The 57671-nt window shown below is 61.2% G+C and carries 48 protein-coding genes and 4 pseudogenes (1 of these 52 cut by a window edge); 16 read left to right on the top strand and 36 right to left on the bottom strand.

What is annotated here, in order from left to right; genetic code table 11:
• The 3 genes in view from N2A98_RS16610 to N2A98_RS16600 are tightly spaced (each overlapping or abutting the next) and all read right to left on the bottom strand, a layout consistent with a single transcriptional unit that may run on beyond the window.
• Positions 1–1389 carry the 5' portion of an efflux transporter outer membrane subunit gene (locus tag N2A98_RS16610; protein WP_275622346.1) on the bottom strand. Its footprint begins 24 nt before the window's first position, so only the first 1389 of its 1413 coding nucleotides appear in the window; the start codon lies at positions 1387–1389; the stop codon falls past the left edge of the window.
• Positions 1382–3364 (bottom strand): MacB family efflux pump subunit, encoded by a 1983-nt coding sequence (locus N2A98_RS16605; RefSeq protein ID WP_161952187.1) that lies wholly within the window; start codon positions 3362–3364, stop codon positions 1382–1384. The genes N2A98_RS16610 and N2A98_RS16605 overlap by 8 nt, the downstream gene beginning before the upstream one ends.
• Positions 3354–4523, bottom strand: coding sequence for an efflux RND transporter periplasmic adaptor subunit (locus N2A98_RS16600; RefSeq protein ID WP_275622345.1), 1170 nt, complete (start codon positions 4521–4523; stop codon positions 3354–3356). Before N2A98_RS16600 ends, N2A98_RS16605 begins: the two co-directional genes overlap by 11 nt.
• A 324-nt stretch (positions 4524–4847) precedes the next feature.
• Between N2A98_RS16600 and N2A98_RS16595 the strand changes: the two genes are divergently transcribed.
• From N2A98_RS16595 to N2A98_RS16575, 5 genes and pseudogenes are all read left to right on the top strand, one after another.
• Positions 4848–5330, top strand: coding sequence for a sigma-70 family RNA polymerase sigma factor (locus N2A98_RS16595; protein ID WP_069558655.1), 483 nt, complete (start codon positions 4848–4850; stop codon positions 5328–5330).
• 119 nt (positions 5331–5449) lie between these two features.
• On the top strand, positions 5450–6787 hold the full coding sequence (locus N2A98_RS16590; protein ID WP_078803404.1) for a SidA/IucD/PvdA family monooxygenase: 1338 nt from the start codon (positions 5450–5452) through the stop codon (positions 6785–6787).
• A 22-nt stretch (positions 6788–6809) separates the two neighbouring features.
• A pseudogene (locus tag N2A98_RS16585) lies at positions 6810–6896 on the top strand (outer membrane lipoprotein carrier protein LolA); the annotation flags it as partial.
• A gap of 64 nt (positions 6897–6960) precedes the next feature.
• The gene (locus N2A98_RS16580) at positions 6961–8181 is read left to right on the top strand and encodes a putative DNA modification/repair radical SAM protein (RefSeq protein ID WP_003192321.1); all 1221 of its coding nucleotides are present in this window, start codon (positions 6961–6963) and stop codon (positions 8179–8181) included.
• Positions 8178–8999: pseudogene (locus tag N2A98_RS16575) on the top strand (TIGR03915 family putative DNA repair protein); the annotation flags it as partial. The gene N2A98_RS16580 and the pseudogene N2A98_RS16575, both read left to right, overlap by 4 nt.
• A gap of 538 nt (positions 9000–9537) precedes the next feature.
• Here the strand turns inward: N2A98_RS16575 and N2A98_RS16570 are convergent.
• The 10 genes and pseudogenes from N2A98_RS16570 to N2A98_RS16525 all read right to left on the bottom strand — a co-directional run.
• Positions 9538–9792, bottom strand: a pseudogene (locus tag N2A98_RS16570) (Lrp/AsnC ligand binding domain-containing protein); the annotation flags it as partial.
• A 70-nt stretch (positions 9793–9862) separates the two neighbouring features.
• Entirely contained in the window at positions 9863–10834 is a 972-nt protein-coding gene (locus N2A98_RS16565) for a hypothetical protein (protein WP_275622344.1), read from the bottom strand.
• A 154-nt stretch (positions 10835–10988) separates the two neighbouring features.
• Positions 10989–11897: a DUF4145 domain-containing protein gene (locus tag N2A98_RS16560; RefSeq protein WP_138183555.1), complete on the bottom strand. Its 909-nt coding sequence runs from the start codon at positions 11895–11897 to the stop codon at positions 10989–10991.
• 198 nt (positions 11898–12095) lie between these two features.
• A complete protein-coding gene (locus N2A98_RS16555) occupies positions 12096–12593 on the bottom strand; it encodes an Lrp/AsnC family transcriptional regulator (protein ID WP_275622343.1) in 498 nt (165 codons plus the stop codon).
• Positions 12594–12597: 4 nt separating this feature from the next.
• Positions 12598–13428 (bottom strand): ATP-binding cassette domain-containing protein, encoded by an 831-nt coding sequence (locus N2A98_RS16550; protein WP_275622342.1) that lies wholly within the window; start codon positions 13426–13428, stop codon positions 12598–12600.
• A gap of 3 nt (positions 13429–13431) precedes the next feature.
• Positions 13432–14145 (bottom strand): ABC transporter permease, encoded by a 714-nt coding sequence (locus N2A98_RS16545; protein ID WP_044272478.1) that lies wholly within the window; start codon positions 14143–14145, stop codon positions 13432–13434.
• Complete coding sequence (locus tag N2A98_RS16540) at positions 14142–14843, bottom strand: ABC transporter permease (protein WP_275622341.1); 702 nt, start codon at positions 14841–14843, stop codon at positions 14142–14144. Before N2A98_RS16540 ends, N2A98_RS16545 begins: the two co-directional genes overlap by 4 nt.
• Positions 14844–14981: 138 nt before the next feature.
• Entirely contained in the window at positions 14982–15761 is a 780-nt protein-coding gene (locus N2A98_RS16535; RefSeq protein ID WP_032896457.1) for an ABC transporter substrate-binding protein, read from the bottom strand.
• Positions 15762–15988: 227 nt separating this feature from the next.
• Positions 15989–17035: an ornithine cyclodeaminase gene (locus tag N2A98_RS16530; RefSeq protein ID WP_044272485.1), complete on the bottom strand. Its 1047-nt coding sequence runs from the start codon at positions 17033–17035 to the stop codon at positions 15989–15991.
• Positions 17036–17046: 11 nt separating this feature from the next.
• Positions 17047–17973: an arginine deiminase-related protein gene (locus N2A98_RS16525; protein WP_044272489.1), complete on the bottom strand. Its 927-nt coding sequence runs from the start codon at positions 17971–17973 to the stop codon at positions 17047–17049.
• A gap of 184 nt (positions 17974–18157) precedes the next feature.
• Here N2A98_RS16525 and N2A98_RS16520 point away from each other — a divergent pair, with 184 nt between their 5' ends.
• Positions 18158–19051, top strand: a complete 894-nt coding sequence (locus N2A98_RS16520) for a GNAT family acetyltransferase (protein WP_275622340.1) — start codon at positions 18158–18160, stop codon at positions 19049–19051.
• A 112-nt stretch (positions 19052–19163) separates the two neighbouring features.
• Here the strand turns inward: N2A98_RS16520 and N2A98_RS16515 are convergent, their stop codons facing one another.
• From N2A98_RS16515 to N2A98_RS16490, 6 genes and pseudogenes are all read right to left on the bottom strand, one after another.
• On the bottom strand, positions 19164–20183 hold the full coding sequence (locus N2A98_RS16515) for a branched-chain amino acid aminotransferase (protein ID WP_044272491.1): 1020 nt from the start codon (positions 20181–20183) through the stop codon (positions 19164–19166).
• A gap of 81 nt (positions 20184–20264) precedes the next feature.
• Positions 20265–20351 (bottom strand): annotated as a pseudogene (locus N2A98_RS16510) (outer membrane lipoprotein carrier protein LolA); the annotation flags it as partial.
• A 25-nt stretch (positions 20352–20376) separates the two neighbouring features.
• Positions 20377–21756, bottom strand: coding sequence for a dihydrolipoyl dehydrogenase (lpdA, locus tag N2A98_RS16505; protein ID WP_044272494.1), 1380 nt, complete (start codon positions 21754–21756; stop codon positions 20377–20379).
• 4 nt (positions 21757–21760) lie between these two features.
• A complete protein-coding gene (locus N2A98_RS16500; protein WP_275622339.1) occupies positions 21761–23029 on the bottom strand; it encodes a dihydrolipoamide acetyltransferase family protein in 1269 nt (422 codons plus the stop codon).
• Entirely contained in the window at positions 23030–24088 is a 1059-nt protein-coding gene (locus tag N2A98_RS16495; protein WP_005789444.1) for an alpha-ketoacid dehydrogenase subunit beta, read from the bottom strand.
• A 1-nt stretch (position 24089) separates the two neighbouring features.
• Complete coding sequence (locus tag N2A98_RS16490) at positions 24090–25325, bottom strand: 3-methyl-2-oxobutanoate dehydrogenase (2-methylpropanoyl-transferring) subunit alpha (RefSeq protein ID WP_003192305.1); 1236 nt, start codon at positions 25323–25325, stop codon at positions 24090–24092.
• A gap of 195 nt (positions 25326–25520) precedes the next feature.
• Between N2A98_RS16490 and bkdR the strand changes: the two genes are divergently transcribed.
• Positions 25521–26009 (top strand): Bkd operon transcriptional regulator BkdR, encoded by a 489-nt coding sequence (bkdR, locus tag N2A98_RS16485; RefSeq protein ID WP_003174877.1) that lies wholly within the window; start codon positions 25521–25523, stop codon positions 26007–26009.
• Between the two features lie 629 nt (positions 26010–26638).
• On the opposite strand, the gene N2A98_RS16480 is transcribed toward bkdR, so the two are convergent.
• Complete coding sequence (locus N2A98_RS16480; protein WP_275622338.1) at positions 26639–27502, bottom strand: MBL fold metallo-hydrolase; 864 nt, start codon at positions 27500–27502, stop codon at positions 26639–26641.
• 107 nt (positions 27503–27609) lie between these two features.
• On the opposite strand from N2A98_RS16480, the gene N2A98_RS16475 reads away from it, so the two are divergent.
• From N2A98_RS16475 to N2A98_RS16455, 5 genes are all read left to right on the top strand, one after another.
• Positions 27610–27945 (top strand): metalloregulator ArsR/SmtB family transcription factor, encoded by a 336-nt coding sequence (locus N2A98_RS16475; protein ID WP_003174875.1) that lies wholly within the window; start codon positions 27610–27612, stop codon positions 27943–27945.
• 51 nt (positions 27946–27996) lie between these two features.
• Positions 27997–29241: an FAD/NAD(P)-binding oxidoreductase gene (locus N2A98_RS16470; protein WP_275622337.1), complete on the top strand. Its 1245-nt coding sequence runs from the start codon at positions 27997–27999 to the stop codon at positions 29239–29241.
• On the top strand, positions 29242–30048 hold the full coding sequence (locus N2A98_RS16465) for a sulfite exporter TauE/SafE family protein (protein WP_069558764.1): 807 nt from the start codon (positions 29242–29244) through the stop codon (positions 30046–30048). It begins immediately after the preceding gene.
• Between the two features lie 231 nt (positions 30049–30279).
• On the top strand, positions 30280–31923 hold the full coding sequence (locus tag N2A98_RS16460; protein ID WP_003192300.1) for an MFS transporter: 1644 nt from the start codon (positions 30280–30282) through the stop codon (positions 31921–31923).
• Complete coding sequence (locus tag N2A98_RS16455; protein WP_275622336.1) at positions 31920–33065, top strand: HlyD family secretion protein; 1146 nt, start codon at positions 31920–31922, stop codon at positions 33063–33065. Before N2A98_RS16460 ends, N2A98_RS16455 begins: the two co-directional genes overlap by 4 nt.
• Positions 33066–33186: 121 nt before the next feature.
• Here N2A98_RS16455 and N2A98_RS16450 read toward each other — a convergent pair whose 3' ends face one another.
• From N2A98_RS16450 to copC, 9 genes are all read right to left on the bottom strand, one after another.
• Positions 33187–34047 carry an aldose 1-epimerase gene (locus tag N2A98_RS16450; protein WP_275622335.1) on the bottom strand — a complete coding sequence of 287 codons (861 nt, stop codon included), beginning with the start codon at positions 34045–34047 and terminating at the stop codon, positions 33187–33189.
• A 163-nt stretch (positions 34048–34210) separates the two neighbouring features.
• Positions 34211–35491, bottom strand: a complete 1281-nt coding sequence (locus N2A98_RS16445) for a TRAP transporter large permease (RefSeq protein ID WP_275622334.1) — start codon at positions 35489–35491, stop codon at positions 34211–34213.
• Between the two features lies 1 nt (position 35492).
• Positions 35493–36020, bottom strand: coding sequence for a TRAP transporter small permease (locus N2A98_RS16440; RefSeq protein WP_044274642.1), 528 nt, complete (start codon positions 36018–36020; stop codon positions 35493–35495).
• A gap of 65 nt (positions 36021–36085) precedes the next feature.
• Positions 36086–37048: a TRAP transporter substrate-binding protein gene (locus N2A98_RS16435; protein WP_044274641.1), complete on the bottom strand. Its 963-nt coding sequence runs from the start codon at positions 37046–37048 to the stop codon at positions 36086–36088.
• A 45-nt stretch (positions 37049–37093) separates the two neighbouring features.
• Positions 37094–37969, bottom strand: coding sequence for an SMP-30/gluconolactonase/LRE family protein (locus N2A98_RS16430; RefSeq protein WP_044274640.1), 876 nt, complete (start codon positions 37967–37969; stop codon positions 37094–37096).
• Between the two features lie 26 nt (positions 37970–37995).
• Positions 37996–38814, bottom strand: a complete 819-nt coding sequence (locus tag N2A98_RS16425; RefSeq protein ID WP_275622333.1) for an NAD(P)-dependent oxidoreductase — start codon at positions 38812–38814, stop codon at positions 37996–37998.
• 230 nt (positions 38815–39044) lie between these two features.
• The gene (locus N2A98_RS16420; protein WP_275622332.1) at positions 39045–40307 is read right to left on the bottom strand and encodes an OprD family porin; all 1263 of its coding nucleotides are present in this window, start codon (positions 40305–40307) and stop codon (positions 39045–39047) included.
• 261 nt (positions 40308–40568) lie between these two features.
• Positions 40569–41426 (bottom strand): copper homeostasis membrane protein CopD, encoded by an 858-nt coding sequence (gene copD, locus N2A98_RS16415; RefSeq protein WP_275622331.1) that lies wholly within the window; start codon positions 41424–41426, stop codon positions 40569–40571.
• Positions 41427–41429: 3 nt separating this feature from the next.
• Positions 41430–41795, bottom strand: a complete 366-nt coding sequence (gene copC / locus N2A98_RS16410; RefSeq protein WP_275622330.1) for a copper homeostasis periplasmic binding protein CopC — start codon at positions 41793–41795, stop codon at positions 41430–41432.
• A 116-nt stretch (positions 41796–41911) separates the two neighbouring features.
• Between copC and N2A98_RS16405 the strand changes: the two genes are divergently transcribed.
• On the top strand, positions 41912–42532 hold the full coding sequence (locus N2A98_RS16405; RefSeq protein ID WP_069558757.1) for a TetR/AcrR family transcriptional regulator: 621 nt from the start codon (positions 41912–41914) through the stop codon (positions 42530–42532).
• A 552-nt stretch (positions 42533–43084) separates the two neighbouring features.
• Here the strand turns inward: N2A98_RS16405 and preA are convergent.
• The 3 genes from preA to hydA form a co-directional block, all read right to left on the bottom strand.
• Positions 43085–44359: an NAD-dependent dihydropyrimidine dehydrogenase subunit PreA gene (preA, locus tag N2A98_RS16400; protein WP_003192280.1), complete on the bottom strand. Its 1275-nt coding sequence runs from the start codon at positions 44357–44359 to the stop codon at positions 43085–43087.
• Complete coding sequence (locus tag N2A98_RS16395) at positions 44359–45726, bottom strand: NAD(P)-dependent oxidoreductase (protein WP_047712205.1); 1368 nt, start codon at positions 45724–45726, stop codon at positions 44359–44361. The genes preA and N2A98_RS16395 overlap by 1 nt, the downstream gene beginning before the upstream one ends.
• Before the next feature lie 161 nt (positions 45727–45887).
• On the bottom strand, positions 45888–47327 hold the full coding sequence (gene hydA / locus N2A98_RS16390; protein WP_153474920.1) for a dihydropyrimidinase: 1440 nt from the start codon (positions 47325–47327) through the stop codon (positions 45888–45890).
• A gap of 593 nt (positions 47328–47920) precedes the next feature.
• Here hydA and N2A98_RS16385 point away from each other — a divergent pair.
• Together N2A98_RS16385 and N2A98_RS16380 are read left to right on the top strand one after the other, a co-directional pair.
• Entirely contained in the window at positions 47921–49408 is a 1488-nt protein-coding gene (locus N2A98_RS16385) for an NCS1 family nucleobase:cation symporter-1 (RefSeq protein WP_056787992.1), read from the top strand.
• Between the two features lie 145 nt (positions 49409–49553).
• Positions 49554–50837: a Zn-dependent hydrolase gene (locus N2A98_RS16380; protein WP_044274631.1), complete on the top strand. Its 1284-nt coding sequence runs from the start codon at positions 49554–49556 to the stop codon at positions 50835–50837.
• Positions 50838–50955: 118 nt separating this feature from the next.
• Here the strand turns inward: N2A98_RS16380 and N2A98_RS16375 are convergent, their stop codons facing one another.
• The 3 genes from N2A98_RS16375 to N2A98_RS16365 are packed head-to-tail and all read right to left on the bottom strand — an operon-like array spanning position 50956 to position 56735.
• The gene (locus N2A98_RS16375) at positions 50956–52371 is read right to left on the bottom strand and encodes an efflux transporter outer membrane subunit (RefSeq protein ID WP_275622329.1); all 1416 of its coding nucleotides are present in this window, start codon (positions 52369–52371) and stop codon (positions 50956–50958) included.
• Positions 52355–53524, bottom strand: coding sequence for an efflux RND transporter periplasmic adaptor subunit (locus N2A98_RS16370; protein WP_044274629.1), 1170 nt, complete (start codon positions 53522–53524; stop codon positions 52355–52357). Before N2A98_RS16370 ends, N2A98_RS16375 begins: the two co-directional genes overlap by 17 nt.
• Positions 53514–56735: an efflux RND transporter permease subunit gene (locus N2A98_RS16365; RefSeq protein ID WP_275622328.1), complete on the bottom strand. Its 3222-nt coding sequence runs from the start codon at positions 56733–56735 to the stop codon at positions 53514–53516. The genes N2A98_RS16370 and N2A98_RS16365 overlap by 11 nt, the downstream gene beginning before the upstream one ends.
• A 206-nt stretch (positions 56736–56941) precedes the next feature.
• Between N2A98_RS16365 and N2A98_RS16360 the strand changes: the two genes are divergently transcribed.
• On the top strand, positions 56942–57352 hold the full coding sequence (locus tag N2A98_RS16360; protein WP_003192269.1) for a hypothetical protein: 411 nt from the start codon (positions 56942–56944) through the stop codon (positions 57350–57352).
• Here the strand turns inward: N2A98_RS16360 and N2A98_RS16355 are convergent.
• The gene (locus tag N2A98_RS16355; protein WP_164692270.1) at positions 57349–57510 is read right to left on the bottom strand and encodes a hypothetical protein; all 162 of its coding nucleotides are present in this window, start codon (positions 57508–57510) and stop codon (positions 57349–57351) included. The two genes, N2A98_RS16360 and N2A98_RS16355, sit on opposite strands and share 4 nt — an antisense overlap.
• Positions 57511–57671: the final 161 nt, after the last annotated feature.

Here is a 57671-nt window from a genome sequence, read left to right as displayed (position 1 = left end):
GCCTAACGCCTTGTACAGGGCGATGCTGGCTTGCAGGCGCGACAGGCGCAGCAGCACGTTCTGGTCCTGGGCGTCGTACAGGGTGCGTTGGGTTTCCAGTACCGTGAGCAGGTCTTCGGCGCCGGCCTCATAGCGGCTTTTGGCAATCTGAAAGGCGGTCTGCGCCTGTTGCAGTTCCTCGGTTTGCCACTGGCGTTGCTGGTCCAGGCGGGTGATGCTGCTGAGGGCTTTTTCTACATCGGCAAAACCGTTGATGATCGCCCCGCGGTAGGTTTGCAGCAGTTCATCCTGGCGTGCCCGAGCCTTGTCGCGCTCGGCGCTCAGCCGGCCATTGTTGAAGATCGGCGCCATCAGGCCTGAGGTCAGGGTGTAGAAGGGACTGCGCAGGATCTCTTCGGCCTTGGACGCGCCCGAGCCGAGCGTTGCGCCCAACGTCACCGTCGGCAGCATGGCCGCACGGGCCACCGTGACGTCGGCACTGGCCGCCGCCAACTGGGCCTCGGCCTGGGCGAGGTCGGGGCGCCGGCTCAATAACTGGCTGGGCACACCGGGCCCGATGCTCGGCCAGCTCAGTGCCTGGAAGGGGTCTGTGCCCAACTCCAGAGCCTGCACGGGCTGGCCGAGCAAGGCGGCGAGGGTGATCTGCGATTCTTCCGCCGATTGCTCGATCAGTGGCAGTTGCCGTTGCTGACCGGCCACCAGGCTTTTCTGTTGCGCCAGTTCCAGGGCCGTGGCGGAACCGGCATCAAAGCGGGTCTGCACCAGGTTCAGTACATTGCGCGCATTCGCCAGGTTGAGCTCGGCAATCTGCAAGCGCTGGCGGGCGGCCAGGGTTTGCGCGTAGCGGTCGGCCACGTTGCTGAGCAGGGTGAGCTCCACGTTGGCCTGATCGAACTCACTGGCCTGCAGGCTGTGCACGGCGCTGTCGCGGGCAGCGGCGCGGCCACCCCAGAAGTCGATTTCGTAGCTGGCCGTGAGGTTGGCATCGTAGTTGGTGACGGTCCTGTTGCTCTCGGTGGCGTCCAGCTCGGAGTTGCCGCTGCCGCGCAACAGCCGTTGACGGCTGGCGCCGAGGTTGAACTTCAGCTCCGGCAACAACGGTGCACCGGCGATCACCGCCGTGGCCTGGGCCTGGCGGACACGCGCCATGGCGGCCGCTACGTCGAAGCTGTCACGGCGGGCCTGGTCGATCAGGCGGTTCAACGCCGGGCTGCCAAACTGCGTCCACCAGCGTTGGTTGGTGGCCTGGTTTGCCTCACGTTCGGCATAGTGCCAGGCGGCGGGCGCAGCGATGCCGCTGTCGATGGCGGGTGGGTTAGCGCCACAAGCTGTGAGCAACAGGCACAGGCTGAGCGCTGACAACGGCGGGGTGATGGATCGTTTATTCACTGGTCAACGCCTTAACCGGATCGAGCCGGGCAGCTTTACGGGCCGGCATAAAGCCGAATACGACGCCGGTGACCAGCGCACAGCCAAACGCACCGAGCACCGCCACCAGGGAAAACTGCACCGCCACTTCAGCCAGTACCAGCACGCCGCCCACCAGCAAGGCCAGGGCAATACCGAACAGGCCACCGACCACCGAAAGCATCACCGCTTCGGTGAGGAACTGGCGCAGGATGTCGCGCTGGCGTGCCCCGGTGGCCATGCGGATGCCGATTTCACGGGTGCGTTCGCGCACGGTCATCAACATGATATTCATCACGCCGATGCCGCCCACCAACAGCGAAATCGCGGCAATCGAGCCGAGCATCAGCGACAGGGTGTTCTGGGTACGCGCTTCGGCCTGGATCATCGCGGCATTGTTGGTCAACTCGTAGTCGCGCTTGCCGTTGTGCAACTTCAACATCAATTGGTCGATGGCGCGTTCGGCTTCATGCACCTTGCGCGCATCGGTGGTGGCAATCGCCACGTATTCGGGGTTGTAGCTGCCGAACAGGCGGACACTGGCGGCGCTGTAGGGAATGGCGACACGGTCGTCACTGTCCTTGTTGCCGGAGCTTGAGCCTTTTTCCGCCAGTACGCCGACCACCTGGAAGGGCACGTTCTCGATCAGGATGTACTGGCCGATGGGGTTGGCCACGTCCTTGAACAACTTTTGGCGGATGCGTGCGCCAATCACGGCGACTGTGGCGGCGGCGCGTTCGTCGGCCTCGGTGAAATAGCTGCCCTCGACCACCGGCCAGTTGAAGATCTCCGGGAAGTTGGTGTCGTTGCCCCCCACGTAAGCCATGTAGTCGACGTTGCCGAAGCGCACACCCGCGTCGGTGCCGTTGACGGGCATGATGCGCTTGACCTGAGGCAGCGTCGCCAGGGCGGCGACGTCGTTGAGGGACACAATCCCCAGCGGCGTACGTGGGTTGGGCGAAGAACCGCTGAGGTAGATGATATTGGAACCGAACGCGCCCATCTGCGCCATGACCTGGCGCTTGCTGCCTTCGCCCACCGCCAGCATCACCACCACCGACGCGACGCCGATGATGATGCCCAGCAGCGTCAGCGCCGTGCGAAAACGGTTGATCCACATCACCCGCCAGGCGGCTTGCACCGCGTCCAGCAATTCAGCTTTCCAGGCGCCATTGTGCTCGGCGCCGTCGGCCAGGCGTTGGCGCAGGTCCACGGCGTGCAAGGCGCCGGCCGCCAGGCTGGGTATGGCCGCGCGGGTGTCAGCCGAATCGCTGATGATCTGGCCGTCGCGAATCTCGATGATGCGGTTGGCCCGCGCCGCCACTTCACGGTCGTGGGTAATCAGGATGACCACATGGCCCTGGCTCGCCAGTTCGTCGAGCAAGGCCATGACCTCCGCGCCGCTGTGGCTGTCGAGGGCGCCGGTGGGTTCATCGGCGAGGATGATATGGCCGCCGTTCATCAGGGCGCGGGCGATGGACACCCGTTGCTGTTGCCCACCGGACAACTGGTGCGGCCGATTGCCGGTGCGTTCGGCCAGGCCCAGGCGGGTGAGCAGGGCGCGTGCGCGGGCATGACGCTCGGTGGCGCTGATGCCGGCATAGATCGCCGGCATCTCGACGTTTTCCTGGGCGGAGCCTGAGGGAATCAAATGGTAGCCCTGGAACACAAAACCGAAGGCTTCGCGGCGCAGCCAGGCCAGTTCGTCGCTGCCCAGGTGGGCGACGTTTTCCCCGGCGAACAGGTAGTCGCCCTCGGTGGGGCGGTCGAGGCAGCCGAGGATGTTCATCAGCGTCGACTTGCCCGAGCCCGACGCGCCGACAATGGCGACGAACTCGCCGGCATGGATCGACAGGTCAATGCCACGCAACACATCGACCTGCGGGCTGTCGCCGCCGCCGTAGGATTTGCGCAGGCCTTTGAGTTCAATCAGGGGCGTGGTCAATTCAGCCCCCATGGCTGTCAGCCGGGCCGATCAACAGGTGGTCGCCCTCGTTCAGCCCGCCGAGCACTTCGACGCGCAGGCGGTCGCTGATGCCCAAGCGCACTTCGCGGTCTTCGATGGCACCGTTCTTGGCCACCACTCGGGCGATTTGCGCCTCTGAACCTGGCGTGCCTTGCAAGGCGGCGACCGGCACGGTGAGGGCATCTTTAACTTGGCTGGCGACGAAAAAGACCTGGGTGGTCATCTCGGCCATCAGCGCGTTGTCGGCGTTGTCTACGTCGAGCAGCACCGTGTACAGCACCACTCGGCCAGTGCCGCTCTTGCTGGTACTGCTCGGGCTGCCGTTGCTCTGGGTTTCGTTCAAGGGCTTGGGCGGGATCGGCAGGATCTGGCGCACGGTGCTGGTCCAGCGCCGGCTGCCACCGCTCAGGGTGGTGAAATACGCGCTCATGCCGGGTTTGACATGGCCGATGTCGGCTTCGGAAACTTCCGCCCACACCGTCATGGGTGACAGCTTGGCGATGCGCAGGATCAGCGGGGTTTGCTGTTGCGCGTTGAGGGTCTGGCCGACGCGTGCGTCCACGGCCACCACGGTGCCGGTCATCGGCGCGTAGATGCGTGTGTAGCCCAACTCGGCCTCATCGCTGCGCAGGCTGGCCTGGGCCTGGCGGATCTGTGCCTGGAACATCTCGACCCGTGCCTGGGTCGCGTTGAGTTCAGCCTTGGCGGTCTGCACGTCTTCTTCGCGGGTGGCGTTGCCGGCACTCAGGCGCTGCTGGCGCTGGTACTTCTGGCGGGCGAGTTGATGCTGGGCTTTCTGCTCCTGCAACTGGGCCTGCAGGTTTTCGATGGCATAGCGGCTGGCGTCGAGCTTGGCTTTTTGCGTGGCGGGGTCGATCTCCACCAGCAACTGACCCTCTTGGACCTGGTCGCCGGCCTCGACGTGGATCTTGCGGATCTGCCCGGAGGCCTGGGCGCCGACGTCCACATAGCGTCGCGGTTGCAGGGTGCCCAGGGCGGTGACGCTGTTTTCGATGTCGGCGCGGGTCACGGTGACGGTGGCTAGGGCGTCGCGGCCCGGCGTCAAGCCCTGCCAGGTGGCAAACGCAACGATGGGAATCAGGCACGCCACCACAAGCAGGGCGCGTCGGGCAGGTCGAGGGCGTTTCATCGGTAGCTTCCAGCCAGGAAAGTTCGGGGCGCAGTCGCGCAGAGCTGACAGGTAAACGAGGAAAATGCCCGGGAATTTAGGCTGTTACATAAGTAGTTACAGCTCAGTGGGAGAAAAAATTCGACCGCTGACGAGAGAGTTCTTTAAAAGTAGATGAGAATTACTATAAATTGCACACGCTCAAACTGCCATCATCGGTGATGGCAAAACCGCCATTGGTTGCGGGTGCATTCAGGTAAGGGGATGTGCTCTTGGGTTTTTCGCGAGCAAGCTCGCTCCTACAGGGTGGGCGTCGTTGGTATTAAGGCCGTGGGGTCAGGAGTCATGGTGGAAAACTACTATCGCGAGCTGGTGTGTTTCCTCAACGCCAAGCTGGGCAACCGTCAGGTGGCCGAAGATGTGGTGCATGACGCTTATGTGCGGGTGCTGGAGCGTGTAAGCGACAACCCGATCGAACAACCCCGCGCCTTCCTGTACCGCACCGCCTTGAACCTGGTGATCGACGGCCATCGGCGCAACGCCTTGCGCCAGGCCGAGCCCCTAGAGGTGCTGGACAGCGAAGAACGCTTCGCCGCCTGTTCACCCCACGCCAGCCACGACCAGGGCCAGCGCCTGGAGATGCTCGAACGCGCCCTGGCCGAGTTGCCGGCGGCCTGTCGCGACAGTTTCCTGTTGCGCAAACTCGAAGGCCTGTCCCACCTGCAAATCGCCGAACGCCTGGGCATTTCCCGCAGCCTGGTGGAAAAACACATCGTCAACGCGATGAAGCACTGCCGGGTGCGTATGCGTGAGTGGGAAGCGCACTGATCGCCAGTTAGTTAAATTTTATTTCACTGTCCTCGTTTCCTATCAACACACGGCCTGTTGTTCAGGCCATGAAGGTATTCCCGCCCCATCGCCAAGGGGCTTATCCAGAGGACACTGGAATGACACAGGCAATTGCTTCGCCCGCGGTTCATGACCTGATCGGGATCGGTTTCGGCCCTTCGAACCTGGCGCTGGCCATCGCCCTGCAGGAGCGTGAAAAGGCCCAGGGCAAGCTGGACGTGCTGTTTCTCGACAAACAAGCCGACTACCGCTGGCACGGCAATACCCTGGTCACCCAGAGCGAACTGCAGATTTCCTTCCTCAAGGACCTGGTGACCCTGCGCAACCCCACCAGCCCGTATTCCTTCGTCAACTACCTCAAGGCCCACGACCGCCTGGTGGACTTCATCAACCTGGGCACCTTCTACCCCTGCCGCATGGAGTACAACGACTACCTGCGCTGGGTGGCGGGGCAGTTCCAGGCCCAGGCCAACTACGGTGAAGAAGTGCTGGCCATCGAGCCGATCCTGCATCAGCAACAGGTCGAGGCCTTGCGCGTGATCTCCCGCGATGCCCACGGCGAGCAGCATGTGCGCACCACCCGTTCGGTGGTGGTCAGCGCCGGCGGCACGCCGCGCATTCCCGATGCGTTCAAGGCGCTCAAGGGCGACAGCCGGGTGTTCCACCATTCCCAGTACCTGGAGCGCATGGCCAACCAGCCGTGTGTAGATGGCAAGCCGATGCGCATCGCCGTGATCGGCGGTGGCCAGAGCGCGGCCGAAGCCTTTATCGACCTCAATGACAGCTTCCCGTCGGTGCAGGTCGACATGATCCTGCGCGGCTCGGCGCTCAAGCCGGCCGACGACAGCCCGTTCGTCAACGAAGTGTTCTCGCCGGCCTTTACGGACCTGGTATTCCAGCAAGTCGGTGCCGAGCGTGAGCGTTTGGTCGCCGAATATCAGAACACCAACTACTCGGTGGTGGACCTGGACCTGATCGAGCGCATCTACGGGATTTTCTACCGCCAGAAAGTCTCCGGCATCGCCCGCCAGGCGTTCCGTACCCTCACCGTGGTAGAGAAAGCCACCCCTGGCCCGCTGGGCATCGAACTGGCCCTGCGCAATACCGCCACTGGCGAAACCAGCCTTAACCATTACGACGCGGTGATCCTGGCCACCGGCTACGAGCGCCAGATGCACCGTGAGCTGCTGGCGCCGCTGGAGGCCTACATGGGCGACTTTGAGGTGGCCCGCGACTACCGCATCGTCACCGACGAGCGCTGCAAGGCCGGCATCTATATCCAGGGCTTCAGCCAGGCCAGCCATGGCTTGAGCGATACTTTGCTGTCGGTGCTGCCGATTCGGGCGGATGAGATTGCGGCGTCGCTGTATGAGCACGATCGAAACCGCGACAAGGGACGTTCGGTGCAGGACTTGCTCCTGGCCACTGCCAGCTGACCGATCCCCTGTAGGAGCGAGCTTGCTCGCGAAGAACGTCAACGATAACGCGCCTCATCTGGATGAACGCGGCGCTCTTGCCTTCTTCGCAAGCAAGCTCGCTCCTACAGACGGCACTTGTGACAAGGTGTGGCTATTGGTACTGTACAAAAAACCAGTATCGGTAACCCTCCATGCAGTTGATCGAAAAACTCAGCATCCTCGCCGACGCCGCCAAGTACGACGCGTCCTGCGCCAGCAGTGGCGCGCCCAAGCGCAGTTCCGAGGGCAAGGCGGGGCTGGGTTCCACCAATGGCATGGGCATTTGCCACAGTTACACGCCCGATGGCCGTTGCGTGTCGTTGCTCAAGGTGTTGCTCACCAACTTCTGCCTCTACGACTGCCAATACTGCGTCAACCGCCGCTCCAGCGACGTGCCCCGTGCGCGCTTCAGCCCGGAGGAGGTGGTCACCCTGACCCTGGATTTCTACAAGCGCAATTGCGTCAGCGGGCTGTTCCTCAGTTCCGGCATCATCCGTTCGTCGGACTACACCATGGAACAACTGGTGCGAGTCGCCAAACTGCTGCGCGAAGAGCATGACTTTCGCGGCTATATCCACCTCAAGACCATCCCTGATGCCGACCCGGCCCTGATCGCCGAGGCTGGCCGTTATGCCGATCGCCTCAGCGTGAACATCGAACTGCCCACCGACGCCAGCCTGCAAACCCTGGCGCCCGAGAAGCAGATTGGCTCGATCAAGCAGGCCATGCAGACCATTTACACCGGCGAACAGACGGTGCTCAACGAACCCCGCGCGCCACGTTTCGCCCCGGCCGGGCAAAGCACGCAGATGATTGTCGGTGCCGACGACACCGACGACAGCACCATCTTGCACGGTGCCGAGGCGTTGTACGGCAATTTCAAGTTGCGCCGCGTGTATTACTCAGCGTTCAGCCCCATCCCCAACAGCCCGAAAAGCGTACCCCTGGCCGCGCCGCCCTTGATGCGCGAGCACCGCTTGTACCAGGCGGACTTCCTGCTGCGCAGTTACGGTTTCCGCGCCAATGAGCTGTTCGCCGGCCCCGGCGACCTGGCACTGGATATCGACCCCAAGCTGGCCTGGGCCCTGGAGCATCGTGAGGTGTTCCCCCTGGACCTGAACCGCGCCGAGCCCACGCTGATCGCACGTATCCCCGGCATCGGCCTGCGCACCACCCAGCGCCTGGTCGACCTGCGCCGTGAACGCAAGATCCGCTTCGAAGACCTGGCGCGCATGCGCTGCGTGTTGGCCAAGGCCAAGCCGTTTTTCATCACCAGCGACTACCACCCGCAACAGGCCGACAGCACCAGTGTGTTGCTGCGTGAACAACTGCGTGATCGTCCGCAGCCGCAACAGATGGGGCTGTGGGGATGATCAGCCTGGAATGCGACAACCTGTTCAGCACCTGGCGCGAACAGGCACGCTGGTTGCTCAGCCATCAGGTCGACCCCAGCCAGGTGAGCTGGGGCCAGATGCAGGCGGCAGACCTGTTCGCTACCGATGAACCAATCCCGCCGGGGTTGGGGCCGTTTCAGGCGCGCATCCCCAAGGCGCTGTTGCAATTACTGGAGTCCGCCGCCTGTTACCACGGTGATCAACGCTGGAGCCTGTTGTATGAAGTGCTGTGGCGGGTCAGCCATGGTGATCGCACGGCCATGCTCGCGGGGGACAAGCTTGGCAGCGAGTTGCAGCGGCGCATCAAGCAAGTCAGCCGAGAGGCTCACCACTTGCATGCGTTTGTGCGCTTCATCGCGCTGCCGGCCGGGGCCGGGCCGGAACTGCCGGAGTACGTGGCCTGGCATGAGCCGGCCCATGACATTCTCAAGAGCGCCAGCGAGCATTTTATCGGGCGCATGGGCCGCCATCGCTGGATGATCGCCACGCCCCTGGACGGGGTGTATTACGACGGCGAACAACTGATTCATCAGCGCCAGTGCCCCGAAGCCTGGCAGCAACTGGCACAGAATGTCGAAGACCCCCACAGCGCCATGTGGCTGACCTACTACAGCCACATCTTCAACCCGGCACGGTTGAATCCCAAGGTGATGGAAGGGCATTTGCCCAGCCGCTTCTGGAAGAACTTGCCGGAAGGCAAGTTGATCCCGGGGTTGATCAGCGAAGCGCGTACGGGCAAGCAGAAAGATGGGCAGGCGAAGCTGGTGGGGGCCAAGCCAGGCAAAAGAATTGCAAACCCGGTCAATGTGGGAGCTGGCTTGCCTGTGATGGCGGCCTTGCAGCCGACGCCTATCTACCTGACACCCCACGATCCAACTGTGGGAGCTGGCTTGCCTGCGAAGACGGCCTCACAGTCGACACCGTAATACCGAGTACATATCCATTCCTGCGGTAACGGCCACTTAGGGTTCCGCCCTGACAGCGGCTCACTTTTGAAAAGCGCAAAAGTAAGCAAAACGCTCTTGCCCCACCACTCGGCACCTCGCTTAGGCTCGGTGTGCCCGTAATCCGCCAGTGATTTGGGGGGCCGCCGCCACGCGCCATCCATGGCGCGGGGCGGCTAAACCGGCATCCCTGCCGGTTTACCCCCCAAATCTCTGTCGAATTCCGGCCAGCGTGGTTTAACGGGGCGCCTAAGATCAAAAGCAGATCAAGATCAAGAGCGGCTCGCTTCGCATCGTGGTTAGCGTCTGCTGCTACCAGCTACAGCCCAGAAAATTGAGTAGATTCCTATGCCTATCGCAGGCAAGCCAGCTCCCACACAAACCAGCTGGATCAGGCCAGTTCGGTCGCGGTGTTCTTGACCACCCCCAACTCCGGATGCGCCACCAACTTATCAATGTGCAACTCATCATTGTTCAACCAGGTCTCGGTCAGCACCCGGTAATGTTCCATATCCCGGCAGCGCATGCGCAGGCTGTAGTCGAACGGCCCGCTGATCAACTGGCATTCGAACACCTGCGGGCAGGCTTTGACGCAGGCTTCGAAGGCCTTTTGCGCCGAGCGCCCGCTTTGGTTGGACAAGGCCACCTCCCCACCCCAGGCAGGGCTTAGGGGGGAGGGGCACCAAAAGGCGAGGGAATTGCTAACGGGGACAGATTTATTTGTTTAAGGCATCTTCAAAAAAAGACGATATGCTTTTCATGGATTTACGGGTTACATCTACTATTGATGCCATGGAAGTTCCACCTTTGTTTTGCGACTCCAGTACACCTAATACAATGATGTAGGCTACTATAAGTGCGTAATATGCGTGGGCATAGGTTTTTATCGACGCCTTGCTACTTCTAAATGGCGAAAATGCTTCCCCGTGAAAACGTTCGTGTCTGTATGTGGAGAGCAATATTTCCAGTAATGATGTCAGTTTTTCTTTTGGTAAAAGTAGGTTGGCTGGATTTGACAAATTTAAGGTTGAAGATGCGTCTTCGGGGTTTTTCGGGATTTTCTTTAATGGTGCAGATTGTCGAAAGAAAAGACACATTAGCCGGCCTGCGTTTCTCCTGTCCTCATAGTTTAGGCTTAAGAATAATTCCGGGGTGTCGGGGGCTGTAATTAGGAACTTTTTGCAAAAATCTTTATATCGCTGTTTTCCTAAACTGCGCTCTGCGCGCTTCTTCATGTGCTCGCTGTGTGGAGGATTGCTCTCTATTTGACAGTCCAATATGCGAGATGCCGCATAGTCAGCAGTTTGTTGCGGTATATGCTCTGATAGAAGCTCTGTAATGACAGTCCACTCAGTAGGATGAACGCTGAAAAAATGGTCTGCCATAGCTTGCATGCGTGAGCGGCTTGGTTTTTCAAAAATGTTTAAGTTTTGATCGATGACTTTGTAAAGGCTATCGAACGCCGCATCTGGACGTTGAGGCAGACAGTCTAAGCAGTCTAATATATGGCCTACTGCGGCATTAAAAGGTTCGTCTTTGTCATCTGGTTTGAGTTTGGCTGTAACAAATATTTGCTGAATATTATGTGTTGCCATCTTCTGTATTAAATCGCGCTCACAAGGGAATAATTCTACGGCAGGCCAGTTGTTATGGTTTGAAACGCGAATGGTGCTAGTGCTATCAGACATGGAATGAGATCCTCCGTGATTTATATGGAAATGTAGCGTGTTCGGTCCGTGTTTTGTAGTGTGCTTTTATCAGTGATAACTGTATTGTTTGTTTTGGTAGTCGGGTGATCGTCAAGCGTTAATGTTTTTTGTTTTTAGATAGTTGTTTTTTTAATTAGAAAGGGATGTCGTCGTCTTGCACGAAATAATCCAATTCGACTTCATATAGCTGAAGTTCGCGCTCTTCCCCAGTCTGGGAGGGAGGTGCTTTTAAGAACGTAATCTTGCCTTCCTCTATATCCAATATGAGTTGAGTCTCAAATGTATCTAAGCTTGCCGCTATGAGTCGGCGGCGTTTCCCTAAGAGTCCTAGAAGGTTGATTGACGTGCCTGATTTATGTTGTGATGCGCAACTCTCCAGCAATCTTATGAAGTCTGCGTAATTTTCTGCTACGGTCTCTAGTCCGGCTGCACGACTTTCTAAAATGAAAACAGTGTTCAAAAGATGTTCAACGATCTCCAGTGCGATTCGAATATCTAATGGTTTTGGTTGTTTTATTTCATGCGCAGCATCATTTCCTAAAAAGCGGATGGCGTGTAATCGTTTTTTATCGCCATTGGAAACATGGCCGGCTTTGAAAAGCTGGTCAATTCTTCGTTGTAGATTTGTGCCTGAGATATCAAGGTGATTACAAACTGCTTCAATGCAGGCCCTTAATCCAATGCTGCCCAATACGTTGTTATATTGGCTCAGTGCTTTCACGCTTTGTAGGTATATTGTGCTGATTAGCGGCGGGAGAAGGTGTGTGTGCGTTAATCCATGGTGATTTTTTACCACGCTGGGATAAACATCGAAAGATACCGCGTGATGGAGGCCGTTTTCATCTTCTTCTATTTCATCAAAGTCTTCATGTTTCATTTGAAAGGAGTAGGTATGACATCCTTGGCAGCGAATAATGCGCCAGCTATCTAACTCGTTAGCCCACCACTCTTCAACTCTGTTTGTCACTTCTGCGGAAATTTCATGCCGAGTGGAGCGGGCGCAAGAACGACAATCACTTTTCACAATCTCAAGGGCCGTCAAAGTAGAACCTCATATCCCGGGAGCTATACTTTATTCGAGTAATGGCCGTACGCTACTACCTGCGGTGCGGCTTGTCCAGCGCCAACTGACACAATGGTCCTAGATCGATAACAGGACTTTTGTTGCGTAGTTTTAGGAGCGCTGCATGCCATGGCGATGCCCCAAAGCAACTTTTGATTACTACGGGAAAGGAGTGGCTCAGGCCAAGTCAGTAGCGGTGTTTTTGACTACCGCGAGTTCCGGATGCGCCACCAACTTATCAATGTGCAACTCATCATTGTTCAACCAGGTCTCGGTCAGCACCCGATAATGCTCCATGTCGCGGCACCGCATGCGCAGGCTGTAGTCGAACGGCCCGCTGATCAACTGGCATTCGAACACCTGCGGGCAGGCTTTCACGCAGACTTCGAAAGCCTTTTGCGCCGAGCGCCCGCTTTGGTTGGACAAGGCCACCAGCACCAGCAGCGACAGCCCCGGTGAGACCATCTGCACATCGATGATCGCCCCATACCCACGGATCACCCCGCGGCGCTCCAATTTGCGCACCCGCTCCAGGCAGGGCCTGGGGGTGAGGTGCACCAGTGACGAGAGCTTTTCGTAGGTGATACGCCCCTGATGCCTGAGTACGTCGATGATCGCTTCGTCGATGCGATCCAGCGTAGGGGAAGAATGGGGTCCGTTGGCCTTGGTATCCATGAGTTCACTTCAAACGGTTGGAAAGAAATTGCTGCAAGCGTTCGCTGGTGGGATGGTCGAGGATCTCGGCGCCGCCGTGTTCCTCGACTCGGCCCTGGTGCAGGAACAGCACTTGGCTGGACACCTGGCGGGCAAAGCCCATTTCGTGGGTGACCATCAGCATGGTACGACCTTCCTCGGCCAACGTCTGTATGACTTTTAGCACTTCTCCTACAAGCTCCGGGTCCAGGGCCGAGGTGGGTTCATCGAACAGGATAATCTCCGGTTCCATCGCCAGCGCCCGCGCAATGGCCACGCGCTGCTGCTGGCCACCGGACAGGAACGCCGGGTATTGGTCCGCCACGCGGCTGGGCAGGCCGACCTTGTCGAGGTACAGCCGCGCACGTTTCTCGGCTTCGGCAGCGCTCACGTTCAGCACCCGGCGCGGGACCATGGTGATGTTTTCCAGCACGGTCATATGGCTCCACAGGTTGAAGTGCTGGAACACCATGGCCAGGCGCGTGCGCAGGTTTTGCAGTTGCGCCTGGTGCGGCGCGCGGGTGCCGGCGCGGCCTGGTTGCATTTCGATGCTGATGCCGTCCAGGGTAATCACCCCGGCGTCAGGCTGTTCCAGAAAGTTGATGCACCGCAGCATCGTGCTTTTGCCCGAGCCGCTGGCGCCGATCAGGCTGATCACATCGCCCTGGCGGGCATTGAGGGACACGCCCTTGAGCACTTCGTGTTCGCCGTAGCGTTTATGGATACCTTCGACTTGCAGCTTGATGGCCGCCGTGGCGGTTTTGCCGACGGGTACATCCAGCGGATAAGCGGCCAGGGCCTGCGCGGACTGATTCATGGGTTAGCCTCGGGTAGGAACAAGAAAACGCATCCAGCGACGTTCGGCCAGCCTGAACAGGCCCACCAGTGCAAAGGACAGCAGCATGTAGAGCAGGGCGGCGATGCCGAACGCCTGGAAGGTCAGGAACGTCTCGGCATTCGCATCGCGGGCGACCTTGAGGATGTCGGCGACGGTGGCGGTGAACGCCAGCGACGTGGCGTGCAGCATCAGGATCATTTCATTGCTGTAGGCCGGCAGGGCGCGACGCAAGGCGGCGGGCACGATCACAAACAGGTTCAGCCGCCAGCCGTGCAAGCCATAGGCGCGTGCCGCTTCGAGCTCGCCATGGGGGATGTTGCGGATCGCCCCGGCGAAGATTTCCACGGTATAGGCGCAGGTGTTGAGCACAAACGCCAACAGCGTGCAGTTCAGCGCATTGCGGAAAAACTGGTTGAGCAAGGCGTTGTCTTGCACCACTTCCAGGCTGTATAGCCCGGTGTAGCAAATCAGCAGTTGGATATACAGCGGCGTGCCACGGAACAGGTAGGTGTAGACCTCCACCGGCCAGCGCAGCCAGAAGTGCTCTGAGACGCGTGCCAGCGCCAGGGGGATCGACAGGCCAAAGCCCAGCACCACCGAGATAATGAACAGCCACAAGGTCATGGCAACACCGGACACGCCGCTGCCATCGCTGAACAGGTAGGCCAGGCCGTATTGCTGGAACAGTTCGATCATCGCGCCATCCCCTTGATGCCCAGGTTATAGCGCCGTTCCAGGCGCTTGAAGATGCGGTTGGAGAGGGTGGTAATCATCAGGTACACCAGGCCGGCGAGGATCAGGAAGTACAGCGGCTCGCTGGTGGATTTGCCGGCGTTCTGCGCGGCCTTGACCAGGTCTGACAGGCCGATGATCGACACCAGCGCCGTGGACTTGAGCAGCACCAGCCAGTTATTGCCCAGGCCCGGCAGGGCAAAGCGCATCAGTTGCGGGAACAGCACCAGGTGAAAGCGCTGCCAGCGGCTCAGGCCGTAGGCGGTGGCGGCTTCCAGTTGGCCCGCCGGCACACTGAGGATCGCGCCTCGGAAGTTCTCGGTGAAATATGCGCCGTAGATAAAGCCCAGGGTGATCACCCCGGCGGTAAACGGGTCGATTTCAACGTAGTCCCAGCCGAACGCTTCGGTCAGGTCGTTGAGCCACAGTTGCAGGCTGTAGAAGATCAGCAGGATCAGCACCAGGTCCGGCACGCTGCGGATCAACGTGGTGTAGAGCGTGGCCGGCACGCGCAGCCATCTGGCGCTGGAGAGTTTGGCGCCCGCGGCGACCAGGCCCAGGGTAAGGCTCAGGGCCAGGGCGAGGAACGCCAGCTTGAGCGTCATCCAGGCACCCTGGGCCAGCATGGGGCCGTAGCCTTGCAGGTTGAGGAGGTCGTTCATAGGGAGGATCTCGAAGGAGCGCACGTATTTATTGTGGGAGCTGGCTTGCCTGCGATAGCGGTGGTGCAGTCACGGCCTGGGCGCCTGAACCACCGCTATCGCGGGCAAGCCCGCTCCCACATGGGCACGGGTTGCCGGTTACTCGTTGTAGATGTCCTGATCGCCAAAGTATTTCTTCTGGATCTGGGCGTAGGTGCCATCGGCCTGGACGGCGGCGATGCCCTTGTTGATCAGCTCACGCAATGCCTGGTCGTTCTTGCGCAGGCCCATGGCAATGTCCAGGGGCAGGGTCGGGTCCTTGAAGGCCGGGCCGGTCTTGAAGTCGGCGCCTTCGGGCTTGGACAGGAAGTTGAGCTGGGCTTCGAGCTTGTCCGTCAGGGTGGCGTCGAGGCGGCCATTTTGCAGGTCGGCGTAGTTCTGTTCCTGGGACTGGTACGCCTTGATCTGTGCACCGAGCTTGGCCAGGTGCGCGCGGGCATAGGCTTCCTGCAACGAGCCTTGCAGCACGCCAACTTGCTTGCCGTTGAGCGACTCGGGGGTATCACCGAAGGTGGCGTTTTTGCGGGTGATCACCGAGGTGGGGCTGAGGAACAGGCGGTCGGTGAAATCGATGACTTTCTCGCGGGCCGGGGTTACGGCCATGGAAGACATGATCGCGTCGAACTTGCGCGCACGCAGGGCCGGGATCATGCCGTCGAATTCGTTGTGCACCCAGGTGCATTTCACTTCGAGCTTGGCGCAGATGGCGTTGCCCAATTCGATATCGAAGCCTTGCAAGCTGCCATCGGCGGCGACGGATTCGAAGGGCGGGTATTCGGGGAACACGCCAAACCGGATTTCTTTCCAGTCTTGGGCGTGGGCAGCAGTGGCGCACAGTGGCAACAGCAACGCAGCGAAGAGTGATCGCAGAGGAGTCATGTGTCGGTCCCTATATTTTGTAATTGATGTCAGGGGCAGTGAATAACTGGGAGCAGAGAATGCTTCATGATGGTGCGTTTTTTGTGTCGTTTACCCCCTGTGCAAAGCGCAAATTGCGCTGTTAAAACAAGCAATGCAGCGGAATCGGCTGCGGCACCGGCAAAATCGGCTTTCAACCTGTGTAAATCTGGCCTGCCTTGGGCGCAAAGCGGCAGGCCAGAGCGGTCTCAGGCGCGCTTTTTATGCTGTGCCAAAGGTTGCTGGGCCAGGCGTGCAAACAGGTCTTTCGGGTCGGCCAGGTCTGGCACCAGCTCCAGCTCACTGCCCACTTCCAACGCCTTGGCCACGTCCAGTACATAGCGCAGGGCCGAGTAGTCTTCGATGGCGAAACCCACCGAGTCGAACAGGGTGATTTGGCGGTCATTCTCGCGGCCGGGCTGTTGGCCATTGATCACTTGCCACAGCTCGGTGACCGGCGAATCTTCCGGCATGTGCTGGATTTCGCCTTCGATGCGGCTTTGCGGTTCGTACTCGACGATCACCCGGGCGCGCTCGACGATGCGTCGATCCAGCTCGGTCTTGCCCGGGCAGTCACCGCCCACGGCATTGAGGTGCATGCCCGGCTCGATCATCTCGTCAGTCAGGATGGTGGCGTAGGCTTTGTCGGCCGTAACGGTGGTGACAATGTCCGCGCCTTTGACCGCCTCGGCGACGCTGGCGGCCAGGATCACCTTGATGGCCGGGAACGCCTTGAGGTTGGCGGCGAGCTTGGCGGTGGCCTGGGGGTCGATGTCGAACAGGCGGATTTCAGTAATGCCGAGCATGGCGTGGAAGGCCAGGGCCTGGAACTCGCTCTGGCAGCCGTTACCGATCAGCGCCATGCTGCGGCTGTTGGCGCGGGCCAGGTAGCGGGCGACCAGGGCCGAGGTGGCAGCGGTGCGGATCGCGGTGGTGAGGGTCATTTCCGCCAGCAGCACCGGTTTGCCGGTGTCGACGTCGCCCAAGGCACCGAACGCCATCACGGTGAGCATGCCGGCCAGGGTGTTTTTCGGGTGGCCGTTGACGTATTTGAAGGCGTACAGCGAGGCGTCGGATACCGGCATCAACTCGATCACGCCATCCGGTGAGTGGTTGGCCAGGCGCGCGCATTTTTCGAACTCCTGCCAGCGCAGGTAGTCGGCGCGAATGTAGTCGGCCATCTCGGTGATGCAGGTTTGCAGGCCTTTTTGCGAAACCAGGTAGCTGAGGTCGTTGACGTCGATATAACGGGTCATGGCAAGACTCCTTATTGAAATGAGGGACGGGCCGGCAGATGCACTTCGGCCAGCATGCAGCGGGCACTGCCGCCGCCGATGCGTTCGATGTTGTCAATGTTCACCACCACCGGCCGCGTATGGCGCTCCACGTGCTGGCGCTGCGCCGGATGCAGGGCGCCCCAGGCACTGGCGGACATCACCAGCAACGGCTGGCCGTCCCGGTCGTGGACTTCCAGCATGTTGCCGGCGAAGGCTTCCAACTGGTCAAAATCCAGGCTGAGGATGTCCTTGCCGGTGTCGCGCAGGGAGCGCTCCAGGGCCAGGCGCTCGCTGTCGTCGGGCAGGGCTTGCAGGCACACCACCGCGAGGTCGCGGCCAACGCTCATCATCACGTTGCTGTGATAGATGGGGGCCTGGTGGCGGTCCAGGGCGTGGAACACGCAGAGTTGGTAATCGAGGCGTTCGGCAAACTGGCGCAACGCCGCGTGGTGGGTGCGCCCCGAATGGCAGGCGTAGCTGATGCGGTGCTGGCGGTCGAGCACCATGCTGCCGGTGCCTTCCAGGAAGATGTTCTGTTGTTCCAAGTGGCTGAGGTCGATGGTGGTGTGGATCGCAAAGCGTTGCTCCAGGACTTGCAGCACGCCCTTGTTGCGCTCCAGTCGGCGGTTCTGGCCTTCCATGGGGTAGAGCACCAGGCTGCCGTCGGCATGGCTGCTCCACCAGTTGTTGGGGAAGATCGAGTCGGGCGTGTGGGGCGCCGGCGTGTCCTGCACCACCAGCACCTCCACACCCTGCTGGCGCAGGGTGTCGACATAACCGTCGAACTCCTCCAGCGCTTTGTGCTGTGCACTGAGCGGGTCCAGCGGCGGGCGTTGGAAGCGGTTGTTGATCGCGGTATCCGGGTTGAAGGCAAAGCGCGCCGGGCGGATCATCAGGACGGTGTTGGTGGTTTGCATGGGGGCACGGGTCCGTTGGGGATCTTGTGCCGCTATTTTGTGCGTTGTGGGGAAAGGATCCCGGCTGAAACAGCGGGGTGGCTCAGCCAAGAAAGCTGAAAACGGGAGTGGCGCAGCCGAATCGGCTGCCGGATTGAAATGTGGACCAATGTGGCTGTTATAGCGCTGTCAGCCAGGAGGAACCATGTCTACCGCTGTTCGCCTTGCCCAACCCTCAGATGCCGAGGGCATCAGTGAAGTCATCCTGGCTGCGCTGCACAGCAGCAACGCACGTGATTACCCCGCAGATGTGATTGCGCGGGTTGCCAGCAACTTCACCCCCGACGCGGTGCTGGCGTTGCTCCAGCGGCGGGTGGTGCTTGTGGCAACGACGGATCAACTGATCGTCGCTACGGCGGCGCTTGATGGCAATGTGGTGCGCTCGGTGTTCGTCAACCCGGCGCTGCAAGGGCAGGGCATCGGCCGGTTATTGATGATCGAGATCGAACTGCGCGCCCGTGAAGCCGGCGTGACGGTCTTGAGCGTGCCGTCCTCGCTGACGGCGCAAGCCTTCTACGCCAAGCTGGGCTTTCACAACGTGCGTGACGTGTACCACGGCAACGAGCGCACATTGGTGATGGAAAAGGCGCTGTTGTCCCGCCACCCCATCGGGCCGTATCGCGACCGTGAGCATCGTGCCCAGGTGATTGAGTTATGGCAGCAGGCGTTTGGCTATGAAACGGCCCATAACCTGCCGAGCCTGGCGATTGATAAGAAACTGGCGGTCAATGACGGGTTGTTCTTTGTTGCCGCCGACAACAAAGCTGTGATCGGTACCATCCTCGCCGGCTATGACGGGCATCGTGGCTGGTTGTATTCGGTGGCGGTACATGCCGACTATCGGCGCCATGGCCTGGGATCGTCGCTGGTGCGCTATGCCGAACAGGCATTGACGGCGCTGGGTTGCATGAAGATCAACCTGCAGATCACCGGCGGCAATGACGCGGTGGTGGGGTTTTATGAGGCGCTGGGGTATGGGGTGGAGCCGAGGATCAGTATGGGCAAGAAGATTGGCGAGAATATCCCAGCTCAACCCTGAAAATGCCTGAGATCCAATGTGGGAGCGGGCTTGCTCGCGAATGCGGTTTATCAGCACTGAGTCCAGTGACTGACACTCCGCATTCGCGAGCAAGCCCGCTCCCACATGGCTGTTAGACCTTGACGATCCAACCCGCTGGCGCTTCCACGTCACCGGTCTGCACACCGGTCAGCTCTTTGTAGAGCTTCTGGGTGATCGGGCCCACTTCGGTCTCGCTGTGGAACACATGCAGCTTGCCGTTGTACTGGATGCCGCCGATCGGCGAGATCACCGCAGCGGTACCACAGGCGCCGGCTTCCTTGAATTGGTCCAGCTTGTCGATGAACACTTCGCCCTCGACCACTTCCAGGCCCAGGCGGGTCTGGGCCAGTTCGATCAGCGACAGGCGGGTGATGCCTGGCAATACCGAAGGCGAACTCGGCGTGATGAACTTGTTGTCGTGGGTGATCCCGAAGAAGTTGGCCGAGCCGACTTCTTCGATTTTCGAATGGGTCATCGGGTCCAGGTAGATCGCGTCGGCGAAGCCGAATTTCTTCGCTTCCGAACCGGGCATCAGGCTGGCGGCGTAGTTGCCACCGACCTTGGCGGCACCGGTGCCTTGCGGTGCGGCGCGGTCGTAGCCGGAAATCTGGAAGTTGTGCGGCACCAGGCCGCCCTTGAAGTAGGCACCGACCGGGATGCAGAACACCGAGAAGATGAACTCCGGCGCGCTACGCACGCCGATGTTGTCACCGGTGCCGATCACGAACGGGCGCAGATACAGCGCGCCGCCACTGCCGTACGGCGGGATGAAGCGCTCGTTGGCCTTGACCACTTGCTTGCACGCGTCGATGAACGCGTCGGTCGGCACTTGTGGCATCAGCAGGCGGCCACAGCTGCGCTGCATGCGGGCGGCGTTCTGGTCAGGGCGGAACAGGTTGATCGAACCGTCCTTGCAACGGTAGGCCTTCAGGCCCTCGAAGCATTGCTGGCCATAATGCAGGGCAGTGGAGCCCTCGCTGATGTGCAGCACATTGTCGTCGGTCAGGGTGCCTGCTTGCCATTCGCCGTTTTTCCAGACCTGGAGAAACCGCTTGTCGGTCTTGATGTAGTCAAAACCCAGCTTGTCCCAATTGATGCTCTCGTTACCCATGACACCCTCTATCTCTGGTCAAGTCGGATTTTTTTCTGGATGGGCGAACAATACTGCATTCACAGGGCTGTTCGCATCCCCTGTAGGAGCGAGCTTGCTCGCGAAGAACGCAAGGACGCCGCGTTTGACCGGGTGGCCCGCGTTATCGTTGGCGATTTTCGCGAGCAAGCTCGCTCCTACAGGGATTGTGTTTTTACAGGTGCAACGCGTGGCCCAACGCCCGCAACGCCGCTTCCTGCACCGCTTCACCCAGGGTCGGGTGGGCGTGGATGGTGCCGGCCACGTCTTCCAGGCGTGCGCCCATTTCCAGGCTCAGGCCGAACGCGGTCGACAGCTCGGATACCCCAGCCCCCACGGCTTGCCAGCCAACAATCAGGTGATTGTCACGCCGCGCCACCACCCGCACGAAGCCGGCTTTGGACTCCAGCGTCATGGCCCGGCCATTGGCGGCGAACGGGAAGCTCGACACGATGCAGTCCAGGCCGGCCGCCTTGGCCTCGTCCGGGGTCTGGCCGACTACCACCAGTTCCGGGTCGGTAAAGCACACCGCGGGTATCGCCGCCGGGTTGAATTCGCGGGCTTTGCCGCTGATCAGTTCGGCAACCATTTCGCCCTGGGCCATGGCCCGGTGCGCCAGCATCGGCTCGCCACTGAGGTCGCCAATGGCATACACGTTGCGCATGCTGGTCTGGCAGCGGCTGTCGATCTTGATCGCCGCGCCGTTCATGTCCAGGTTCAGCGCTTCGAGGTTCCAGCCTTGGGTGTTGGGTTTGCGCCCCACGGCTACCAACACCTGATCGGTGTCCAGCGCCAGGGTGTCGCCGTTGGGCGCACGCACTTGCAGTTTGCCGTCGGTAAAACCGGTGACGCTGTGCTCCAGGTACAGCTTCACGCCGAGTTTCTTCAGGGATTCAGCCACCGGCAGGGTCAGTTCGGCGTCGTAGGCCGGCAGGATGTGCGCTTGGGCCTCGACCACACTGACCTCGGCACCGAGCTTGCGGTAGGCGATACCCAGCTCCAGGCCGATATAGCCACCGCCCACCACGATCAGGCGCTTGGGCACGCGGGTCGGTGCCAGGGCTTCGGTGGAGGAGATGATCGGCCCGCCAATCGGCAGCATCGGCAGGTTGACGCTCTTCGAGCCGGTGGCCAGCAGCAGGTGTTCGCACTGGATGCGCTGCTCGCCCACCTCGACGGTCTTGCCGTCGATAACCTTGGCCCAGCCATGGATCACCTGCACCTTGTGTTTTTTCAGCAGTGCGGCGACGCCGGTGGTCAGGCGGTCGACGATGCCGTCTTTCCATTCCACGCTCTTGCGGATGTCCAGGGTCGGCACATCCACTTCAATGCCCAGCTGCGAGCCCTGGCTATGGTGCACGGTTTGCTGGAATTGTTCGGCCACATGGATCAGCGCCTTGGAGGGAATGCAGCCGATGTTCAGGCAGGTGCCGCCCAGTGCCTGGCCTTCTACCAGGATGGTCGGGATGCCCAGTTGGCCTGCGCGAATCGCCGCCACATAACCGCCAGGGCCGCCGCCGATAATCAGCAGCGTAGTGTGCAATGTCTGAGTCATGCCCTTACTCCAGGAACAGGCTGGCGGGTTGTTCGAGCAGGCCGCGAATGGCCTGGATGAATTGCGCCGCGTCCATGCCGTCGACCACGCGGTGATCGAAGGAGCTGGAGAGGTTCATCATCTTGCGCACCACGATCTGGCCCTTGATCACCATCGGCCGCTCAACAATGCGGTTGACGCCGACGATGGCCACTTCCGGCAGGTTCAGCACCGGCGTGCTGACGATGCCGCCCAGAGCGCCAAGGCTGGTCAGGGTAATGGTCGAACCGGACAGCTCTTCACGGCTGGCCTTGCCTGTACGTGCGGCATTGGCCAAACGTGCGATTTCTTCGGCAGTGCCCCACAAGCTGCGGGCTTCTGCGTGGCGTACCACCGGCACCATCAGGCCCACGTCGCTCTGGGTGGCGACGCCCACGTGCACGGCGCCGAGGCGCGTGATGACCTGGGCTTCGTCGTCGTAACGGGCGTTGATCTGCGGGAAGTCGCGCAAGGCCACAACCATGGCCCGTACGATAAACGGCAGCAGGGTCAGCTTGCCGCGTGTCGCACCATGTTTTTCGTTGAGGTGCACGCGCAACTCGTCGAGGGCGGTGACGTCGATCTCTTCCACGTAGCTGAAATGCGCGGCGCGGCGGGTGGCGTCCTGCATGCGCTGGGCGATCTTGCGGCGCATGCCGATCACCGGGATCTGGTGTTCATCGTTGCGCTCGGCGTAAGGGTTGGCGGCGCTGGCGCCCGTTGCCGGGCCCTGGCGCAAGTAAGCCTCCAGGTCTTCATGCAGAATCCGGCCCGCCGGGCCGGTACCCTGCACCAGGCGCAGTTGAATCCCGGCATCCAGTGCATGTTTGCGCACCGCGGGCGAGGCCAATGGGCGGTCGCTGGCTTCGCGGGCCACGGGGGCTTGCGGTGCTTTCACTGCTGCTGCTGCGGGCTTGCTTTCTACCGGCGCCTGTACCGGTTTGGCTTCGGCCACAGCAGGCGCGGCTTTCGCAGGTTCGGCAACCACCGGCACATCCTTGGTATTGCCTGCGCCTTCCACTTCAATGCTGATCAAAATACTGCCCACTGCCATGACCTCACCCGGCTCACCGCCCAGAGAAATCACCTTGCCATGGACCGGCGAGGGAATATCCACCATCGCCTTGTCGGTCATTACGTCCGCCAGCACCTGGTCTTCAACCACCAGGTCGCCGACCTTTACATGCCATACCGACAATTCAACTTCCGCGATGCCTTCGCCAATGTCCGGCATCTTGATAACGTGCGTGCCCATTCAGACCTCCATGACCCGTTTCAACGCCGCGCCCACTCGGGACGGCCCTGGGAAATACGCCCACTCCTGCGCGTGCGGGTAGGGGGTGTCCCAACCGGTGACGCGTTCGATCGGCGCTTCCAGGTGGTGGAAGCAATGCTCTTGCACCAGCGAAACCAACTCGGCACCAAAGCCGCAGGTGCGCGTGGCTTCATGCACCACCACGCAACGGCCGGTCTTTTTCACCGACTTGACGATGGTCTCCAGGTCCAGCGGCCACAGGCTGCGCAGGTCGATGACCTCGGCGTCGATGCCGGTTTCTTCGGCGGCGACTTGCGACACATATACGGTGGTGCCGTAGGTCAGCACGGTCACGGCCGAGCCTGGACGCACGATGGCGGCCACGTCCAGGGGCACGGTGTAGTAGCCGTCCGGCACCTGGGCTTGGGGGTGTTTGGACCACGGCGTTACCGGGCGGTCGTGGTGGCCATCGAAGGGGCCGTTATACAGGCGCTTGGGCTCGAGGAAGATCACCGGGTCATCGTTTTCGATGGAGGCAATCAGCAGGCCCTTGGCGTCATAGGGGTTGGACGGCATCACCGTGCGCAGGCCGCACACTTGCGTGAACACCGCTTCGATACTCTGGCTGTGGGTCTGGCCGCCATAGATACCGCCGCCGCAGGGCATGCGCATGGTCAGTGGCGCGGTGAATTGACCGGCCGAGCGATAACGCAGGCGCGCCGCCTCGGAAATGATCTGGTCGGTGGCGGGGTAGACGTAGTCGGCGAACTGGATTTCGGCCACCGGGCGCAAACCATAGGCGCCCATGCCCACGGCCACACCGACGATGCCGCTTTCCGAGATGGGCGCGTCAAACACCCGCGAGCTGCCGTACTTGGTCTGCAAGCCTTCGGTGCAACGGAACACGCCGCCGAAGTAGCCGACGTCCTGGCCGAACACCACCACGTTGTCGTCACGTTCAAGCATCACATCCATGGCCGAGCGCAGGGCCTGGATCATGGTCATGGTGGTGGTGGTCATGGCGGTTTCCAGTTCGATACTGTTGTTGTGGTCGTTCATGTCACACCCCCAGCTCTTGACGCTGGCGCTTCAAGTGCTCCGGCATCTCTTTATAGACATCCTCGAACATGGTCGCGGCGCTTGGAATCTGGCCACCGGCCAGGGTGCCGTACTGTTCGGCTTCCTTCTGCGCCTTGACCACTTCGGCTTCAAGTTCGGCACTGACCGCCGCGTGTTCCTCTTCGGACCACTGGCCAATCTTGATCAGGTGCTGCTTGAGGCGGGCAATCGGGTCGCCCAGGGGGAAGTGGCTCCAGTCGTCGGCGGGACGGTACTTGGATGGGTCATCGGAGGTGGAATGCGGGCCGGCGCGGTAGGTGACCCACTCGATCAGGGTGGGCCCCAGGTTACGGCGCGCACGTTCGGCGGCCCAGGCCGAGGCGGCGTACACGGCGATAAAGTCATTGCCGTCCACGCGCAGGGAAGCGATACCGCAACCGACGCCGCGTCCGGCGAAGGTGGTGGCTTCACCGCCAGCGATGGCCTGGAAGGTGGAGATCGCCCACTGGTTGTTGACCACGTTGAGGATCACTGGCGCGCGGTACACGTGGGCGAAGGTGAGGGCGGTGTGGAAGTCCGATTCAGCAGTGGCGCCGTCGCCGATCCAGGCCGAGGCGATCTTGGTATCGCCCTTGATCGCCGAGGCCATGCCCCAACCCACGCCCTGGACGAATTGGGTGGCAAGGTTGCCGGAAATGGTGAAGAAGCCCGCCTCCTTGACCGAATACATGATCGGCAACTGGCGGCCCTTGAGCGGGTCGCGCTCGTTGGACAGCAGTTGGCAGATCAGGTCTACCAGCGGCACGTCGCGAGCCATCAGGATGCTTTGCTGGCGGTAGGTGGGGAAGCACATGTCGTCGATATTCAAGGCCAGGGCCTGGGCGCTGCCGATGGCTTCTTCGCCAAGGCTTTGCATGTAGAACGACATTTTTTTCTGACGCTGGGCGACCACCATGCGGTTGTCGAAGATGCGCGTCTTGAGCATGGCGCGCATGCCGCGGCGCATGATCTCGGTGGAGACACCCTCGGCCCACGGGCCCAGGGCCTGGCCCTGGTCGTCGAGCACGCGGATCAGGCCCTTGGCCAGGTCGGCGGTGTCGGCCGGTTCTACGTCGATGGCGGGTTTGCGTACCAGGCCGGCGTCGGTCAAGCGCAGGTAGGTGAAGTCGGTCTTGCAGCCTGGGCGGCCCGAGGGTTCGGGAACGTGCAGGCGCAGCGGTGCATACGGCTGGGTCATGGCTTTCTACGCTCTATCTTGTGAATTTCTTGTAGTGGGCGCGCTAGCTGACAGTCAGTCTTCGGGTAGAAGAAATCTTGTCCTACAACAATCATAGGCGTGGCGTAGAAGAATATTTATCTGTGTTTCGTTGCGCTGCCGGCCATTTGCGGATAAAAAAACTGCATAAACATAATAAACAGGTGATTTTGTCTCATGCGCAAACTGGACCGTACCGATATCGGCATTCTCAACGCCCTGCAGGAGAATGCCCGGATCACCAATGCCGACCTGGCCCGCTCGGTCAACCTGTCGCCCACGCCGTGTTTCAACCGGGTCAAGGCGATGGAAGAACTGGGGTTGATTCGGGAGCAGGTCACGCTGCTGGACGCTGATTTACTGGGGCTGCACGTGAATGTGTTCATCCATGTGAGCCTGGAGAAACAGAACGAGCTGGCGCTGCAGCAATTTGAAGGGGCGATCTCGGACCGACCGGAGGTGATGGAGTGTTACCTGATGGCGGGTGACCCGGACTATTTGATCCGCGTGTTGGTGCCCACGATTCAGTCGCTGGAGCGTTTCATGATGGATTTTTTGACTAAGGTGCCGGGGGTGGCGAACATTCGCTCCAGCTTTGCCTTGAAGCAGGTGCGCTACAAAACCGCATTGCCATTGCCAGCCAACGGCATCAGCCTGGGTTCCTGATTCAATACGGGGCAAAATGTGGGGCTTGCCTGCGTGCCAGCTGACGTCAATCTACCTGACACTCCACGATCCAACTGTGGGAGCTGGCTTGCCTGCGATGGCGGCCTGCCAGCCGACACTTCTCTACCTGACACCCCCGCAATCCAACTGTGGGAGCGGGCTTGCTCGCGAAGGCGGTCTGACAGTCAACACAGTTGGATTGTGTACATAGCCATTGCTGCGGTAACGGCCACTTAGGGTTCCGCTCTGACAGCGGGTCACTTTTGGAAAAGAGCCCGGAATGCCGGCCCAGCCAAAAGTAACCAAAAGGGCTCTTGCCCCACCACTCGGCACTTCGCTTGGGCTCGGTGTGCCCGTAATCCGCCAGTGATTTGGGGGGCCGCCGCCACGCGCCATCCATGGCGCGGGGCGGCTAAACCGGCATCCCTGCCGGTTTACCCCCCAAATCCCTGTCGAATTCCGGCCAGCGTGGTTTGACGGGGCGCCTAAGATCAAGATCAAAAGCAGATCAAGAGCGAGAGCGGCTCGCTTCGCATTGTAGTTACCGTCGAGCGCTACAGCGTTGTATCAAGACGCAACTGACCCACCGCTATCGCAGGCAAGCCAGCTCTCACAGGGCGCCGGTGCTTCTAAAGTTGGTTGAGGGGGATTTTCAGGTAGGTCACGCCGTTTTCTTCCGCCGGCGGCATATTTCCCGCTCGCACATTTACTTGGATCGCCGGCAGCAACAACGTTGGCATGCCCAATCCAGCATCGCGCTGGGTGCGCATCTGTACAAACGCCGCTTCATCCACGCCATCATGCACATGGATATTGCCCGCCCGCTGTTCCGCCACGGTGGTCTGGCACCTGGCTTCTCGACCCTCGGGTGGGTAGTCATGACACACGTACAGCTTGGTGTCTGAAGGGAACGCCAGCAGCTTGCGCATCGACGCGTACAACTGCCGCGCATCACCGCCGGGGAAGTCGCAACGGGCGGTGCCGACGTCGGGCATGAATAGGGTGTCGCCCACCAGGATCAAGCGGCCGTCGATCAGATAGGCCATGTCGGCGGGGGTGTGTCCGGGCACATGCAACGCCTGGGCCTTCAAGTTGCCGATATGAAAGATCTCATCCGGCGCAAACAGGTGATCGAACTGCGAGCCGTCCACGCGAAATTCCGGCTCGAGGTTGAACAGGTTCTTGAACACCCCCTGCACCTTGCTGATGGATTCGCCGATCGCGATCTTGCCGCCCAAGGTGCGACGCAGGTAGGGCGCGGCGGACAGGTGGTCAGCATGGGCGTGGGTTTCCAGCAGCCACTGCACGTGCAGGCCATGCTCTCGCACAAAGGCAATCACCTTGTCGGCCTGGGCGGTGTCGGTGCGCCCGGACGCCGGGTCGTAATTGAGCACCGAGTCGACGATGGCACAAGGGCCGCCATCGGCTTCATAGACGATATAGGTGTAGGTCGACGATGCGTCATCCAGAAAGGCTTGAATCAACGCTGGCATGGCGGCCGCCTCTGTTAGGAAAAAGTGCTGAAGAAAAAAGTAGTTACAATCAGTTTACGTTTACACATAATGTTTTGAGCTTAAGTGACATAAAGGACCCGAGGCAAATGGAATCTACGTTGAGTGAGGGCGAGGTCGCCCAGTTGCGTGCATCGGCGTCCAAGGCCTGTGCCTTGCTCAAGGCCCTGGCCAATGAAGACCGCTTGTTGATCCTGTGCCAGTTGACCCAGGGCGAGCGCAACGTCGGTGAGCTGGAAGCCTTGACCGGCGTACGCCAGCCCACCCTGTCACAACAGTTGGGCATCCTGCGCGATGAAGGGTTGGTCGCCACCCGTCGGGAAGGCAAATACATTTTTTACGGGCTGGCCAGCCACGAAGTGATTCAAGTGATGAAGACCCTGTCCGGCCTGTATTGCGGCGCGGTCATAAAAAGCTGGGCGTGACGCCATCCGGCAGCGACCCTTGTGTGCATTGACTCAAAAAGGCAGTAGACAATGACCGAACAACACTGGGGACCCACCATCAGTGGCGATATCGTAGTCATCGGCGGCGGCTCGGCAGGCATCGGCCTGCTGGCCAGCCTGCTCAAGCGCGACCCGCACCTGAACATCACCCTCATCGAACCTAACGACTACCACTGCTACCAGCCGGCCTGGACCCTCGTCGGCGGCGGCGCCTACGACCTGCAAAAGACCCGCCGGCCCCTGGCCGATGTGCTACCCAATGGCGTTAGCTGGGTGCAGGCCGCCGTCAGCGAACTGCTGCCCGATGAGAACACCCTGGTGCTCGACAGCGGCCAGCGCGTCACCTGGAAGAACCTCATCGTCTGCCCCGGCCTGCGCCTGGCCTGGGAAAGAATCGAAGGCCTGCAAGACACCCTGGGCCAACACGGCGTCACCTCCAACTACAGCTATGAACACGCCGCGTACACCTGGCAGTTGGTGCAGCAGCTCAAGGGCGGCAAGGCGTTGTTCACCCAGCCGGCCATGCCGATCAAATGCGCCGGTGCGCCGCAAAAAGCCATGTACCTGTCCTGCGACCACTGGCTCAAGCAGGGCAACCTCAAACACATCGACGTCGAATTCAACCTGGCCGGTGCCGTGTTGTTTGGTGTGCCGACCTTTGTGCCGCCCTTGATGAAGTACGTCGAAAAATACAACGCGCGCCTGGCGTTCAATTCCAACCTGGTGAAAGTCGATGGCCCGGCGCGCAAAGCCTGGTTTGAAGTCAAAGACGCCGAAGGCAACGCGACGGTCGAAGAGAAAACCTTCGACATGCTCCACGTCGTACCGCCGCAGGTCGCCCCGGATTTTATCCGCGAAAGCCTGCTCGCCGATGCCGCCGGCTGGTGCGAAGTGAACCCCCACAGCCTGCAGCACCTGCGCTACCCGCACATCTTTGGCCTGGGCGATGTATGCGGCACCACCAACGCCAAGACGGCGGCAGCGGTGCGCAAGCAAATCGTGGTGGTGGCCGAAAACCTGCTGGCCCTGCGCAAACAGGCACCTTTGCCGCTCAAGTACGACGGCTACGGTTCCTGCCCACTGACGGTGGAGAAGGGCAAGGTGGTGCTGGCCGAGTTTGGCTATGGCGGCAAGTTGCTGCCGACTTTTCCCCTTGATCCTACTCGGGCACGCCGTTCGATGTGGTTCCTCAAGGCCACGCTGCTGCCGTGGTTCTACTGGAACGGCATGCTCAAGGGCCGCGAGTGGCTGACCCGCCTGAGCAAGGTGGACTGAATGCTGCTCGCCAGTCTGTTAGGGGTATTGATGGGCCTGGTCATGGGTTTGACCGGCGCGGGCGGCGGCATCCTCGGAGTGCCGGCGCTGGTGCTGGGGCTGGGCTTGACCATGACCCAGGCCGCGCCCGTGTCATTGCTCGCGGTGGGCGCAGCGGCAGCGGTGGGGGCCATTGATGGCTTGCGTCATGGCCTGGTGCGTTACCGCGCGGCACTACTGATCGCCTTGCTCGGCGCGCTGTTTTCGCCGTTGGGCGTATTCGTCGCCCACCAACTCTCGGAACCGGTGCTGATGGGCCTGTTCAGCGCGCTGATGGTGCTGGTGGCCTGGCGCATGCTGCAACGGGAAAAGCGCGAGGCCGGGCCGAGTGACCATGGCGCGGCGTCGTGGGGCCAGAAGAATTGCATGCTCAACCAGCAGACCGGGCGCCTGGCCTGGACCGCCAAATGCAGCGCCACCCTCGCAGCGTTGGGCGCGGTGACCGGCGCCGTGTCGGGTTTGCTGGGCGTGGGTGGCGGCTTCCTGATTGTACCGGCGTTCAAGCAACTGACCGACGTGCAGATGCGCGGCATCGTCGCCACTTCCTTGATGGTGGTGAGCCTGCTGTCGCTGATCGGCGTGGCCGGTGCCTTTCATGCGGGCGTGAGTATCGAGCCAGTGGGTTGGGTGTTTATCGGCGCGAGTATCGTCGGCATGTTGGCGGGACGGCGGTTGTGTTCGGTGATCCCCGCGCGGGCCTTGCAAGTGGGGTTTGCTAGCCTGTGTGTGGTGGTGGCAGTCGGTATGTTGCTTAAAGCCTCTCTCTAAGAACGGCATGGATTGCAGTGTGGGAGCGGGCTTGCTCGCGAAGGCGTCGTGTCAGTCAATGCATCAGCAACTGATCTACCGCATTCGCGAGCAAGCCCGCTCCCACATTTAGCTGTGTCTGCCTGGGGATCAAATGCGTCCACGAGATGGCAACATGAACGCCTCTCAGGTTACTGTTCCTCTGTGTAACGGATTCACCGGCCTTGCACCCCGGCTTACCAAGGTCACCGAATGGATAAATACACCCCCCACACCTGGCAACCCCACGAGCGGCCGAGCCTGCCTGGCTCGCCGTCGACGCCGCTGCACCCTACGCATAAGCGCTGGCTCTTCGCGATGGTCGGCGTGCTGGTGGCAATTACCGGCGGCCTGGGTAACGCCCTGGTCATCGCCAACCTGCAATACCTGCAAGGCGCCCTGGGCGCGACCACCGCGGAAATGGCCTGGCTGCCCGCCGCCTATGTGATGACCAACGTGTGCATGAACCTGCTGCTGGTGAAGTTTCGCCAGCAGTTCGGCCTGCGCGCGTTTACCGAGGTGTTCCTGGTGCTCTACGCGCTGGTGACCTTCGGGCACTTGTTCGTCAATGACCTCAGTTCGGCGATTGCGGTACGGGCCGCCCATGGCATGGTGGGTGCGGCGCTGAGTTCGTTGGGCTTGTACTACATGATCCAGGCATTCCCGGCCAAATGGCGGTTGAAAGCGCTGGTACTGGGGCTGGGCACCGCGCAGCTGGCGCTGCCGCTGGCGCGGCTGTTTTCCGAAGACTTGCTGCAAATCGCTGAATGGCGCGGGTTGTATTTGTTCGAGCTGGGCCTGGCGCTGATCTGCCTGGGTTGTGTGTTCCTGCTCAAGCTGCCGCCGGGCGATCGCTTCAAGACCTTTGAAAAACTCGACTTCCTGACCTTCGCCATCCTCGCCAGCGGCGTGGCCTTGCTCTGCGCGGTGCTGTCTTTGGGGCGCATCGACTGGTGGCTGGAAGCGCCGTGGATCGGCGTAGCCTCGGCCTGCTCCCTGGTGCTGATCATGGCCGGGCTGGCCATCGAGCATAACCGCAGCAACCCCATGCTGATGACGCGCTGGCTGGGCAGCGGCGTGATGATCCGCCTGGCGCTGGCGGTGGTGCTGATTCGCATGGTGCTGTCCGAGCAATCCACCGGTGCGGTGGGGTTCATGCAGATGCTGAACATGAGCTACCAGCAGATGCATACCCTGTACGTGGTGATGCTGGCCGGCGCGATTGCCGGGCTGGTGGTCAGCGCGCTGACGATCAACCCGGCGCACCTGCTGATGCCGCTGATCATCTCCCTGGCGCTGATGGCGACAGGTTCGGTGATGGACAGTTTTTCCAGCAACCTGACCCGCCCGCAGAACCTCTATATCAGCCAGTTCCTGCTAGGCTTCGGCGGTACGTTCTTCCTGGGGCCGACCATGGTGCTGGGCACCAAGAATGTGCTGACCAACCCGCGCAACCTGGTGAGCTTCTCGGTGATGTTCGGCATCTGCCAGAACCTCGGCGGCCTGATCGGCGCGGCGTTGCTGGGCACCTTCCAGATCGTGCGCGAGAAGTACCATTCGAGCATGATCGTCGAGCACCTGACCCTGATCGATCCGCTTGTGGCGGCGCGGGTGCAGAGTGGTGGGGCGGCCTACGGCAAGATCGTCGCCGACCCGGAACTGCGCAACCTCATGGGCATCCGCAGCCTGGCTACGGCGGCCACCCGTGAGGCGAACGTAATGGCTTACAACGATGTCTTCATGCTGATCGCGATTATCGCGATCCTGACCATGCTGTGGATCTTCACCCGCAGCCTGTGGCTGATGAGCACCACCAAGGCGACTCCTCCTGTTCAACCCAGCGGCGCGACTTCATGACCGAACCTTCAACCACCACCACGACCGCCATTGCCGCCACGCCGGAAGGCAGCACGCCACCGGGCGCGGTGCCGACCCAATTGCGGCCTTTGCGCGTGCGTATCATCTCGTCCCTGGGCTTTGCCGCCATCGCCATCATCGGTGTGCTGATCGTGCTGTACGCCTGGCAACTGCCGCCGTTCAGCAGCGCGGTGGAAACCACCGAGAACGCCTTGGTGCGGGGGCAGGTGACGATTATCGGCCCGCAGCTCAGCGGCTATGTGTTCGAAGTGCCGGTGCAGGACTTCCAGTACGTCAAGACCGGCGACCTGCTGGTGCGCCTGGACGACCGCATTTACAAGCAGCGCCTCGACCAGGCCCTGGCGCAACTGGCGGTGCAGAAGGCCTCGTTGGCCAACGTGGTGCAGCAACGCAACAGCGCTGAAGCGACCATCAAGCTGCGCCAGGCCGTGTTGGTCGACAGCCAGGCCCAGGCACGCAAGAGCACTGCGGATTTGCGCCGCAATGAAGAGCTGATCAGCGATGGTTCGGTGTCCAAGCGCGAACTGGACGTGACCCGTGCCGCCAATGCCCAGACCATTGCGGCCGTGGCCCAAGCCCAGGCCAGCCTGGAAATTGCCCGCCAGGATTTGCAGACGGTGATCGTCAACCGCGGCTCCCTGGAGGCCGCTGTCGCGAGTGCCGAGGCGGCGGTGGAACTGGCGCGCATCGACCTGTCCAATACCCGCATCACGGCACCACGGGATGGCCAGCTCGGGCAGATCGGCGTGCGCCTGGGCGCTTACGTCAATTCCGGCGCGCAACTGATGGCGCTGGTGCCCAAGCAGTTGTGGGTGATTGCCAATATGAAAGAAACCCAGATGGACAATGTGCAGGTCGGCCAACCGGTGACGTTCACCGTGGATGCGCTGAACCACCGCAAATTCCATGGCACGGTGCAGCATATTTCCCCGGCGACCGGTTCCGAGTTCAGCCTGTTGCAGGCCGACAACGCCACCGGCAACTTCGTCAAGATCGCCCAGCGGGTACCCGTGCGCATCACCGTAGACCCGGACCAGGCCGAGAGTGAGCGCTTGCGACCGGGGTTGTCGGTGGTGGTGAGTATCGACACGGCTGGGCGCCTGAAAAACAGCCCACCCTGACACTGACGCATCCCCTGCCTGTAGGCGCGAGCTTGCTCGCGAAAGGCTCACAGGCGCCGCGTTCATTCAGAAAACACGCGTTACCGTTGACGTTTTTCGCGAGCAAGCTCGCTCCTACAGTTCAGGCATTTGGAGTGTATTTCAGGTTGAATGCCAGGTGGGTTGACTGGCCTTGTTCCAGCAGTTTCAGGCCAGGCTTGCCCGCCAGGTGATGGGCATTCACCGGATGGCTCACCGGCTCGATGCAAAAAAAATCCAACCCCGGCGGGCAGTACAGCAGGAAGTAATCGGCGCCGCTGGCCTGGCATTCAAGGCGGTAGCCAAGCTCCGGTTGCTCGATCAGGCAGTGCCCATCCCAGCCGCAAAAGCCGTTGTCCACCAGCCCGTCTGGCAGTTCCTTCAGTTGTCGGAAATCCCAATCTTCTGGAACCGATGCCAACCCTGTGGGCAGCTTGGCTGCATCACTCATCCACACCTGACCAGCCCTGGCCTGCAGCCGCGTACCCGGCCGACGCGGCAAGTACGGATGCAAGCCCAGCCCATGCCACGCCGGTTGCTCGGCCAGGTGAGTCACGCACAAATCGATATTCAACTCACCGTTGTTCAAGCGCACCCGCTGGCGGGCGTGATAGGCAAAGGGTATTTCGCAGCGCAGCTCCAATACCACTTCATGTTCTGACTGGCTTATCACCTGCCACGGCTGCTGCCAGGCCGAACCGTGAATCGGCAGAGGGTCAGTGAGGCTATTGGGTGCCAGTGCCAGCCAGCCATCGGGGTTGTCGAACCCACCGCTGGCAATCCGGTTGGACCAGGGTGCTAATGGATAGCAGCCCAGCTTGCCCGGCAGCCCGGTATTGATCGCTTGCTCATCGCTGTGCCGCAACAGCGGTTGCCCGGTGGCGCGCACCGTCCAGTTGACTAGGCTGCCGCCGATGGCGGGGGCGAGCACCAGTTGGGTGTATTGATCAGTAAGCTCAATCACGATTGACCTGCCTCATGAAGTCAAAATAAACACTGAGGATTCAAATGTGGGAGCTGGCTTGCCTGCGATAGCGGTGTATCAGCCATGAATGCATTGACTGACAGGTCGCCATCGCAGGCAAGCCAGCTCCCACAGTTGCTCACCTTTGTTTCTGAAAGAAGGTTTACAGCACCAAATGAGGCAACCACAGCGACAACGCCGGGATGTAGGTCACCGCAATCAGCACCAGAAACAACACCGCATAAAACGGCAGCAGGGCCTTCACGGTTTTCTCGATACTGGTCTTGCCCACCGCCGCCCCGACGAACAGCACCGCGCCCACCGGCGGGGTAATCAGGCCGATGCCCAGGTTCACCAGCATGATCATGCCAAAGTGCACCGGGTCGACGCCGATGCCCAGGATCACCGGCATCAGAATAGGTGTGAGGATCAGAATCAGCGGCGCCATGTCCATCACCGTGCCGAGCAACAACAGCATGACGTTGATGCACATCAGGATCACGTAGCGGTTGTCCGACAGGGTCAGGAACAGCGTGGTGATCTTCGCCGGGATCTGCATCAGGGTCATGATGTAGCCGAAGCTGGCGGCGAAGGCGATCAGGATCATCACGATGGAAATGGTGCGCACCGTGCGATGCATCAGCTTGGGCAGTTCGCGCCATTTGTAGTCGCGGTAGATGAACATGGTCACGAAGAACGCCCACAACACTGCAATCGCCGCAGACTCGGTGGCGGTGAAGATGCCCGAGAGGATGCCGCCCAGGATGATCACCATGGCCATCAAGCCCCAGAGCGCATCGGCGGCGATCTTCAGCGCCTGCTTCAAGGGGATGACTTCGCCTTTGGGGTAGTCGCGCTTTTTCGCGAAGATCAGGCACAGCACCATCAGGCACGCGCTCATCATCAGGCCCGGCACCACGCCGGCCATGAACAGCGAGGCGATGGAAACCGTGCCGCCCGCTGCCAGGGAGTACAGCACCGAGTTATGGCTGGGCGGCGTCAGCAGCGCCTGCACCGAACCGCTGACGGTCACTGCAGTGGCGAATTCGCGTGGGTAACCACGTCGTTCCATTTCCGGAATCAGCACCGAGCCGACCGAGGCGGTATCGGCCACGGACGAACCGGAAATCGCGCCAAAAAACGTCGAAGCCATGATATTGACCAGCGACAACCCGCCACGCACAAAGCCCACCAGCACCCCGGCAAAGGCCACCAGGCGCCGCGACATACCGCCCTCGGCCATGATCGCCCCGGCCAGCACGAAGAACGGAATCGCCATCAGCGAAAACTTGTTCACCCCACCGGCAATCTGAATCATCAGGGCCTGGAACGGGATGTCGATCCACCACGCGCCAATCAGCGCCGACAGCCCCAATGCATAGGCCACCGGCATGCCGATCAGAATCAATACAACAAAGCTGCCCAACAGAATCAATGCGTCCATATCAGGCAGCCCCTTCGTTTTCTTCAACCAGGTCGAAACGTACGACCTTGCGGTTGCTCTGGTCACCGAGCAGCAGCTTTTCGACCACGAACACCAGGGTCAGCACGCCGCCAATCGGGATCGGCATATAGGTAATGCCCACGCGCAGGGTAGGGATGGCGCTCATGAACTGGTTCCAGGTGGACAGGCACAGCTTGGCGCCCCAAATCGTCATGAATACGCAGATGGTGCCCATCAGCAGTTGCGAGAGGATGCCGACGAAACGGCGTTGGGCGGGCGGCAAGCGGTCAGTGATCATCGCCACCGACATGTGCGCACCGGCACGATAGCTGGCAGCGGCGCCGATAAAGGTGAACACCAGCATCAGCAGGATGGCGGTGGGCTCCGGCCAGCTGGAACCGGTGCCGAGGGCGTAGCGGGTGAAGATGCCCCAGGGGATGATCAAGGCGACCCCCAATACCGAAAGGCCGGCGACCCAGATGCAGGTCATGTAGAGGCGGTCATTGAAGCGCAGCAGTAAAGTCTTCATGGCGTTCACCGTGACCGGGCGCGTCGATACCGACCGCGCCGGGCCTTATGCAGGGGCAGGGGAGGTTATTGAACCGCGTCGATGCGCTTGATCATGTCTGCATACGGCGCACCGTACTTGGCACGCACCGCGGCGGTGGCCTCATAGAAGGGCTTTTTATCGACCGTGATGAACTCCACGCCGGCCTTCTTGAGTTTTTCTTCACTGCTGGCGGACTTGGCGTCCCAGAGCACGCGCTCATCGGCCTGGGCGGCCTTGGCGGCGGCCTTGACCATGTCCTGTTGGGCGGCGTCGAGCTTGTTCCAGGTGATTTTCGACATCACGATAGGTTCAGGCAGGATCAGGTGTTCGGTGAGGGTGTAGTACTTGGCGTTCTGGAAATGGTTGTGTTCCAGCAAGGTCGGCGGGTTGTTTTCCGCGCCGTCGATGACCCCGGTCTGCAGGGCGCTGAAGATCTCGCCGGTGTCCATGGCAATGCCGTTGGCGCCCATGGCGTTGAAGGCTTCGATGAAAATCGGGTTGCCTTGCACGCGGATCTTCATGCCCTTGAGGTCTTCGATCTTGCGCACCGGTTTCTTGGTATAGAGGTTGCGCGTGCCGCCATCCATCCAGGCCAGGGCCACCAGGCCGAACTCGGAGTTGGTGATCTTGGCGAGGATCTCGTCACCGATCTCGCCGTCGATGACCTTGCGCATATGTGCCTGATCGCGGAACACGAACGGCAGGTTGAACACGTTCACGTCCGGCACCACCGGGCCGACGATACCGAGGCTGACGCGGGTCATCTGCACGGCGCCGACCTGGGCCTGTTCGACCACTTCCTTCTCGGAGCCCAGCACACCGCCGGGGAAGTACTTGAAGGTCAGCTCGCCGTTGCTCGCCTTGGTCAGGGCCTTGCCCATGTTCTCTTCGGCGACCACGGTGGGGTAGCCGGCGGGGTGGATGTCGGCAAACTTGATTTCCAGCGCGTGGGCGGCGCTGCTGAGGGTGAAGATTGCAGCGGCGAGCAAGGTGCGTTTGAAGTCCATGGAAGTCACTCCTGTCTTGTTATTGTTGTATTCAAGGCACAGCGATTAAACGATGAAGCGGGGTTCGGGCAGCCCTTGGACGCCGGGGTTGAGGGCGAACACGCCTCCGGACAGCGACTGTTCACTCGGGTCGTCACGGATGGAGGTGACGTACAAAGTGTCCAGGCGACTGCCACCGAAGGCGCACATGGTGGGTTTTTTCACCGGCACGCTCAGGGAGCGGTCCAGGCGACCGTCGGGGGTGAAACGGTGAATCAGCCCGGCGTCGTTGGCGCAGATCCAGTAGCCGCCCTCGGCGTCCACGGCCGCACCGTCGGGACGCCCGGGGAAGTCGTTCATATCAATGAATACGCGGCGATTGGACGGCGTGCCGGTCTCGATGTCGTAGTCGAACGCCCAGACCTGTTGCACCTTCGGGTGCGAATCGGAGGCGTACATCGTGCGGCCATCGGGGCTGAAGGCCAGGCCATTGAGGGTGATGAACCCGTCCAGTTGCGCGTGGGGCGCAGCCCCGGACGCATAGCGATAAAGGACGCCCTCGGCGGCGTTCAAGCCCATGTCCAGCACCATGCTGCCGGCCCAGAAGCGGCCCTGGCGATCGCAGCGGCCATCGTTCAAGCGCATGTCCGGGCGTGAATGCTCGATGCTGGCCAGCGGCGTGGTGTCGAGGCTGCCGTCGTTGTGGGGCGTGAGCTGGAAGAAGCCAGTTTCCATGCCGGCCACCCAGTTACCCGTGTTGGTGCGGGCAATACAGGCGAGCATTTGCGGGGCTTTCCACGCCGCCAGATGGCCGGTGGAGGCGTTCCAGCGTTGCAGGCCGCCGTTGGGGATATCCACCCAATACAGCGCGTTTTCTTCGGGCACCCACACCGGGCATTCGCCCACGGCGTTACGGGCGTCGACAATCAATTCAGCACGCATGGTCATTCCCTTGGGTTGCTGGGCACTCAGTCACCGAATGGCCCCGCCGCGCAGAACGCACCGCCCTGGTAGACCTTGGCCGGGTCATCGGCGGCCACGGGCGGTTGGGCTTCGACCTCGGCGCGGAACACTTCGGAGCTGTCCTTGGGCGCAAAGCCCAGATGCGCGGCGTAGCGGTTGTCCCACCAGGTATCGAGGTTGGCCGACATGCCGTACACCACGGTATGGCCGACGTTGGGCGTGTACAGCGCGCGTTCGAGCAGTTGGGTCAGGTCGTCGAAGCTCAGCCAGGTGTGCATCATCCGGCGGTTCTGCGGTTGCGGGAACGAGGAGCCGATACGGATGCTCACGGTCTCGATGCCGTAGCGGTCGAAGTAGAAACTGGCCATGTCTTCGCCGTAGGATTTGGACAGGCCGTAGTAACTGTCGGGGCGGCGTGGGGAGTGGGCGTCGAGTTGTTCACCCTGTTTGTAGAAACCGATCACGTGGTTGGAACTGGCGAAGATCACCCGCTTGACCCCGTGGCGGCGGGCGGCTTCGTAGATATGGAAAATGCCACTGATGTTCGCGCCCAGCACCTCTTCGAACGAGCGCTCCACTGACACGCCGCCAAAGTGCAGGATAGCGTCGACGCCCTCTACCAACTGATGCACGGCGTGTTTGTCGGCCAGGTCGCAGGTGTGCACTTCTTCGCGAGCATCGGTGGCGGGGGCCATTTCAGCGATATCCGAAAGGCGCAGCACCTGGGCATAAGGCCGCATGCGTTCACGCAGGACTTTGCCCAGGCCGCCGGCGGCACCGGTAAGCAGCAGGCGGTTGAAAGGAGTGGGAGTGGTGAGGGTCATGGGCCTTCCAGATTTTTGTTGTAGGTTGTCGTATGACTATGCGGAAATAGTGTTAGGGATTTCTGGTGTTGTCAACTTCCTTCCAGGCGCATGAGATCAAATGTGGGAGCTGGCTTGCCTGCGATAGCGGTGAGTCAGAAAAGAATGTGGTAACTGACCCGCCGCTATCGCAGGCAAGCCAGCTCCCACATCGATATGTGGCACCTTTGAGATCGGATTTGCCTTTGGAGCTACAGCAACGAAATCGGATAGCTGATAAAAATCCGGTTCTCATCGAACTCGTTATTGCTGAAGTCCCGGCGCATGGTCGAGTTGCGCCACTTCACATTGAGGTTCTTCAGCGCACCGCTCTGCACCGTGTAGGCCAGCTCCGACTCACGCCCCCATTCCTTGCCGTCGGTGATCGCCCCGGTGTGTACGTTGCTGCCGCTGATATAGCGGTTCATCAGGGTCAGCCCCGGAACCCCGAGCACCACAAAGTTAAAGTCATGGCGCACCTGCCAGGACTTTTCCTTGGCGTTGTCGTAGCTGGCGTTGTAGCTGTCGTTGGCCAGGGTGCCGCCGCTGGTGCCGTTGATGCGCATCCAGGCGCTGTCGCCGCTGAGTTTTTGCAGGCCGACGTAGAAGGTGTGGCCGTTGTATTTAGCTGAGAGCAGGGCGAACAGGGTTTTGTTATCGAGGTCGCCGGCCAGGGCGCTGCCGTCTTCCTTGCCGTTGAAGAAGCCGAAGTTGGCCCCCAAGGTCCAGTCGCCCACCGGCTGGCTGTGGGTGAGGTTGAGGTACTGCTGCTGGTAGATATCAGTCAGTTCGGCGTACCACAGGCCGACCTGGGTATGTTTGTCATTGAAGGTGTATTCGCCGCCACCGAAGTTGAAACGGTCCGAGGTGAACGCGGCTTTGCCGTTCATGAACATGTCTTCCATGCTCGCGTCGTTGCGCGGGCTGTTGCCGCGAAACTGGCCACCGTAGAGCGTCAGGCCGGCGATTTCATTGGAGGTGATTTGGCCGCCGCGAAAGGTCTGGGGCAGGGAACGGCCATCATCGGAACGCAGGATCGGCAGCACCGGCATCCATTCGCCAACCTTCAACTCGGTTTTCGACAGCCTGGTTTTCAGTGCGACACCCAGGCGCCCGAAATTGTCGGCGGGGCGGCCATCGTCATGTACCGGTAGCAGTTGCGTGCCGGCGGTGCCTTTGCCGCCATCGAGCTTTTGCGAATACAGGCCCAACACGTCTATCCCGAAGCCGACCGTGCCCTGAGTAAAGCCGGACTTGGCATCGAGGATAAAATTCTGCGTCCACTCTTCGGCCTTGCCCTGGGGGTTGGTCGGGTTGGTGAAGTTGCGGTTGAAGTAGGCATTACGCAGATTGAGCGTGGCCTTGGCGTCGTCGATAAAGCCTTCGGCATGGGCACCCAGCGGCAGGGTGACGGCCAGGCTGCCGAGACCGAGAAGGCCCAGGCGCGTGCAGGAATGGCGGGCGGATTGACTCACAGTGAGGCTCCCTTTGTTTTGTTGTTTTTATTATTTGTTATACGTCGTCGTACAACATTGAGCGCGATATTTGCGAGGTTTTGAGGGTGTGTCAAGCAGAAGTTATACGATGACTTGGGTGAAACGATTCAACTGATGGGGCACGGTCAGTGTGGGAGCTGGCTTGCCTGCGATGGCGGCGAATCAGACAGTATGCAGTCACTGATCCACCGCCATCGCAGGCAAGCCAGCTCCCACATTGATTGCATTGCACAAGACTTTTCAGCCAGCCATGACCATCGGCGGCAGGGTGCCAAGCAGGGAAACCGCCGCCACCGCTGCAAGGCCCAGCAGCCACTCCATCATCACACTGGCTTTCAAACTGCCCAGGCGTTGCTCGCATCGCTTGATACGCAACCGGTTCAGCAGCGCCAACCCCAGCATGCCCAGTACCAGCCCCACCTTGATCAGCAAAATCAAGGCAAACCCTTGGAAGAACGGTGTGGGCCACAGTTGTCCGGTGAGCACGCGTATGTTGATCAGACCGGTCACCAGCAGGCCGCCGACCAGGCCATATCCCACACCACTGAAGCGACGCAAAATCGGCTCCAGGCGCTGGCCTTGCGCATGCCTGAAGATCAGCACCAACACCAGCAACCCCCCGAGCCAGGCCCCAACGCACAGCAGGTGCACCACCTGGTTAAGGATCAGCAACTGCCCATTCAGCCCATCGAGCATGGCGCCGTGACCTACGGGTGCCAGGGTTGCCAGCAGCAGGGCGAGCAGCGGTAAGCGTAAGGCCGGCCAGGGCTTGATCAGCACGATCACCAGCAGCAGGTTCAGCAACAGATGCCAGGCCCATACCTGGCCAAAAAAGGTCTTGCCCAGCACCAACTGGAGGGTGGCCGGTTGTAGCGCCGCGTCCCAACTGCCTGCCATGCTGGCGGTGATCAACAGCAACCACACAACACCGGTGACGAGCCCCAACCCCGCCAGGCCGCGGGTGATGCGCAGCAGTTGCCGGTCCAGTGTCGGTTGCACATGAGCGCCGAGCAGCCAGGGCCTGAACGCCCAGGCCCCGAACATCAGCAGCACAACACAAAAATGCAGGAAGCGGCACAGCACCAGCAGGGTTGCCATGGGTTATTGGCCGACCTTGAAGCTGTAAGTGCCTCCGCTTTTGTGAGTGTCGACGGACACTGCATGCCATTCGACTTTATAGGTGCCGCTTGCCAGCGCAGCGGCAGGCGTGACCACCAGGGTTTTCTTGTCGGCGTCCGGGGTTTCCAGGCCCTTGATCGCAATTTCGGTGCCGTCCTTGCTCAGGGACACCTTGGTGAAGGTGGCTTCGACGCCTTCGCTGAAGGTCAGGCGCAGGTCTTTCGGCGCGGCGACATTGCTGTCAGCCGCAGGCTCAGCGCTCTTGAGGTGGGCGTGGGCAAACGCCGTGGAGGCGCCCAGCAGGGCAGTGAACAGGACAGCAGCGGTCAGGGACTTCTTGAGCAACATTGTTCAATACCAATCAGAGGACAGGAGCCGGCAGTGTACGAAGTTTCGGCTTGGCCTGTCGCCCCGATCTAGAGCCGGTGGTAGTCTTTAGGCCGTGTTGTTGTCAGGGAGCCCTTATGGGCAATCACAAGATCGGAATTCGTCGGGTCAACGTCGAGAAAATCCTGCTGGCGGCGGAGAAGGTCTTCGCCAACAAGGGCTATGGCAGCACCGCCATGGCCGACATCGCCGAAGAAGCGCAACTGCCGCGCTCCAACCTGCATTACTACTTCACCACCAAGGGCGAGCTGTACAGCGCGGTGCTGTTCGACCTGCTGGAATTGTGGAAGCAGGACGCCCTGAGCTTTGAAACCTTCGACGACCCCCGTGTAGTGCTCAGCAGCTACATCCGCGCCAAGATGCAGCGCTCGCGCACGCGCCCCTATGGCTCCAAGGTCTGGGCCAATGAAATCATCCACGGCGCGCCCACACTCGGTGAAGCCCTGGATGAAAGCCTGTACGACTGGGCCAAGATGAAGGAAGCGAAGATTCGCCAATGGGTGCAAGACAAACGCATCCTGCCGGTGGAACCGTCGAGCCTGCTGTACATGATCTGGGCCTCGACCCAGCACTATGCCGACTTCGACCACCAGGTGAAGATTTTGAATGATCACCAGCCGTTGTCGGACAGGCAGTTCGAGAAGGCCATTCAGACCGTGACCGGTGTGATTTTGCGCGGGATTGGCTTGGAGCCTTGAGCCTTGTAGTGAGGCTCAGGGCCGTATCGCAGCATAGGTATCTACACAATTTTGGTGCGACGCGGGACCTGTTGCGAGGGAGCTTGCTCCCGTGACGGCCCTGCAGCCGACGCTTATCTATCTGACGCGCCGTAGTCCAAATGTGGGAGCTGGCTTGCCTGCGAAGATGGCCTAACAGTCAACACAGTTGGACCGTGTACATATCCATTCCTGCGGTAACGGCCACCTAGGGTTCCGCCCTGACGGCGGCTCACTTTTGAACAGCGCAAAAGTAAGCAAAACGCTCTTGCCCCACCACTCGGCACCTCGCTTAGGCTCGGTGTGCCCGTAATCCGCCAGTGATTTGGGGGGCCGCCGCCACGCGCCATCCATGGCGCGGGGCGGCTAAACCGGCATCCCTGCCGGTTTACCCCCCAAATCCCTGTCGAATTCCGGCCAGCGTGGTTTAACGGGGCGCCTAAGATCAAGAGCGACTCGCTTCGCATCGTGGAGTGGGTGGCTGGGCGCGGTCAACTGTGGGAGCTGGCTTGCCTGCGATAGCGACCTAAAGAACTACACTGCCTCCCGATAAGGATTGCGCGGGTCCTGCGTCCAGTTCAAAAACGGCTTGCCGGTATCGATCGGCACCATCTCGATGCAGTCGGCCACCGGGCAAGTGATCTGGCACAGGTTGCAGCCCACGCACTCATCGTCGATCACCTCATACAGATGCGTGCCATCGGCCTGCTTCAAGCTGGCAATGGCCTGGTGCGAGGTGTCCTCGCAGGCAATATGGCAACGCCCACAGCCAATGCACGCCTCTTGGTCTATCTTGGCGATGACCTGGTAGTTGATGTCCAGGTACTTCCAGTCGGTGGTATTGCCCACCGCCCGCCCGGAAAACGCTTGCAGGTTGGCATGGCCCTGGCTGTCCATCCAGCGCGACAAGCCGTCCTTCATCTCTTCAACGATGCGAAACCCATGCAGCATCGCCGCCGTGCACACCTGCACCGCGCCGCAGCCCAGGGCAACAAACTCCGCCGCATCCCGCCAGGTGCCGATACCGCCGATGCCGCAGATCGGCAGGCCGTGGGTCTGTGGGTCGCGGGCGATTTCGGCAACCATGTTCAACGCAATCGGCTTGACCGCCGAGCCGCAGTAACCGCCATGGGTGCTCTGGGTGCCGACCACCGGCAGCGCGACCATACGCTCCAGGTCCACGCTGGTGATGGAGTTGATGGTGTTGATCAGCGACACCGCATCCGCGCCGCCGCGATAGGCCGCCCGCGCCGCCACGCGGATGTCGGTGATGTTCGGCGTGAGCTTGACGATCACCGGCAGCGAGCAATACGTCTTGCACCAGCGCGTCACTTGCTCCACGTACTCCGGCACCTGGCCGACGGCGGCGCCCATGCCCCGTTCGGGCATGCCGTGGGGGCAGCCGAAGTTCAGCTCAATGCCGTCGCAGCCGGTCGCCTCCACCAAGGGCAGGATGTTTTTCCAGGACGCTTCGACACAAGGCACCATCAGCGAGACGATCAGCGCGCGGTCCGGCCAGTCCTTTTTCACCTGGGTGATTTCCCGCAGGTTGATCTCCAGGGAACGGTCGGTGATCAGTTCGATATTGTTAATGCCCAGCACTTCACGGTTGGCGCCATAGTGCGCGGAGTAGCGCGACGACACGTTCACCGCTGCCGGGTCTTCCCCCAGGGTTTTCCACACCACGCCACCCCAGCCGGCCTCGAAGGCGCGCACCACGTTGTAGGCTTTGTCGGTGGGCGGCGCGGAGGCCAGCCAGAACGGATTGGGCGCTTTGATACCGGCGAATACAATCGAGAGATCGGCCATTACGCAGCCTCCACAGTCAGCATGAGTTGGGCATGCATGGCTTCGGCGGCCCGCTTGCCATGTTGTACCGCCTGCACGGTGAGGTCCTGGCCGAGGCTGACGCAGTCGCCGCCGGCATACACCCCAGGGATGCTGGTGCGCAGTTGCTCATCGACGAAGATACGCTCGCCGACGCGGTGCAGTTGCTGGGCCAGCGGATCGTGCAGGGCGTCGTTGTCGAAGCCTTGCCCGATCGCCTTGAAGATCGCGTCAGCAGCCAGTTCGAAGGTTTCCCCGGTCGGCAGCAGGCGACCGTTTTCCAGGCGGGTGCGGGCAAAGCGCATGCCGCGCACGCGGCCTTGGTCGTCGAGTAGCACCTCGTCGGGTTGGGCCCAGGTCAACAGCCGGACTTGATTGGCCTTGGCGATGTCCTGTTCGTGGTGGGTCGCGCCCATGTCGGCCAGGCCACGGCGGTATACCAGGTTGACATCGCGGGCGCCGAGGCGGGCCATTTGCACGGCCATGTCGATGGCGGTGTTGCCGGCGCCGAGCACGATGCAGCGGTCGGCCAGGGGCAGTTGGGTGAGGTCGTCGGCCTGGCGCAGTTCGCGGATATAGTCGGTGGCGGCGAGCAGGCCGGGGGCATCCTCACAGGGCAGGCCCAGCTGTTTGCTGGCCGCGAGACCCAGGCCGAGGAACACCGAATCGAACTGCTGGTGCAGTTCGCTCAAGGTCAGGTTGTCGCCCAGGCGCTGGCCGTGGCGAACCTCGATGCCGCCAATCTGCAGGAGGAAATCCAGCTCCTTCTGGGCGAAGTCGTCCACCAGTTTGTATTTGGCGATTCCGTATTCATTCAGTCCGCCGGCTTTTTCCCGCGCTTCGAAAATCACCACGTCATGACCGTGCAAGGCGGCGCGGTGAGCGCAGGCCAAACCGGCGGGCCCGGCGCCGACCACGGCGATGCGCTTGCCGGTGGGCGCGGCGCGTTGGAACGGGTGTTCGCTGAAGTGCGCATTGTCGATGGCGTAGCGTTGTAGCAGGCCGATCAGCACAGGGGCGCATTCTTCGGCGTTATTGCGTACGCAGGCTTGCTGGCAGAGGATTTCCGTCGGGCACACCCGCGCGCAACTGCCACCGAGGATGTTGGCCGAGAGGATCTTCTGCGCGGCCCCTTGTACGTTGTCGGTGTGGATATTGCGGATGAACGACGGAATGTCGATCTCGCTGGGGCACGCATTCACACAAGGCGCGTCGTAGCAGTACAGGCAGCGCGAGGCTTCCAGTTGGGCCTGGCGGGCGTTGAGCGGCGGTGCCAGGTCGGTGAACTGGCTGGCAAGGGTGGCCCCGTCTTCGCGGGGGTGGGGAAGGTGGGTCAGGGTCTGGATCACGGTGTCGGCCTCACGGTTATTGAGGTGCTGCCTCTGATGGGCATTGGTTTTTTGTTGCCTGTACTGGCCTCTTCGCGAGCAAGCCCGCTCCCACATTCCACCGCATTTGTCCTGTTGAAACGGGATCAAATGTGGGCGCGGGCTTGCTCGCGAAGGGGGCTTCAGCGGTTCACGGCCACCGGCTTGGAAAGCGCGGCCCGCTTGCTCAACTGCTCGAACACCGACGGATACGCCGGCCGCTCTACATACCGTCCGGCGCCTCGCTCGGCGCGCAGGTCACCATCGGCCCACACCAGCTTGCCCTGGCTGATGGTGTGGCTGGGCACGCCGCGCACGGTCTTGCCTTCGAAGATGTTGAAGTCCACCTGCTGATGGTGGGTCTTGGCCGAAATGGTCCGCGTGCCCTCCGGGTCCCATAGCACCAGGTCGGCATCGGCGCCTACGCGTATCGCGCCTTTGCGGGGGTAGAGGTTGAAGATTTTTGCGGTGTTGGTGGAGGTCAGCGCGACAAATGCCTGCATCGACAAACGCCCGGTATTGACGCCTTCGTGCCACAGCAGCGCCATGCGGTCTTCAATGCCGGCGGTGCCGTTGGGGATCTTGCTGAAGTCATCACGCCCGGCGGCTTTTTGCTCGGCGCAGAAGCAGCAGTGGTCGGTGGCGGTGGTGTGCAGGTTGCCCGCTTGCAGGCCATGCCACAGTGCCTCCTGGTGCCCGCGCGGGCGGAATGGCGGGCTCATCACGTAGCCAGCGGCGGTCTGCCAGTCGGGGTGCTGGTACACACTGTCATCGAGCAACAGGTGGCCGGCGAGCACTTCGCCGTACACTGCCTGGCCCTTGCCTCGGGCATAGGTGATTTCATCCAGGGCTTCCTTCGTCGACACATGCACCAGGTACAGCGGCGTGCCGATGGTCTCGGCAATCCGGATGGCGCGGCTGGCCGCTTCGCCTTCCACTTGGGAGGGGCGCGACAACGGATGGGCTTCCGGCCCGGTGATGCCCTGGGCCATCAACTTGCGTTGCAGGTGATACACCAGCTCGCCATTTTCAGCATGCACGGTGGGCACCGCGCCGAGTTCCAGGCAGCGTTCGAAACTGGCAACCAAGGTGTCGTCGGCCGCCATGATCGCGTTCTTGTAGGCCATGAAATGCTTGAAGCTGTTGATGCCGTGATGGCTGACCAACTCGGCCATTTCCTGGCGTACCTGCTCGCTCCACCAGGTGATCGCTACATGAAACCCATAGTCGGCGGCAGACTTTTCGGCCCAGCCGCGCCACTGGTGGAAAGCTTCCATCAGCGACTGCTGCGGGTTGGGAATCACGAAGTCGATGATCGACGTGGTACCACCGGCCAAGCCTGCCGCCGTGCCACTGAAAAAGTCTTCACTGGCCACGGTGCCCATGAAGGGCAGTTGCATATGGGTATGGGGGTCGATGCCGCCCGGCATCAAGTATTGGCCGCTGCCATCGAGTACTTCGCAGCCTGCGGGAATATCCAGATTCGTGCCAATGGCGCGAATTAGACCCTCTGCGCATAACACGTCGGCGCGGTAACTTTCATCATGGGTAATAACGGTGGCGCCACGGATCAACAGCGACATGTCGAGTTCCTCACAGGCTTGACCGGCTTGTGCCAGTTCTAAGTGTTGTAATACTGCGTACCGGTGATGGGTTAATTCCTGTCATCGGTGACAGGAATAGAAACTAGCCCGAGTTTTTCGAATGAGCAAGAAGATTTTTCGCAAGCCTTTATAGTTTTTATCTTATTGATATACATAAGAAAAATCCTATTTTCACCAAAATGAAGCACGCCCACCCTGTTTTGACGCACTTGACAGGTTCTTGATCTGATCAATATTTCTTATTGCAAATCAGGCGCTTGAGATATGCCGCTTGACGGCGTCGAGAAATAAAAATAATTGTGATGCACCAGATTGAGACCTGAGGGTTCGAGCAACTTGTGAGTTGTTTAGCCTGACGCAGACGGCACGTACCGCAGGCTCAATTGGAAAGCTGATAAACATCAGCACGTTATATAAGCGGTGCGGGTTCAGAGGCGGTTGTCGGCACGGTTATTGAGTGCACGGGCAGTTGGCCGGAACCCTGGATGTCATGTTGTCGATGCGGTACTCCGGCCACCTGAACCTAGCGTGCAGGTGAGCAACAATAATTTTAAAAAAACCGTGGAGCGGCCATGCAACAGAACAGATCGCAAGTCATCGAGCGCAACGGCCTGTACGAACTCGACGCCGGCCCCGACGTCCTCGACAGCCCTCGCTACAACCACGACATGGCACCTACCAAAGTGCACGAGCGCACTTGGAACAAATGGCACATCACGGCGCTATGGGTCGGTATGTCGATCTGCGTGCCCACCTACACCCTGGGCGGGGTGCTCACGGCGTATTTCGGGCTGTCGGTGGGGGAGGCGCTGGTAGCGATCCTGCTGGCCAATATCGTGGTGTTGATCCCGCTGACCCTCAACGCGTTTCCCGGCACCAAGTACGGCATTCCGTTTCCGGTGCTGTTGCGTTCGTCCTTCGGCATCCTCGGTTCCAACGTACCGTGCCTGATCCGCGCGCTGGTGGCCTGCGGCTGGTTTGGTATCCAGACGATGTTCGGCGGGCTGGCGATCCACCTGTTCCTGGGCTCGATTTTCGACGGCTGGAAAGCCCTCGGCGGTACTGGTGAGGTGATTGGTTTCATGCTGTTCTGGTGCTTGAACCTGTGGGTGGTGCTGCGCGGCGCCGAGTCGATCAAGCGCCTGGAAACCTTGTCGGCGCCGCTGTTGGTCGCCGTGGGCGTTGGGCTGTTGGTATGGGCGATGCCGAACGTGTCCCTCAGCGAGCTGATGGCGATCCCACCCAAGCGCCCCGAAGGCGCCAGCCTCACCGGTTACTTTATGGCGGGGCTTACGGCGATGGTGGGTTTCTGGGCCACGTTGTCGCTGAACATTCCCGACTTCAGCCGCTACGCCAACAGCCAGAAAGACCAGATTCTGGGGCAGATCTTCGGCTTGCCGTTGACCATGTTCCTGTTCGCCGCCCTCGGCGTGGTCATGACCGCCGCCTCGGTGAAACTGGTGGGGGTCAGCGTCTCCGACCCGGTGAGCCTGATCGGTCATATCCAGAGCCCGGTGTGGGTGGCCATCGCCATGGCGCTGATCATCGTCGCCACTTTATCCACCAACACCGCGGCGAACATCGTCTCGCCCACCAACGACTTCCAGAACATCGCCCCCAAGCTGATCAACCGCACCACGGCGGTGATTCTCACCGGCCTGGTAGGGCTGGCGCTGATGGCCCATGAACTGCTGAAAAAACTCGGGCTGATCGTCTCGGACGTGAGTCTTGAAACCGTGTATTCCAATTGGCTGCTGGGTTATTCGAGCCTACTGGGGCCGATTGCCGGGATCATGGTGGTGGACTACTTCATTACCCGCAGACAACAGTTGGACCTGGCCGGCCTGTACCGCGACGACGTGTACCCGGCCTGGAACTGGAGTGGGTTTGTCGCTTTTGGCGTACCGGTGGTGCTGACGTTGCTGTCGCTGGGCAGCGATGCGTTCAGCTGGTTCTACAGCTACGGCTGGTTCACCGGCTCGGCGTTGGGCGGGGTGTTGTATTACGGGCTCAATGCCAAGCGCGCTAGCAGTCCACTCACCGCCAAATCCCCGTTGTAAACACGGTTCAGGTGGGAGCTGGCTTGCCTGCGATAGCGGACTATCAGTTAAAACCGTGTCGCCTGACACACCGCTATCGCAGGCAAGCCAGCTCCCACAGTTGACCGCGTTAATTCATAAGAACCTGTAGCCTGAGGAGACCCCCATGAACGCTGCCCTCGACGTTCTGCAATCGACCCATCAGCACATCAACCGCGACCGCCTGTGGCAGTCGCTGATGGACCTGGCCAAACTTGGCGCCACCCCCAAGGGCGGTGTGTGTCGCCTGGCCCTCACCGACCTCGACCGCAAGGCTCGGGATCTCTTCGTGCAGTGGTGCGAAGCGGCCGGTTGCACCGTGACCATCGACGGCATCGGCAATATCTTTGCGCGTCGCCCCGGCCGCAACCCCGACCTGCCGCCAGTGATGACCGGCAGCCACATCGACACCCAGCCCACCGGCGGCAAGTTCGACGGTTGCTTCGGCGTGCTGGCCGGCGTGGAAGTGCTGCGCACCCTTAATGACCTCAAGGTGGAAACCGAGGCGCCGCTGGAAGTGGTGGTATGGACCAACGAAGAAGGCTCGCGCTTCCCGCCGTGCATGATGGGCTCAGGGGTGTTTGCCGAGAAGTTCACCCTGGCCGATACCCTGGCCAAAGTGGATGCCGATGGGGTCAGCGTGGGGGATGCGTTGAACGCGATTGGCTATGCGGGAACGCGGCCGGTCAGCGGGCATAAGGTCGGCGCGTATTTCGAGGCCCATATCGAACAAGGGCCGATTCTGGAGGATGAACACAAGACCATCGGCGTGGTGCTCGGCGCCCTTGGGCAAAAATGGTTCGACCTGAAGCTGCGCGGTGTTGAAGCCCACGCGGGCCCTACACCCATGCACTTGCGCAAGGACGCCCTGGTAGGCGCGGCCGCAGTGGTGGCCGCCGTGAACGCGGCGGCGTTGGCGCACCAGCCCCATGCATGCGGCACGGTGGGTTGCCTGCAAGCGTATCCGGGATCGCGCAACGTGATTCCCGGTGAAGTACGCATGACCCTGGATTTTCGTCACCTGGAGCCGGCACGGCTGGACTCGATGATTGCCCAGGTGCGCCAGGTGATCGAGGACACCTGCGCCAAACATGGCTTGAGTTTCGACCTGCAGCCCACGGCGGACTTCCCGCCGCTGTACTTTGACAAAGGCTGTGTGGAGGCGGTGCGCGATGCGGCGAATGGCCTGGGCTTGTCGAACCTGGATATCGTCAGCGGGGCAGGGCACGATGCGATCTTCGTGGCTGAGCTGGGCCCGGCGGGGATGATCTTTGTGCCGTGTGAAGGCGGCATCAGCCACAACGAAATCGAAAATGCCGCGCCGGATGACCTGGCGGCAGGGTGTGCGGTGTTGTTGCGCGCCATGCTAGCCGCTTCAGCGGCCATCGCCAGCGGCAAACTCGCGGCCTGAAATACGCTAAAAATGTAGGAGCGAGCTTGCTCGCGAAAAACGCCAACGATAGCGCGTGCTTCCTGAAGAAACGCGACGCCTGTGAGTTTTTCGCGAGCAAGCTCGCTCCTACAGGGTATTAGCCCGGTTGCCAGCCGCCACCGAGTGCGGTCAAAAGTGCCACACTCGCCTGCAATTGCCGGGTCTGCACTGCCTGCAACGTCCTCTGTGCCTGCAAGGCGGCGGTTTGGGCGGTGACCACGTCCAGGTAACTCACCGCACCGGCCTGATAGCTGTTCATCGCCAAGGCCTGGGTATGTTGCGCTGCCTCTGCCGCCGCTTGCTCGTCCTCGGCTTGCTGCTGCAGATCTCGCAGTTGCGCGAGGTTATCTTCCACCTCGCGCACGGCTTTCAATACGTGGCTACGGTACTGTGCCGAGGCCTCCTCGAACTCGGCCTTGGCCTGGCGTTCGTTGGCGCTCAAGCGCCCGCCGTCGAAGATCGGCAGGTTCATCAGCGGCCCCAGCGCCCAGTACCGGTTGCCGGCAGACAGCAGGTTACCGACGCCTTGGGTCTGCCCGCCCAGCACACCGGTCAAACTGAAATCCGGAAACCACGCGGCCTTGGCCACGCCGATCGTTGCGTTGGCCGCAAACACGCGACGTTCAGCGGCGGCAATGTCCGGGCGACGCTGCAGCAGGTGGCTGGGCAACTGCGCTGGAATGCCGGGCAACGCCATTAATTGCGAGCTGGGCGGCAATGAAAAATCACTGGCCGTCACGCCCACCAATTCGCCGATGGCATGCTCGGCGAGGTTGCGTTGACCACGCACTTCATCCAGCTGTGCCTTGGCTTCGGCCAGTTGGTTTTGTGCGCGGGTCAGGTCCAGTTCCGACGCAATCTGGCCTTCATAACGGCTGCGGGTCAGTTGCAACGCCTGGCTGAAGTCCTGCAACGAACGGTCCAGGATTCGGCGCTGTGCATCCAGCCCATTGAGCTGCACATACAGGCTCGCCAACTGCTGTTGCAGGCTCAGGCGCACCACCGCCAGATCATCAAAGGACGCTTGCGCCTGGGCATCGCCCGCAGCGACCTGGTTGCGGATTCTGCCCCACAGGTCGAGGTCGTAACCCAGGGAGAACCCAGCGGTATTGCTGTTGTACACCGACGGCTGTGTCGTGCCGCGCAACGGTCGTGAATCCGATTGACGCTGGCGTTGCGGTTGCGCGCTGGCGGTGATTTGCGGGAAAAGGCCCGCGTGCAGTTGACTGGCATAGGCCTGGGACGCATCGAAGTGCGCCAGCGCCGCGGCCAGGTCCGGGTTGGCCTTGAGCAGTTGCTGTTGCAGCGCGTTCAGGCGCGAATCGTGGTAGAGCTGCCACCACTGGGGCGCCAATTGGTCCGACGGTTGCGCGCTGTGCCAGGGGCCATCGCTGGTTTGTTCGCGGTAGTGGACGGGCAGGTCAATTGACGGCACTGTATAGGTGGGCGCCATCGAGCAACCCTGCAACGCCAGCAGCACCAACGCCGCCAGCGGCTTAAGCTTTGGGCGCATGGGCACCTCCGGTGGCGTCTGCCAGTTGCACCGGGTCGCCTTCACGCAGGGCGTCGGGCGGGTTGTCGATGATACGGTCAGCAGGTTTCAGGCCTTGGTCGATCACCAGGCGCTCGCCGAGGTCCAGGCCAATATGAATGTCTTGCAGGTGCACATGGTTGCGCCCGTCCAGCACCGCAACCTGGGTGCCCTGGGCGCGGAAGATCAAGGCGCTGGCCGGGATGCTTACGCCATGGGTGTCAGCCGGAATCGGCAGGGTGACTTCGGCGTAATCGCCCGGCAGCAGTTCGCCGTTGGGGTTGTCGGCGACGAACTGGGCGAGCAGGGTGCCGGAGCGGCGGTCGATGGCGGTGGAGTCACCGATCAGGCGCGCCTTGAAGTGCTCGCCGGGGTGCTCGGGGACGGTCAGTTCGGCCTCAAGGCCTGTATGAATCACCGCTGCATAGTTCTGCGGTACCGGCACATACAAACGCAGTTGGTGGGTGTCGGCAATGTTGAACAGTTCCGGATCGCTGGCGTTATCGGCCTTGATCAACTGGCCGATGTCCGTGTTGCGGGCGGTGATGGTGCCAGCGAACGGCGCACGAAGGGTTTTGTAGCTTTCCAGGGCGCACAGTCGCGCATAGTCTGCTGCAGCGGCTTCGGTGTTGGCCTTGGCGGCTGCGGCGTTGGAGGTTTTTTCATCGGCATCCTGGCGCGATACCGAATGGCTGGCCAGCAGGTTTTGCCAGCGGGTCGCGGTGGTGGCTGCCAGGTGTGCATTGGCTTGTTGCTGGATCAGGCGCGCATGGGCCTGGGCCAGTTGTTGGTCAAGGTCGGGGCTGTCGATTTCGGCGAGCAGTTGCCCGGCCTTGACCTGGGCGCCAATGTCGACTTTCCAGTCCTTCAAGTAGCCGCTGACCCGTGCATGGATCGCCGCCTTGCTCCACGCCTCCAGGTGGGCGGGCAGGCGCAGGGTATCACCGGCGGCGTTTGGCTTGGGCTGGAACACCATCACCTGGGGGACAGCGGCGGCTTCGGTCCAGGCAGTGACCGATTGTTCGTGCAGCGTGCGCGCATGCAGGCCGCTGGCGACCAACAGGGCAGCCAGCGTCAGGCCACCGACACCCATGAGCATCAGACGCTTGCGCGAGGGTTTTTGATCAGGCGACATGGGGCGTTTCTCCAGCAGTTGCGCGAGTAGGATGACGGCCGTGGACCAGGCTGAAGACCACGGGAACAAACAACAAAGTGGCGATGGTGGCGAAGATCAAACCACCGATGACCGCTCGACCGAGCGGGGCGTTCTGCTCCTCGGAAATCGCCAGGGGCAGCATGCCGATGATCATCGCCAGGGCGGTCATGCACACCGGGCGAAAGCGTGTGTAGCCGGCTTCCAGCGCGGCTTTCAACGCATCGCCATGTTCGGCCAGGCGCTCACGGCAGAAGCTCACCACCAGGATCGAGTTGGCGGTGGCCACGCCCATGCACAAGATGGCGCCGGTGAGTGCCGGTACCGACAACGAGGTGCCGCTGAGGAACAGCATCCACACGATGCCCGCCAATGCTGCCGGCAACGCCGTGATGATCACAAAGGGATCGGCCCACGACTGGAAGTTGACCACGATCAGCAGATAGATCAGCACCACCGCGCCGAGCAACCCGAAGCTCAAACCACTGAACGCCTCATGCAGCGCATCGATCTGCCCGTGCAGGCTGATGGTCGCGCCTTTGGGACGCATGGACGCCGTGTCATCCAGCACCTTTTGCACATCGCGGGCGACGCCGCCGAGGTCGCGGCCTTGCACGTTGGCGTACAGGTCCAGGGTCGGTTCAATGTTGTAGTGGGTCACCACGGCCGGGCTTTGTACCCGGGAGATGGTTGCCACACCGCCGAGAATTTGCGCCTGCCCATTGGCCCCCGTCACCGGCAGTGCTTCCAGGGACGGCAGGCTGTCGAGACGGTACTGCGGGGTGGCGGCGACGATGGAGTAAGACACGCCGTTGGCCGGGTTGAGCCAGAAGGTCGGCGCGGTTTGTGAGCTGCCGGCGAGCGAGGCGACCATGCTGTTGGTGACGTCACGCTCGGTGATACCCAGGCCATTGGCGCGCATACGGTCCACGTTTACTTGCAGCGAGGGGTAGCCGGTGGACTGCTGGATGCGCAGGTCGGCAATCCCCGGTACATGCTGCAGGCGCCGTTCAAGTTCGACGGCATAGGTGCGGTTGTCTGCGTCACTGCGCCCGGAGATTTTGACGTCCAGCGGGGCGGGGGCGCCGAAGTTGAGGATCTGGCTGCTGATGTCGGCGGGCAGGAACGCAAAGTGGCTGCCGGGGAAACTTTGCGGCAGGGCCTCACGCAGTTTTTTCACATAGTCGGCGGTGGGCGCGTGGTGCGTTTTCAAGCTGACCTGGATGTCACCGTCCTGCGGGCCGATGGTGCCGCTGCTGCTGTAGGCCATGTCGATGCCGCTGAGCGGAATGCCAATATTGTCGACGATGGTGTCCAGTTCTTCGGCCGGGATAACCTCGCGAATCCGTGCTTCGATGCGATCGAACGCCGCGGCGCTTTCTTCGATGCGCGTGCCCAGTGGCAAGCGCACATGCAGGGCCAAGGCACCCGCATCGGTGGCCGGAAAAAAGTCCTGGCCCAGGCTCGGCAACAGCAGGAACGACGCGAGTACGCAGGCCAGGAACCCGACAATAAAGCGCTTGCGTGCGCCCAGTGCCAGCGTCAGCAGGCCATGGTAGGTGTCGCGGATATTGGAAAAGTGCCGCTCGAATCCCTGTTGAAAATTCAGCACCGATTGCAACAACGCATTGCGTGGCCTCACGTGCTGTTCACCCTCGTGGTGATTGATGAATGCATCTTCCGGATGATGCCCCGCGCCTGCCTCCGGCCTATGTGGTTTGAGCAAATACATCGCCAGCGTCGGCACCAGGGTACGCGAGAGAATGAACGAACTGGCCATGGCGAAGATCACCGCCAGCGCCATGGGCCGGAACAGGTAACCGGCGATGCCTTGCAGCAAAAACATCGGCACGAACACGATGCAGATGCACAACAGCGAGACGAAAGCCGGGCCGACGATTTGCGCGGCGCCGTCGAGAATCGCGGCCTTCACCGCCTTGCCTTGCTCCAGGTGCCAGTTGATGTTTTCGATGGTCACCGTGGCGTCATCCACCAGGATGCCCACGGCCAACGCCAGTCCGCCCAGCGTCATGACGTTGAGGGTTTGCCCACTGACGGCCAACAGCGCGATGGCCGATAGCACCGCCAGGGGAATCGAGGCGGCGATGATCAAGGTCGAGCGCCAACTGCCGAGAAACAGCAGGATCATCGCACTGGTGAGCAATGCGGCAATGATGCCCTCCTGGGCCACGCTGCCCACCGACTGTTTGACAAATACCGAGGCATCGCCCAGCAGCGAGGTTTTCAATGACGGCGGCAGGGTTTCCTTGATGCGCGGCAGCATCTGGCGGATACCGTCGATGATCGACAGGGTGGAGATACTGCCGTTTTTCAGCGCCGGCATCAGCACGGCGCGATGGCCGTCGACCCGCACGATGTTGGTTTGCGGCGGTGAACCGTCGCGCACGTGAGCCACTTGGCCGATGGTGATCAGCGCCCCATCGACGGTCTTGATCGGCAAGTCGTTGAGCTCATCAATGGCCTTGGGGCTGTTGTTGAGCAGGATTGTGTATTCGTCGGGGCCAAGCTTGGCGGTGCCCACCGGAATGATCTGGTTCTGCAGCGCCAGGGCATTGCCCACATCCTGGGCCGACAAGCCTTTGGCGGCGAGGGCTTGGGGGTCGAGGTCCAGCGTAATCTGCCGTTGCTTGCCGCCCATCGGCGTGGGCATGGCCAGGCCGGGCAGGGCGCTCAAGGGCAGGCGAATATTGTTCTGCACCAGATCGCGAATTCTGGCTTCCGACAGGCTGGGGCTGGAGAACGCCATTTGCAGGATCGGCACCGTGGAGGCGCTGTAGTTGAGGATCAGCGGCGGCGTGATGCCCGGCGGCATTTGCTTGAGCACGGTTTGTGACACCGCCGTGACCTGGGCATTGGCGGTACGGATATCCACGCCAGGCTGGAAGAAGATCTTGACGATGCCCATGCCGGGCAGTGATTGCGACTCGATATGTTCGATGTCGTTGACGGTGGTGCTCAGGGAGCGTTCGTAGGTGTAGATCACCCGGCCGGCCATGGCGTCCGGGGACAGGCCGTTGTACTGCCAGACCACGGCGACCACGGGAATGCCGATATCGGGAAAAACATCCGTGGGCGTGCGCAGGGCCGCCATCGGCCCGATGATGCAGATGAATATAGCCAGCACGATGAAGGTGTACGGCTTGTGCAGTGCGGTCTTTACCAGCCCGAGCATGCGTGAGTCTCCGAGAAGAGCAGGATTGCAAACCCCGGCAGTCTTGCCCGACCCACCTAACACGCACCTTTCAGCCAGGTGAAGGAAGTTTTAGTTAACGGCTGAAGATCCTTTCATAGGGATTCATTTGTTCCAGGAGGGGCGGCTCATCAAGCTTGTCAGCCATCGGATACGACCTTTTCATTCATGCCCTTTGGAGCGCTGTCATGTCACTTAAACCACTGTTGTTAGTTCCCGTTCTTGGCTTTGTCTGCTTACTGTCGGCATGCGCTGGCCCGATCCCCAAGGCGGACCCCAGCCAAGCCTGGATCGGCTTGCAGGAAGAAGCGCCGAATGACCTGATGGCCGAGCGTGTCGATGGCAAGCGCGTGGACGATGGGCGCTATTTTGAAGTGACCCCGGGGGACCATCGCCTGGACGTAACCTTATTTGAAGACGAGCCGGGTGACGACAACCAGCAGGACTGCCAGGGCCGCATCGAGTACAAGCATTTCAAGGCGGGTGAGCACTACACCCTGGTGGAGTCGAGCCTGGGCACCACGGTGCGCGCGTCGCTTGAGGACGGCCACGGCAAGGAAATCGCCGCAACCCAGGACTTCAATTGCATGCCTGGCTAGGCGTGATGCGCCGTCGCCTTGCGCGGCTCGGCGGGTTCAGCAGGTTTGACGTGGGGGTGATGATGCCGGCGCGTCACGCGCATGACCCCCCACAGCATGGCGGCGGCGACGGCCAGCCAACCACAGATCAACAGGAAAATCGTTGTCGCAAGGCTCATTCGGGCCTCCTTTCGCCCACTTGGGGCACACACAGTCTTCTCAATGGACAGTCTAGTCAGCTGACGGTTGCCTGCTATTGACCAATGGTCGAGTCCGTCCAACTTGTTTGCTCTATCGTCACCGCTTTATTGCACGCGTCGGCTATAGATATCTTGCGCCG

This window comes from Pseudomonas sp. FJ2-5-13 (assembly GCF_029201605.1).
Lineage (GTDB): Bacteria > Pseudomonadota > Gammaproteobacteria > Pseudomonadales > Pseudomonadaceae > Aquipseudomonas > Aquipseudomonas lactis.
Note: the sequence above shows the minus strand (reverse complement) of the source record. Positions and strands in the feature narration are given on the sequence as shown.

What these genes read in the sequence shown, in the direction of transcription:
- N2A98_RS16545 (WP_044272478.1), bottom strand. Translation starts at nt 14,145, where the DNA reads ATGATCGAACTGTTCCAGCAATACGGCCTGGCCTACCTGTTCAGCGAT.
- N2A98_RS16425 (WP_275622333.1), bottom strand. Translation starts at nt 38,814, where the DNA reads ATGACCCTCACCACTCCCACTCCTTTCAACCGCCTGCTGCTTACCGGT.
- N2A98_RS16460 (WP_003192300.1), top strand. Translation starts at nt 30,280, where the DNA reads ATGGATAAATACACCCCCCACACCTGGCAACCCCACGAGCGGCCGAGC.
- N2A98_RS16440 (WP_044274642.1), bottom strand. Translation starts at nt 36,020, where the DNA reads ATGAAGACTTTACTGCTGCGCTTCAATGACCGCCTCTACATGACCTGC.
- N2A98_RS16555 (WP_275622343.1), bottom strand. Translation starts at nt 12,593, where the DNA reads ATGGATACCAAGGCCAACGGACCCCATTCTTCCCCTACGCTGGATCGC.
- N2A98_RS16590 (WP_078803404.1), top strand. Translation starts at nt 5,450, where the DNA reads ATGACACAGGCAATTGCTTCGCCCGCGGTTCATGACCTGATCGGGATC.
- N2A98_RS16500 (WP_275622339.1), bottom strand. Translation starts at nt 23,029, where the DNA reads ATGGGCACGCACGTTATCAAGATGCCGGACATTGGCGAAGGCATCGCG.
- N2A98_RS16380 (WP_044274631.1), top strand. Translation starts at nt 49,554, where the DNA reads ATGAACGCTGCCCTCGACGTTCTGCAATCGACCCATCAGCACATCAAC.
- N2A98_RS16465 (WP_069558764.1), top strand. Translation starts at nt 29,242, where the DNA reads ATGCTGCTCGCCAGTCTGTTAGGGGTATTGATGGGCCTGGTCATGGGT.
- N2A98_RS16565 (WP_275622344.1), bottom strand. Translation starts at nt 10,834, where the DNA reads ATGTCTGATAGCACTAGCACCATTCGCGTTTCAAACCATAACAACTGG.
- N2A98_RS16495 (WP_005789444.1), bottom strand. Translation starts at nt 24,088, where the DNA reads ATGAACGACCACAACAACAGTATCGAACTGGAAACCGCCATGACCACC.
- N2A98_RS16365 (WP_275622328.1), bottom strand. Translation starts at nt 56,735, where the DNA reads ATGCTCGGGCTGGTAAAGACCGCACTGCACAAGCCGTACACCTTCATC.
- N2A98_RS16455 (WP_275622336.1), top strand. Translation starts at nt 31,920, where the DNA reads ATGACCGAACCTTCAACCACCACCACGACCGCCATTGCCGCCACGCCG.
- N2A98_RS16550 (WP_275622342.1), bottom strand. Translation starts at nt 13,428, where the DNA reads ATGAATCAGTCCGCGCAGGCCCTGGCCGCTTATCCGCTGGATGTACCC.
- N2A98_RS16595 (WP_069558655.1), top strand. Translation starts at nt 4,848, where the DNA reads ATGGTGGAAAACTACTATCGCGAGCTGGTGTGTTTCCTCAACGCCAAG.
- N2A98_RS16605 (WP_161952187.1), bottom strand. Translation starts at nt 3,364, where the DNA reads ATGGGGGCTGAATTGACCACGCCCCTGATTGAACTCAAAGGCCTGCGC.
- N2A98_RS16490 (WP_003192305.1), bottom strand. Translation starts at nt 25,325, where the DNA reads ATGACCCAGCCGTATGCACCGCTGCGCCTGCACGTTCCCGAACCCTCG.
- N2A98_RS16530 (WP_044272485.1), bottom strand. Translation starts at nt 17,035, where the DNA reads ATGACCCGTTATATCGACGTCAACGACCTCAGCTACCTGGTTTCGCAA.
- N2A98_RS16520 (WP_275622340.1), top strand. Translation starts at nt 18,158, where the DNA reads ATGTCTACCGCTGTTCGCCTTGCCCAACCCTCAGATGCCGAGGGCATC.
- N2A98_RS16405 (WP_069558757.1), top strand. Translation starts at nt 41,912, where the DNA reads ATGGGCAATCACAAGATCGGAATTCGTCGGGTCAACGTCGAGAAAATC.
- N2A98_RS16430 (WP_044274640.1), bottom strand. Translation starts at nt 37,969, where the DNA reads ATGCGTGCTGAATTGATTGTCGACGCCCGTAACGCCGTGGGCGAATGC.
- N2A98_RS16515 (WP_044272491.1), bottom strand. Translation starts at nt 20,183, where the DNA reads ATGGGTAACGAGAGCATCAATTGGGACAAGCTGGGTTTTGACTACATC.
- N2A98_RS16385 (WP_056787992.1), top strand. Translation starts at nt 47,921, where the DNA reads ATGCAACAGAACAGATCGCAAGTCATCGAGCGCAACGGCCTGTACGAA.
- copD (WP_275622331.1), bottom strand. Translation starts at nt 41,426, where the DNA reads ATGGCAACCCTGCTGGTGCTGTGCCGCTTCCTGCATTTTTGTGTTGTG.
- N2A98_RS16445 (WP_275622334.1), bottom strand. Translation starts at nt 35,491, where the DNA reads ATGGACGCATTGATTCTGTTGGGCAGCTTTGTTGTATTGATTCTGATC.
- N2A98_RS16435 (WP_044274641.1), bottom strand. Translation starts at nt 37,048, where the DNA reads ATGGACTTCAAACGCACCTTGCTCGCCGCTGCAATCTTCACCCTCAGC.
- preA (WP_003192280.1), bottom strand. Translation starts at nt 44,359, where the DNA reads ATGGCCGATCTCTCGATTGTATTCGCCGGTATCAAAGCGCCCAATCCG.
- N2A98_RS16540 (WP_275622341.1), bottom strand. Translation starts at nt 14,843, where the DNA reads ATGAACGACCTCCTCAACCTGCAAGGCTACGGCCCCATGCTGGCCCAG.
- N2A98_RS16355 (WP_164692270.1), bottom strand. Translation starts at nt 57,510, where the DNA reads ATGAGCCTTGCGACAACGATTTTCCTGTTGATCTGTGGTTGGCTGGCC.
- N2A98_RS16375 (WP_275622329.1), bottom strand. Translation starts at nt 52,371, where the DNA reads ATGCGCCCAAAGCTTAAGCCGCTGGCGGCGTTGGTGCTGCTGGCGTTG.
- copC (WP_275622330.1), bottom strand. Translation starts at nt 41,795, where the DNA reads ATGTTGCTCAAGAAGTCCCTGACCGCTGCTGTCCTGTTCACTGCCCTG.
- N2A98_RS16600 (WP_275622345.1), bottom strand. Translation starts at nt 4,523, where the DNA reads ATGAAACGCCCTCGACCTGCCCGACGCGCCCTGCTTGTGGTGGCGTGC.
- N2A98_RS16475 (WP_003174875.1), top strand. Translation starts at nt 27,610, where the DNA reads ATGGAATCTACGTTGAGTGAGGGCGAGGTCGCCCAGTTGCGTGCATCG.
- N2A98_RS16470 (WP_275622337.1), top strand. Translation starts at nt 27,997, where the DNA reads ATGACCGAACAACACTGGGGACCCACCATCAGTGGCGATATCGTAGTC.
- N2A98_RS16535 (WP_032896457.1), bottom strand. Translation starts at nt 15,761, where the DNA reads ATGACTCCTCTGCGATCACTCTTCGCTGCGTTGCTGTTGCCACTGTGC.
- hydA (WP_153474920.1), bottom strand. Translation starts at nt 47,327, where the DNA reads ATGTCGCTGTTGATCCGTGGCGCCACCGTTATTACCCATGATGAAAGT.
- N2A98_RS16360 (WP_003192269.1), top strand. Translation starts at nt 56,942, where the DNA reads ATGTCACTTAAACCACTGTTGTTAGTTCCCGTTCTTGGCTTTGTCTGC.
- N2A98_RS16580 (WP_003192321.1), top strand. Translation starts at nt 6,961, where the DNA reads ATGCAGTTGATCGAAAAACTCAGCATCCTCGCCGACGCCGCCAAGTAC.
- lpdA (WP_044272494.1), bottom strand. Translation starts at nt 21,756, where the DNA reads ATGACTCAGACATTGCACACTACGCTGCTGATTATCGGCGGCGGCCCT.
- N2A98_RS16370 (WP_044274629.1), bottom strand. Translation starts at nt 53,524, where the DNA reads ATGTCGCCTGATCAAAAACCCTCGCGCAAGCGTCTGATGCTCATGGGT.
- N2A98_RS16525 (WP_044272489.1), bottom strand. Translation starts at nt 17,973, where the DNA reads ATGCAAACCACCAACACCGTCCTGATGATCCGCCCGGCGCGCTTTGCC.
- bkdR (WP_003174877.1), top strand. Translation starts at nt 25,521, where the DNA reads ATGCGCAAACTGGACCGTACCGATATCGGCATTCTCAACGCCCTGCAG.
- N2A98_RS16480 (WP_275622338.1), bottom strand. Translation starts at nt 27,502, where the DNA reads ATGCCAGCGTTGATTCAAGCCTTTCTGGATGACGCATCGTCGACCTAC.